This window comes from Massilia putida, assembly GCF_001941825.1.
Classification (GTDB): domain Bacteria; phylum Pseudomonadota; class Gammaproteobacteria; order Burkholderiales; family Burkholderiaceae_D; genus Telluria; species Telluria putida.
On the sequence record NZ_CP019038.1, the window covers coordinates 6,335,946 to 6,393,616 of the forward strand.

Below are 57,671 nucleotides of genomic sequence, written 5' to 3' on the forward strand. Positions count from 1 at the left end.
CATGATCTGTACCACCGACGCGCGCACGGCCTGCCAGCCATAGCGCCGCACGAGTTCCAGGTAGCGTCGCTCGCCCGTGGTGATCGCCGTGATCTGCGCACGCAGGTCGCCCATCGCGCGCTCGGACAGGCGCACGTTCATGGCGATGATGTCGACCAGGTCCTGGTTCACGACGCCTTCCTTGCGGTACTTGACGATCGGGATCTGGATGCCTTCCGAATAGATGTCGGTGGTGATCTGGCCGAGTGTACCGCCCACGTCCAGCCAGTGCGCCATGCAGCACGTGAAACCGATCAGTTCATCCTCGTGGAACACCGGCATCGTGAACGTGAAGTGGTTCAGGTGGCTGCCTGTCGTGTAGGCGTCATTGGTGACGAGGATGTCGCCGGGCTTGATGTTCTCCAGTCCGAAGTGGCGGATCTTCGCCTTCACGGTCTCGCTCATGCCGCGGATGAACATCGGCAGGCCGAGGCCGATGGAGATCGAGTCGCCCTCGACGGTGAACAGGCCCACCGTGAAATCCAGTGCCTCGTAGATGATCAGGTTGTACGCTGTGCGGGTGAGATTGGACTTCATTTCTTCCGTCACCGCGATCAGGCCGTTGCGGATGATCTCGACGGTGACGGCATCGACCGTTTCGGCCGCGTGTGCTTGCGTGTTCATTACAGTTCGCTCCCGATGGAAATTTGCAGGTTGCCGAAGGCGTCGACGAGCACCTCGTCGCCAGGTTGCACGACGGTAGTCGAAGCATGTTCTTCGACGAGGGCCGGTCCGGCGATGCGGTTCCCGCTGCGCAGCAGGTGGCGCCTGTAGACCGGCGTGGCGACGAAGCCGGCGGCCGAGCGGAAGTACACGTCTTTATGGGCACGCAGCGCCTCTTCGGGCGGAACCACGCTGCCTTCCTCGACGGCATGGCGGGGCGGCTTGCGCATGACGCCCAGCACCGTGACGCGCAGGCTCACGAGGTCGGCCGGTTCCGCCGGCGCCGACGTGCCGTAGCGGACGTTGTGGACAGCGTCGAAGCGCTGCTTGATCGCGCTGCGGTCCTGACGCACGAAGAAGTCGGTCGGCAGGTCGACGGCGACGGCGTGTTCCTGGCCGACGTAGCGCATGTCGGCGGCGCGCTCGATCACGACGGCTTCCGGCGCCACCGCCGACTGCGCCAGCGCGGCGCGGCCTTCGGCTTCCATCTCCGCGTAGATGGCTTCGATGTCCTCGAACGACACATCGTCCAGCTTGCGGAACACGGACCGCACGTAGTCGTAGCGCAGGTCGGAGAACAGCATGCCGTAGGCCGAGAAATAGCCCGGGGCGAACGGGATCAATACTTTGCGGATGCCCAGCTCGCGGGCGATCGCGGACGCGTGCAGGGGCCCGGCGCCGCCGTAAACCACCATCGTGAAGCTCCCGGCGTCCAGGCCCCGTTCCGTCGTGACGGCCTTGACGGCGTGGGACATGGAGGTCACGGCGATGCGCAGGATGCCATCGGCCGCCTTCACCGGATCGATGTCGAGCGGATCGCCGATTTTCGTCTGCATCGCGCGATAGGCCTTGTCCTTGTCGAGCAGCATTTCGCCGCCGAGGAAGTTGTGTTCGTCCAGACGGCCCAGCAGCAGGTTCGCATCGGTCACCGTCGGTTCGGTGCCGCCGCGCTGGTAGCACACGGGGCCCGGGATCGAGCCGGCGCTCTGCGGGCCGACGCGCAGCGCGTTGCCCACTTCCAGGCGCGCGATGCTGCCGCCGCCGGTGCCGACCTCGAAGATGTCGATCATCGGGATCTGGATCGGCAGCGCCTTCTCGTAGCCGCCGATCAGCGCGCTGCTGCTCGTCAGCGGCTTGCCGTCGTTGATGACGCCGGCCTTCGCCGTCGTGCCGCCCATGTCGAACGCGATTGCATCGCCGAGATCCAGCTGGGCGCAGATCGCCTGCGCACCGATCACGCCCGCGGCCGGACCGGATTCCAGCATGCGCACGCATTCGCGGCGCGCATGGTCGAGCGGGAACAGGCCACCGGTCGATTGCACGGCATAGAAGTCGCCCGGGAAGCCCTGCTGGTCCAGGTGCGCTTCCAGTTCGCCGAGGTAGGCGGACACGCGCGGGCCGACATACGCATTGGCCGCCACCGTCGAGACGCGCTCGAACTCGCGGTATTCCTGCGACAGTTCGTGCGACGCGGTGACGAACACGCCCGGAATTTCCTCGCGCACGATGTCGCGCACCCGGATCTCGTGCGCCGGGTTGCGGTACGAGTGCAGCAGCAGGACCGCGACGGCGTCCACGCCTTCCTGCTTGAGCTGGCGCGCCAGCGCGCGCACGGCGTCCTCGTCGAGCGGGCGGTGGACGGAGCCGTCGGCCAGCAGGCGCTCAGGCACCTCGAAACGCAGGGAGCGGCGGATCAGCGGCTCGTGCTTGGAGAAGAACAGGTTGTAGGCATCCGGGCGGTTCACGCGGCCGATCTCGTAGATGTCGCGGAAGCCCTGCGTGATCAACAGGGCCGTCTTCGCGCCGTTACGTTCCAGCAGCGTGTTGATGGCGATCGTCGAGCCATGCAGGAACAGGCCGCCATTCTCGACGTGCGCGCCGGCGCTGTCGAGCGTGTTCTGGATGCCGTTTACGAGTTGGCCGTGCGTGGACAGCGCCTTGCCGAACGATAGCTCGCCCGTTTTTTCGTTGAGGATGGCGAGGTCCGTGAACGTGCCGCCGATGTCGACGGCGATGCGCAGGTGGCCTGCGGCTGACGCCGTCACGTTGTTTTGCGTGGTCATGCTGATGTCTCCTTGGTTTGCGCCGGTCGGCTCACAGTGCCTTGACGGTATTCGTCAGCAGGCCGATGCCGCTGATCTCGACCTCGACCGTGTCGCCGGGTTTCATGTAGAGGGGCGGCTCGCGGCGATCACCGACACCGCCCGGGGTGCCCGTCGCGATCACGTCACCGGGGGACAGGCGCGTGAATTTCGACAGGTAGGAAATGATGACGGGCAGGGTAAAGATCAGGTCCGACAGCGGCGCTTGCTGCATGACGGCGCCGTTCAGCCGGGTCGTGAGCACCGATTGCGTGATGTCGGCGACCTCGTCGGCCGTGACCAGCGCGGGACCGAAGGCCCCGGTGCCGGGGAAGTTCTTTCCGGGCGTCCACTGGTGCGTGTGGCGCTGCCAGTCGCGCACGGTGGCGTCGTTGAAGCATGCGTAGCCGGCGATATGGGCCATCGCGTCGGCCTCGGCGATGTCTTCGCCGCCCGTGCCGATGACGACAGCGAGCTCCCCTTCGAAGTCGAACTTTTCCGACTTGCCGCTCGGGTAGCGCAGCGGCGCGCCGTCGGCGATGAGCGAATCGGCGAAGCGCACGAAGATCGCAGGGTGGTCGGCATCCGGGCGTTTCGTCTCGGCGACGTGCGACTTGTAGTTCAGGCCGACGCAGAAGATCTTGCGCGGATTGGCGAGCGGCGGCAGCGGCGTCACGTCGGCAAGTGCCAGCGTGGCCGGCGCGCCGGCCACCACTTCCTGCAGTTTTGACAGCGCGCGTGCGTCCAGGATGGAACGGATGTCCGGGTAGCGTTCTAGGAAATCCTTGCCCGGTACTGCGATCCGGTCGCCGGACAGCACGCCATAGCCGGCCTTGCCTTCGTATTGGTAAGCCACAAGTTTCATCCCGTATCTCCTCCGTTGTGATGTTTGGTTGATTCAGTTGGCAAATCGAGTCTAGGCCGTGCTAGGCTATGCCGGAAGCCAGTGATCAGACATTTCAGACATGCCTAAAATCGCATACCAAGAAGAAGCCATCGATTACGCGTCGTGGAAGCTGTTCATCGTCGTGAGCGAGCTAGGAAGCCTCACGAAAACGGCGACGGCCTATGGGACGACGCAGCCGCACATCAGCCGGCAGATCACGGAACTGGAGCGCGAATGCGGGGGACGGTTGTTCATACGTACGGGGCGCGGTGTCGTGCTGACGGAGCTCGGACGCCGTATCGCGCCACGCATCCGCAGGTGGATCGCGGACACCGACCAGCTGACGAACGACATCCGCGCTACGGCGGGTACGCCAGTCGGTGCGGTCCGGCTCGGCATCCTGCCGTCGACGGCCCATCCGTTCGTCACGACGCTGTATTACCGGCTGAAAGAGCGTTTTCCCCTCATCCAACTCACGATCCGCGAGGGGCAGGGGGCGCAGCTGGAAACCTGGCTCGAGAACGGCGACGTGGATCTTGCGCTGCTGTACCGGCACAGCCCGACGCCCAACCATGGGGACGTCTACCTGTCTCAAGTGGAGACCTATCTCGTCGGCCCGCCCGGCGATGCACTGACGAGCGCGCCGACCGTCGCCTTCCGCTCTCTGAATCGCCTGCCTCTCGTGATGTTCTGCCGGCCGAACTCATGGCGCGACAAGCTGGACCAGGTGGCGGCGGAACACGGGATGGTGCTGAATGTCGCGGCCGAGGTCGACTCCTTAGCGCTACAGACTCGGATCGTCAGCGATGGCGGTATGTATGCCTTGCTGGGACCCTACGCCATTGCCGGCGCGACCCGGTCGCTCCAGCTCCAGTCCAGCGCGATCGTCGAGCCACAATTGCTGCGTCATATCGCACTGGCGGTGTCCCAGCAGGGACCGTTGACGCTTGCGGGAAAAACGGTCATGCAGCTTGTCAAGGAGATCGCGAACGAGGCGCAGACCGGCGCAATGCCTGTGGATGTCGAGTAAACACCGATGGTAGACGGCGCTCTGCACCTGGGTCGCGGCGGACTCATGGGGTGCAAAGTGTGGTGTTCAGCTAACTCGTTGAATCTTAAATGCCAAAACGGCCTGCAAAGTCGTTTTGACGAAAGTCGCACCTCTCGGTTACCGCTTTCAATGACTTGATGTTTCCGACCCCCTTAACTGGGGACGGTTTGCAGCCCGGGCAGTTAGCCATGCTAAGACTTCGCTGTAGAGCCAAGGTGAAGCCTTCTTCGAGAGCTTGACCTGAGCAGGAAATCTCCTTTCTGGATGTTCGCGTAACGTGAACTACGGGATAGACCACAAATATGAAGGGGTGGCCTGCTGCCGATTCGGATAAAACCGCTTTAGCTTTCCTGGTCTCCTCAGACCTCACCAGGCTCCTTTGAAACGTACCGTGCGGCTCATTTGAGCGGATCCCTCTCCTCTTTCAGCCGGCGCATCTGAGAGCGCACCCGCTGGAGCTCGCTCTTCGCTTCGACCAGCTCGGCACCTTTCGTTTCGTCCCTCGTCGCCAACACTACGCTGCCCACGTGTACAAACGACGGAACGACACCCTGACCGGGTCACCCATTCTCATTTTGGAACGAGCGCGCTTGAGCACCTGCTTGACTGCTTTTCCGTGATCACACTCCTCCATCAGCGGGTTCGCGGCGACCGCGCCGCATGTTGCGCCGCATGATAAGTCGAGCCGCATTTCCTCAAAATCTGCTGGCGTTATTTTAGCTTATAAACTAAGCTTTCTATGTAATCTAAAAAATGGGACTGGCAGTCCGGCCATGTTCCGCATGAGCCCATCGAGTTCTAGAGGAGGAAGACATGTTTAATTGGAAACGTATCGGTATGGCGGCCGGTGCCGGCATAGCGAGTCTCGTGCTGTCCGTCGCCGGCGTGGCGGCGGAGCAGACAGTCAAGGTAGGGATGGTCGTCGGGCTTTCCGGCGCAGGCGCCGATATCGGCGAAAGCATGGTTCGGGGTGCGGACTTGTATCTGGCACTGCACAAGCAGGAGCTGCCGCGGGGCGTCAGTGTGGAACTGATCAAGCGCGACGATGGCAGCAATCCCGATCGCACCAAGCGCCTGGCGCAGGAACTTGTCGTACGCGACAAGGTCCAGCTGTTGACGGGAGTTACGCTGAGTCCCCAGGCGTTGACGATCGCACCGATCTCGACGGCGGCGAAGATCCCCACCATCCTCATGAATGCGACGACCGGTTCGCTTACGCGCGCGTCTCCGTATTTTGTACGTTTCTCCTATGCGAACTGGCAGATGGCATACACGCTGGGCGCCTGGGCGGCGAAACACGACATCAACAGCGCCTACACGCTGGTGGCCGACTATGCGGCCGGTCACGACATGGAAGCGGGTTTCAAGCGTGGTTTTGAAGACAATGGCGGCAAGCTGGTCGGCTCCGATCGTACCCCGATGGGCACCACGGACTACCTGCCCGCGATGGCGCGCATCAAGGCCGCGGCGCCCAAGTCGCTTTTCGTGTTCACTCTGAGCGGCGCGCCGAGTATCGCCACCATGAAAGCGTTCCGAGACTCCGGCCTACAGGCTGCGGGCGTGCAGTTGCTGACCACGGCACAGAACGTCTCCGATCAACAGCTGCCCCAGACCGGTCCTGCGACCGTCGGCATGATCGATAGCGCGGTCTATATCGCGACCGATGCCAGCCCCGGCGCGAAGGAATTCCTGGCGGCGTTCAAGAAAGCGTACGGCCCCAATGCGATGCCGGACCTGCCCGCCGTCGCGGCATGGAACAGCATGGAGGCGGTGTTCGGCGTGATCAAGAAACACGGCGCCCAGTTCACCTCTAAACAGGCCATGGATGTGCTGACGACCTGGAAATCGCCGAATACCCCGGCAGGCGCCATCGCCATCGATCCTCAGACGCGCGACATCGTACATGACGTGACCATGGCCAGGATCCGGCAGGTCGGCGACCACTACGAGAACGTCGCCTTTGATGTCGTCAAGGGCGTCAAGGACCCCTGGAAAGCTCTGAATCCCGAGAAGTGACGCCGACGTTCTCGAATTGACCGATAAAGGAATCAGAGCTTGAATACCGCAAATATTTTAGTAGGCATCGCCTTCAGCGGTGCCGCCTACGCGATGGTGCTGTACATGACGTCGGTAGGCCTGTCCGTCACGATGGGGCTGCTTGGTGTGGCCAACCTGGCGCATGGTGCGTTCGCCATGGCCGGTGGCTATTTGCTCGTGACCTTGATGGACCGCCTTGAGGTGCCGTTCGGCCTGGCCGTCGTGCTGGCCTGCGTTGCCGTCGGTGCGATCAGTCTGGTACTCGAACGCTGGCTTTACGCCCGGGTGTACAAGGCCACGGAACTCGACCAGGTGGTCCTGAGCATGGGACTGATTTTCGTCGGGACGGCCGTTGCGCACTTTGTCTTCGGGGCGCAACCGGTCCGGGTCGCCATACCGGACGCGATCGGCGGACAGCTTGCGCTCGCCGGCGGGTTCTCGTTTCCCGTCTACCGCCTTGTCCTGATCGCCACGGGTCTGGCGGTATTCGCCGCGCTCTGGCTGACGATCGAAAAGACGCTGGTCGGTGCGCGGATCCGTTCCGCCGTGGACAACCGCGCGATGGCCGAGGCGCTGGGCCTGAACAGCAAGCGCCTGTTCGCCGCCGTCTTCGCCCTCGGCAGCGTGCTCGCCGCGCTCGGCGGGGCGATGGGGGCCGATGTCATGGCGATCGAACCCGAATACGCCCTCAAGCACCTCGTGTACTTCCTGATCGTCGTGGCCGTGGGGGGACTCGGTTCGGTCAAGGGCCCGTTTCTCGCGGCCTTGCTGCTTGGTGTCGGCGACGCGGCATGCAAGATCCTTGCTCCCGGGTTTGGCGGGATCTTCATCTATATCGCACTTTTCCTTATTCTTCTCGTGAAGCCAAACGGCTTGTTCGGACGCGCATGATGACTCATTCTGACGTAATGGATTCCAATGTCCCGGCCGCAGCGACGCCGGGCGCCACGCACGCCATCCACCAATTGCTGTCGGCACGCCGCTTCCGGCCTGTCGAAGCGCTTCCCTGGCTGCTGGCGGCCGCCGTGTATTTCGTGCTGCCCCAGTACTTCCAGCTGGGGGCGCAAGTCCTCATCATGGTGCTGTTTGCCCTGTCGTTCGATCTTTTGCTGGGCTACGGTGGCATCGTCACGCTGGGACACGCGGCCTACTTCGGCGCCGGCGCCTACACCGCAGGCTTGCTGGCCAGGTACGGCTGGGGCGAGCCCCTGTCCGCGCTGCTTGTGTCCGGCCTCGTGGCGGGCATGCTGGGGACGCTCGCCGGTGCGGTCATCCTGCGCACCAAAGGCCTGGCCCTCCTGATGCTGGGCATGGCGGTGTCGCTGCTGCTGCTCGAACTGGCCAATACCGCGACGGACATCACGGGGGGCGCGGACGGGTTGCAAGGCATGGACGTCAGGCCGTTGCTGGGGCAATTCGAGTTCGACATGCTCGGCAAGACTGCGTATATCTATAGCCTTGCTGTCCTGTTCCTGGCATGGGTGCTGTTGAGGCATCTGGTGAATTCGCCGTTCGGCCGATCGCTCGTGGGCATTCGCCAGAACCCGGCGCGCATGCAGGCGCTTGGCGTCTCCGTCTGGGGGCGCCGCCTTACCGCGTTCGCCATCAGCAGCGCGCTGGCCGGCATCGCCGGCGCGCTGTCGGCCCAGACGTCGCAGTTCGTGTCGCTCTCCGTATTCAGCCTGGAGCTCTCCGGCATGGTCATCGTCATGCTGGAAATGGGCGGTGTCGGACGCCTGTATGGCGCGTTCGTCGGGGCGACCGTTTACATGGTGGCGCAGGATACGCTGTCCAAGGACCAGCCGGCCACCTGGTTGTTCTGGATCGGTCTGCTGCTCATCCTGCTCGTATTGTTCAACCGCGGCGGATTGCTCGGCCTGTGCGACACCGTACGCCGGCGCATCGCGCACAAGGAGGTATCGTGATGTCGGCACCTGTCATCGAGACGCGCGGCCTGCGCCGCCAATACGGATCGTTCGTTGCGACCGACAACGTCGACTTCGCGATGAAGGCCGGAGAGCGGCGCGCTCTCATCGGCCCGAACGGCGCCGGCAAGACGACGTTCCTGAACCTCCTGACCGGACAGATCGCGCCGTCGAGCGGCAGCGTCTGGCTGAACGGTGCGGATGTCAGCGCGATTCCCATGCATCGCCGGGTCCGGCGCGGCATTGCGCGCACCTTCCAGCTCAACACCTTGCTGCGCGAGTCGACGGCGCTGGAAAACGTGCAGCTCGCGGTGCTCGAGCATCAGGGGCTGGGCGGGCGCCTGTTCGGCGGCGCGGCCGCGCAGCGCCGCGCGGCGGAAACCGCCATGGACATCCTGGTCAAGCTGGGCATGGGCGTGCACGCCGGCCACCGGATCAGCGATCTCGCCTATGGACGTCAGCGACTCGTGGAAATCGCGATCGCCCTGGCCCTCCGGCCGAAAGTCCTTCTGCTGGACGAGCCCGCCGCGGGCGTTCCTCCGGCCGACTCCCATCTCGTGATGGACATGATCGCAGGCCTGCCGGACGACATCGCGGTCCTGATCATCGAACACGACATGAAACTCGTGTTCCGCTTTGCGCACCGCATCAACGTGCTGGTGCAGGGCCGCATGCTCACGGAGGGCACGCCGGCGGAAATCGCAGCGGACCCGCAGGTTCGCGAAGTCTATCTCGGAAAGGCGCGCCATGACTGATCCCATCCTCCATTGCGACCGGCTGTGCGCCGGCTGGGGCGACACCCGGGGCCTGTCCGATGTGTCGATCACGCTGTCCCGCGGCACCGTGCTGGCCGTCCTCGGCCGCAACGGCGTCGGAAAAAGCACGCTGCTTTCCACCGTCATGGGGCGTGCGACACACAAGAGCGGCGCCATCAAATTCGATGGCAGGAACATCGAGCGGCTGCCCGTGTACGAGCGCGCGAAGCTGGGGATCGGGTTCGTGCCCCAGGAACGGGAGATCTTTCCTTCGCTGTCCGTGCGCGAAAACTTGCTCGTCGCGGGCAAGCCTGCCCGTCGCGTCGGTGCGCAGCCCTGGTCGCTGGAGCGGGTCATCGACCTGATGCCCCGCCTCGGCGAACGTATCAACAACGGCGGTTCGCAACTTTCCGGCGGCGAGCAACAAATGCTCAGCATCGGCCGGGCCCTGATGGGCAATCCATCGGTCCTGCTGCTCGACGAACCCATGGAAGGACTGGCGCCGGTGATCATCGACGGCCTCGTCGCGGCACTCCACCGGTTGCGCGCGCAAAGCGAGCTGGCGATCCTGCTCGTGGAGCAGCACGTGTCGCTGGCGCTGGAATTCACCGACCGTATCGTCGTCCTGGACCGTGGCATGACGGTCTACGACAACGCGGACGGCCGCGCCGTCCCCGACCGCAAACATCTCGACAAGCTCACGGGCGTGTCCGGGCATTAAATTTTTCTTTTTTAGCTTACTAACTAAGCTTTTCGAGTAATATATATCGCAGATGGCCGGAAGGCTCGGCAATGTCGAGCCGACGTGTACAGCGGATCATTGATTGCCAATGCAAGCCGCGCAAATAACTTCTGGAGGGACTGAAAAATGTTGAAAACTGGCGCTGAGCATCTCGAATCCTTGCGTGACGGCCGCACGATCTTTGTCGGCAACGAGCGTATCGCCGACGTCACCACCCATCCCGTATTCCGTAACGGTGCGCAGTCCATCGCGGACATCTACGACATGAAATGCGCACCCGAGAACCGCGATCTGATGACGTTCGAGGAAAACGGCGAGCGCTATAGCGGGTACTTCCTGCGCGCCCGCAGCAAGGCGGACCTCGAGTTCCGCCACCGCGTGCACCAGGCGATCGCCGACAAGACGTATGGCATGTTCGGCCGCTCGCCGGACCATGTCTCGAGCTTCGTCACCGGCATGAGCCTGAAGGCCGACGTCTTTGGAAAGTATGCCGATAACCTCATGGCGTACTACCAGCGCATGCGCAAGGCGGACAGCTACGCCGTGTATGCGGTGGTACCGCCGCAGGCCGGCCGCAATCCGGAGGCCTACCAGAAGCTCAATCTCCCGGTCCCGACGCTGCGCGTCGTGCGCGAGGACGACGACGGCGTCGTCATCACCGGCATCAAGATGCTGGCGACCGGCGCGGCCTACGCCAATGAAATCTGGATCGGCAACCTCACACCCCTCGCGCCAGACCAGGCCAACCAGTCGATCACCTGCGTCGTGCCGGTCAACGCGCCAGGCCTCGAACTGTGGTCGCGCAAGCCGTTCGGCCGCGACACCACGTCTGACTTCGAAAATCCCCTCGGCTACCGGTATGACGAATCGGACAGCATGCTGCTGTGCCGGGAAGTCAAAGTCCCTTGGGAAAATGTTTTCGTCCATAACGATACGGCGCTGGCACGCCAGATCTACCTGGAGACGGCCGGCCATACGTACGGCAACCACCAGTCCAACGTACGTTTCCTGTCCAAGGTAAAGCTCATCGTCGGCATCGCCAGCAAGATCACCAAGGCATCCGGCGCCGACCAGATCCCGGCCGTGCGCGAGACGCTTGGCAAGCTGGCCGCCTGGGAAGGCACGCTCGAAGGCCTGATCATGGGCCAACTGCAAAGCGCGGAGGAATGGCCGGTACAGGGACACTGGTGCTACAACCGGCGCTACGTGTACGCGGCGCTCAACTGGTGTACTGAAAATCATTCGTTCATCATCGACCAGTTGCGTGAATTGTGTGGCGGCAGTGTCTTCCAGATGCCGGCCGATATCTCCGTCATGGCCGCCCCGGAATTGCGTTCCTCGTTCGAGCAATACTGGTCGACGCTGCAGACCGGCGCCGTCGACCGCATGAAGCTCTACAAGCTGGCATGGGACCTGACGGGTTCCGAATTCGCCGGCCGCCACCAGCAGTACGAGAAATTCTACGCCGGCGCGTCGTTTGTCGTCCGCAACTACACCTATACGCACACGAACTGGCAGGCACTGGAGGGCATCGCCGATCGGCTGCTGGAGAGCTACGGCGTGCCCGCAGAGTATCTCAAGGAATATGCCCTCTGATCCGCCAACCTCCAATGGGAGCATGACCATGGAATGCACATCCACACCCTTGCCGGCAATCGATCGCAACGAGTTCCGTTCGGCATTGAGCCTGTTTCCCACCGGCGTGGCCGTCGTCACGGCGGAAGGCGGGGCCGGCGAAGGCCGAATCGGCATGACGATCACATCGTTCAATTCGGTGTCGCTGGACCCGCCGCTGGTGCTGTTCTCGATCGGGAAGCAGGCACTGAGCCTACCCGTCCTGTGCGGCGCGAAGATGTACAGCGTGAATGTGCTGGGCGAAGACCATCAGCATATTTCAAGCCGCTTTGCCACGGCAAAAGGGGACAAGTGGTCCGGCACCGAAGTCGAAATCCACGACGGCCTGCCGTTCACCCTGAAAGACTCGATCGTATCGTTCCAGGCCGTGCCTTATGCGCAGCACGATGGCGGCGATCACGTCATTTTCGTGGGGCGCGTCGTACGCATTCACAAGAAAGATCCGGCGGCACCGCTTGTTTTCTTTGGCGGCAAATACGCGGTCCTGCAACCGCCGGCAACACGTTAACCTTTTTTAACCAAGGAGTACCTATCATGGCTGTCAACAAGATCCACCATGAGTTTCACCAGATCGACCTCAATGCGCCAGGCTGGCAACTGCCGGAAGGGTATGCGCCGGACTCGGGCGCCCTGGAACTGATCATCTCCGGCTCGCTCGACACGGCGAACAAGCGCGGCAGCCGTACGCGGATCCTGCGCTTCCCGCCCGGGTTCGCCACCTTCAAGCCGATCGTCCACGATTACTGGGAAGAGGTGTTCATGCTGGAAGGCGACATGACCGTCGGTGCCGACGAGAACGGGCAGGGCGGCAGCTCCTTCGCCGGCTACACCTACGCGGTGCGCCCGCCGGGTGCGTGGCACGGTCCTTTCCGCTCCGTGAACGGGTGCTACCTGCTCGAATCGCATTACTACGATCCGGCTTGACGTGACGTAACCCAGGGATGCGCGATAATCTCGGGGTTACTCACTGAAGTCCGGAGCCAAGATGAACCGCCGTGCAACAAAGCCTGACCAAAACGCGCAATCCGAGGATTGGGTACTGGGACCCTCTGTTTCGCTTCCCGCGTTACTCGACAAGGGACCGGTCCCCGACGCGACTTTTCGCCAGTTTGTCTATGACATTTCGGTGGTGGGGGAGCATCTCGGCGCGGCGCGTCAATACCTCGCGGAGAGGCTCGGCGTGACACCCCCGCAGTACAACATTCTGATGGTCATTGCGCGGTCGGGCGGCGATGGCATCAGGGTGAGCGATGTCGCGGAAAGGCTGAATGTCACGGGGGCGTTCGTGACGAACGAGGTCAAAAAGCTCGTCAAGGCGCAGTTCATCGTCAAGAAATCGAATCCCGACGATGGACGGGGCGTGCTGTTGAGTCTGAGCGTATCCGGCATGGAACGGATCAAGTCGATCGAACCGGACCTGCTGATGGTGAATGACCGTCTGTTCGGCACGTTGACGCGCGAGGATTTCCTGCACCTTGCGCGGACGGTCGGCTCCCTTGTCGATGTATTCGGCCAGACCGTCGCGGTCCTGAAAGCGCTCTCCGCGACTGCCGGCAACGAAGAAAAGCGGGCGCCGGTCGCCCGGAAAAAAGCAAGTAAAACACAGGGCGGGTAAGGCTGATCGGCTGTGCGGCAGAAAGCGGCACGTCTTGGCCAGGACCTGCTGAATTTCCACATTTCTGATGCACGAACATGCCAACCATGCTTCATTTTTCCTGCGAAAGCCTCGAGTCCGACGGTGTCGCCAGCACGCGCTTGCTTGCCGTTGAACCGAACAATCTCATCATTTCCGGCTGGACCGGGCGCGACGCGGCCGCGATCGAACACCATATCGAAGAACTCGCGGCGCTCGGCGTGCCGCGCCCGTCGGCCGTTCCCTTGTACTACCGTGCGGGCAAGGCCTTGCTGAGCCAGTCCCCGGTTGTCGACGTACTGGGGCCGGAAAGCTCGGGCGAGGCGGAGCCGGCGCTCTTTTTTGCCGACGGCGAATGGTGGCTGACCGTCGGCTCCGACCATACGGACCGCCAGGTGGAGAGTTATTCGGTCGCGGTGTCCAAGCAGATGTGCCCGAAGCCGATCGCCACGTCGGCGTGGCGCTGGCGCGATCTCGCGTCCCGACAGGACGACATCGTGCTGGAATCGCGCATTTACGAAGGCGGCGAATGGGTGACGTACCAACGGGGAACCCTCGCATCCATCCGTCCCCTCGAGTCGCTGCGCGACGGATATTTCGACTCGACCGGCGCGGCCGCACGGGATGGCCACGTGCAGTTCTGCGGCACGCTTGGCGCCATCCCGAACGCACAAGGGCAAGGTATCCGCCCGGTGGAACTGATGGAGATCTCGTTGCGCGATCCGGTGCTCAAACGGAGCATCGTGCACCGTTATTCCGCTTGCGTGCTCCCTGTCGTCGCTTGAGCGTTCCTCGCAATCAACCAGGACAAGCTTGATCATGAGCCATACCATTCCTCAGCTCCGCGCGCTGCTTGCGCGCGGCGAGACCACCCACGGTCACCTGGTCGCTTCCGCATTGGACCGGGCGGCGCAGGATCCTGCGCGCCATGTCTTTACCGCGCTGTATGCGGACTCGGCGATGGCCGCCGCGCGCTATGCGGACGCATCCCTGGCGGCAGGCGTCGCGCTGCCGCCGCTGGCCGGCCTGCCGGTGTCCGTCAAGGATTTGTACGACGTCGCCGGTGAGCCGACCCGGGCGGGCAGCATCGTGTGCAACGACGATCCGGCACCCGTCTCGGATGCCGTCGCGGTCGCCCGACTGCGGGCACAGGGCGCGGCGATCATCGGCAAGACCAACATGACCGAATTCGCGTTTTCCGGCGTCGGCATCAATCCGCATTACGGCACGCCGCGCAACCCCGCGGATTCCAAGGTCGCACGCATCCCGGGCGGCTCGTCGTCCGGCGCCGCGGTCTCGGTGGCGTTGGGCATTGCGGTGGCCGGTCTCGGCTCGGATACCGGCGGTTCGATCCGCATTCCGGCGGCGCTGTGCGGGCTGGTCGGCTTCAAGAGCACCCAGTCCCGGGTACCCCGCACCGGCGCCCTCGAACTGTCGCGGACGCTGGACACCGTGTGCTCGATGACTCGCAGTGTCGCCGATTGCATTACGGTCGACGCCGCCGTAGCGGACGCGCCGATGGAGGTCACGCAACGGCCACTGCACGGTATGCGGCTGGCGGTGCCGGAAACCCTTGTGTTCGATGGGATCGAACCCGCCGTGGCCCGCGCGTTCGACAGTGCGCTTCAAAGGCTCTCGGCGCGCGGCGCCATCATCGAGTCGATCCCGTTCCGCGAACTGGCCGAGATCCAGGCGCTCAACGCGCCAGGCGGTTTTTCCGCCGTCGAGGCCTACGCGGTACATCGCCAACGCCTCGCGAACCGTACCGGGGATTTCGATCCGCGCGTGGCCCAGCGGATCGCCACCGGTGCCGTCGCCAGCGCGGCCGACTACATCGCCATGCACGATGCGCGCAAGGCCTGGATCCGGCGCGCGGAGGCGATCGTCAAGCCGTACGACGCGCTCGTGTGCCCGACCGTGCCCATCCTGGCGCCCGAAATCGATGTCCTGGTGGCGAGCGATGAGGCCTTCTTCAAGGCCAACGGCCTATTGCTCAGGAATACGTTCGCCATCAACTATCTCGACGGCTGCGCCTTCAGCTTGCCGTGCCACGATGCCGGCGCGCTTCCGGTCGGGCTGATGCTGTCGTCGACATCCGGTGGCGACAGTCGGTTGGCGGCCGTGGCGCTCGCGGTCGAGGCTGCCCTGGCGGCGTAAACCGGCCGCGGCGTCGTCGCGCGCCATCGCACCTGCTCGTCCTCGAGCCGCCGTCGCCTATCGACCGGGTGACGGCGGAAGGCCACCTTTGCGGCCGCACATCGCGTCGGCCGTATCCCTCACGTTGTTCCAGGGCGTTGTAAAAATAGGCTTACAAATAAAACTTATCTACAAAGCTTTTTTAACTAGTTATAATTGAGAGACACCACTCATCCTCAAGTGCCCGATATGACCAAGATTCCCAGCCGTCTTCCCGTTTACATGGACTACAGCGCCACCACCCCTGTCGATCGCCGCGTATTCCAGGCGATGGAACCTTATTTCTGCACGATCTTTGGCAATCCCGCATCGCGCAGCCATGCCTATGGATGGGAAGCGGAAAGCGCCGTCGAAGCGGCGCGCGGCCACGTGGCGGCCCTGCTCAACGCCGACCCCCGGGAAATCGTATGGACTTCCGGCGCCACGGAAGGAAACAATCTCGCGATCAAGGGGGCGGCTCATTTCTACAGCGGCAAGGGGAAGCACATCATCACCCAGGTGACCGAACACAAGGCCGTGCTCGATACGTTCCGGGAGCTGGAACGCCAGGGCTTCGAAGCCACCTACCTTCCGGTCGACGAGGACGGGATCGTGCCCGCGCAACGCGTCATCGATGCGATGCGTCCGGACACCGTGCTCGTTTCGATCATGATGGCCAACAATGAGACCGGCGTCATCCAGCCGGTGGAAGAGATCGGGCAGGCATGCCGCGCCAGGAAAATCGTGTTCCATTGCGACGCCGTACAGGCCGCAGGCAAGATTCCGGTCGACGTCGATCGGATCCATGCCGACCTGCTGACCGTCACGGCACACAAGCTGTACGGCCCGAAAGGCATCGGTGCGCTCTATGTGAGACGCAAGCCACGCATCCGGATCGAGGCCCAGATCCATGGCGGCGGCCACGAGCGCGGCATGCGCTCGGGAACGTTGCCCACCCACCAGATCGTCGGAATGGGCGAAGCGTTCCGGCTCGCCAGGCTCGAACTGGAGCAGGACAGCCGGCGCTTGGCCATGCTGCGCGATCGCCTTCTTGCGGGACTGCAGGAAATCGATGAAGTCTATGTCAATGGCTCCATGTCCGAGCGGTTGCCGAATATCCTCAACATCAGTTTCAACTTCGTCGAAGGCGAGTCGATGATCATGGCGGTACGCGACCTGGCCGTATCGTCCGGATCCGCCTGCACCTCGGCTTCGCTGGAGCCCTCTTATGTGCTGCGCGCCCTCGGACGTAGCGACGAACTGGCGCACAGCTCGATCAGGTACTCGCTCGGCCGCTTCACGACCGAAGACGAAGTGGATTTCGCGATCGACCTGATCAAGACGAAGATCGCGAAGCTGCGCGAATTGAGTCCACTCTGGGAGATGCATCTCGAAGGCGTCGACATGGCGTCCATCGAGTGGGCGGCACACTAAGCGCCCGACATACCCCATCACCGTACACGCGCGCCCGCATGTCGTGCGCGCGCACCGTATCGCCCGGGCCGCCGCACTGGCCTGTTTCCGCGGTAGCGCGGGTCGATTGCTTCAATGTTGCATTACCAGGTTCGCTGGACGAACCGTTTATAACCATAACGGAGACAACATGAAACACCCTATCCGGATCGCGGCAGCGATCGCGTGCGGACTCGGCACCTGCATCGTCCACGCCCAGTCATCGGTCCAGGTCTACGGCCTCGTCGACAGCAGCGTGGCGCACATCACCAACGTCGATGCGCAGGGCCATTCGGCCACCAAGATCCCTACGCTGACGGGCACGTTCCCGTCGCGTATCGGGTTCCGCGGCACCGAGGAACTCGGCGACGGCCTGCAGGCTTACTTCGTGCTGGAAAACGGATTTGGACCGGACACGGGCCTGACCGGTCAGGGCGGCCGCCTGTTCGGACGCCAGGCACTGGTCGGGCTGCGTGGGAGCTGGGGCAGCCTGAGTCTCGGGCGGCAGCAGAATATGACCTATCTCGCGACGCAAAAGACGGATGTGCTTGGCCCGCAATTATTTTCCATCAACTCCATCGATCTCTACCTGCCCAATGCCCGCAGTGACAATGCGATCGGCTACTTGGGTAACTTCAATGGCCTGACGCTCGGCGCGACCTGGAGTTTCGGACGGGATGCGTCGGCAGCGGGCGGGCCGTCCGCGACGAATTGTCCTGGCGAGGTTCCCGGTAATGCCAGGGCCTGCCGCCAATATACGGGACTGCTCGGCTACGACACGAAGGGCTGGGGCATGACGACGTCGTACGACCGGATGTACGGGAACACCGGGGCGGCGGGAGGGCTGACCACTGCCGCGAGCACCGATACCCGCGTCACGCTCAACGGCTTTGTCATGCTGGGCGCGACCAAGCTCGGCATAGGTGTCGTCGATCGCACGACGAGGGCCGCCACGGGCCTGACGGAATCGGACCTGTATTACCTCGGCATCAGTCGTCCGGCCGGCGCGTACACATTCGATGCGCAGGTCGCGCGGCGCGACACGAAACGTTCCCCGTCCGACGTCAACATGTTCGTCGCCCGCATCACTTATTCGCTGTCCAAGCGTACCGCCGTGTATTCCTCGGTCGGGCGCATGGCCAACAAGGGGGCGTCGGCGGTAGCGGTCGACGCGGGCGGCACGGTGGAGGCGGGCATGAGCCAGAACGGCTTCATGGCGGGCCTGCGTCACGCGTTCTGATATCGGGACATTAGGAGACAGGCATGGAACAGCGCGACGCTGCAACAGCTTCGTCCGTCGTCATACTGTGCGGCGCCGTATGTTTCATGCCTGACCCCGGCCCGCCGGGCGAGACCGGGGCCGACGAGCCGGTTGACGCGGTCAGGCTTCGCCAGGGCCGGTGGCGCGAAGCAGGGGCCGTCGGCGGTTCGCATGTCGTCCTTCGTGGCGTAGTCGATGTCCTCACGGCGCTGACACTCTGCGGCGCGACAGGCGGGCCGTGGAAAATCATTGGGAGCACGGCCATGGCAAACGCGTTCAACAGGAGACATCCGTGAGGTTATCTTTTCGAAAAAAGCTGCTTTTGCCCCTAGCGGTCAGCTGGCTTTGCCTGCTGACGGTTGTCACGGTTAACGCATTTCGCGATCGTGCGCTGCGCATGGAGGAGCGCAAGACGCAGCTTGCCAACGCCGGCGACATGGCGCTGTCGATCGTGAAGGAATATGCCGGAATGGCTGTGGCCGGATCGTTGTCCGAAGCGGATGCGCGCAGCCAGGCGTTGGCACGCATCAAGGCATTGCGGTACGGAGACACCGGCTATCTGCTGGTCGTCGATTCCCAAAAGATGATCATGAATCCCATCAAGCCGGATCTCGTCGGGGTCGGTCTCGGAAACATCAAGGATGTGGAGGGCCGCCAGCAGTGCATCGATGCCGTGACGGTCGCCAAGGCGTCGGGCAAAGGCTTTACTTACTACCTGTGGAACAAGCCTGGCGCCGTGGAGCCGGAGCGAAAGATCTCTTATGACGTCTACTTCCAGCCATGGGATTGGACGATCATGACGGGCATGTATCTCGGCGATGTGGACGCAGCGTTTCGTGCGGCCGTGCTCGAATCGGCGGTCATACTGCTTGTCGTCGGCTTGGCGCTGTCCGCATTCGTCATCGCCATTGTGGTCAGTATCGAGCGGTCGCTGGGCGGCACGCCCGACCAGGCCGTCGACATCGCGCGCCGTATTGCGCAGGGCGACCTGGATCATGCGATTGACGTGCGCCCCCGCGATACGGCCAGCCTGATAGGCACCATGAAAACCATGCGCGATGCGCTTGCGGACATCGTCGGCCGCGTACGCGGAGGTACGGCGACCATCGCCAGCGCCTCCAGCCAGATTGCAGCGGGAAATGTCGCATTGTCCGGCAGGACGGAAGCGCGCGCCGCGGCGCTGGAGCAAACGTCGGCGTCGATGGAAGAATTGACGTCGACCGTCAAGGACAACGCCGATCATGCGCGCCGAGCCAATGCCCTGGCACAGTCGGCATTCGACGCGGCGAGCCGGGGCGGTGGCGTCGTGTCGCACGTCGTCGGCACGATGGCGTCCATCAGCGCGTCGTCGCGGAAAATCGTCGACATCATCGACGTCATCGACGGCATCGCCTTCCAGACCAATATTCTTGCGCTGAACGCCGCGGTCGAGGCCGCACGTGCCGGCGAACAGGGCAGGGGGTTCGCCGTGGTGGCCGCCGAGGTGCGCAATCTCGCGCAGCGATCGGCCATCGCATCGAAGGAAATCAAACTCCTGATCGAAGACGCTGTCGCGCGGACGGATGCAGGCGTGGCGCTGGTCAGCCAGGCCGGCTCGACAATGCGAGAGATCGTCGACAGCGTGCAACAGGTTACGACCATCATTTCAGAAATAATGGAGGCTACCCACGAGCAAAACCTCGGCATTGAGCAGATCAACGAGGCAATCCATCAAATGGACCAAGTGACCCAGCAGGATGCGGCTCTTGTTGAAGAGGTCGCTGCAGCGTCGGAGGCCATGCAAAACGAAGCATTACAACTCGCCGGCGTCGTCAGTGTGTTCAAGCAACGCATCCTGGTTTCGACAAGGCTACGCGGATGATAGCCGGTCCACGTCTTCCGGATTTCTGCCCAGGACGGCGCGTCCCGGCCCTGGCTGCTACTATGAGCCGACCGTCCTCGACCACGTGACGCCCGACATGGCCGCCGCGATCGAAGAAACGTTCGGGCCGGCGGCCGCCATCCTCCGCATCAAGGATGCGGAGGCGGCGGTCGCGCTGGCCAATGCACCGAGTTCGGTCTGGGCGCCGCGCTCTGGAGCGACGACGTCGCGCGCGCACGCCGGCTGGCGCGCCGCATCGAAGCGGGCGCCGTCTTCATCAACGGCCAATTCATGTCGGATGCGCGCCTGCCCTTCGGTGGCATCAAGCAGTCCGGCTATGGCCGCGAACTGGGCACCGCCGGGGCGCGCGAATTCGCCTATACCAAGACCATCAGGCTGCCGTGCGCCAGGACTTCGCCTGGGCGCGCGAGGGGGGGACGCATCCCGCTGCACCCGGACGGCCGATGCTATTGCGCCGGCAGCGCCGGCGGAACGGCTTTGCTGCCCCACCACTTCCTGTAGTTGGCCGCGTAGGCGCCGGACTTGACGTAGTCCGCGACGAAACCGTTCACGAACTTCAGCAGCGCCGGATCGCCCTTGGCCATCGCGATGCCGATCGGCGTATTCCCGTACAACGCGGGCAAGGTCTCCAGCTGGTCGTTCTTGCCGGCCAGGTAGTCGAGCAGCGACGCATCCTCGATGCCGGCGTCGACGCGCTTCTGCTGCAGCAGCAGGACGCCGTCCGGCGCGAAGTTGTCGGTGTAGACGAACACCGCCTGCGGCGCCGACTTTCTCAGGAAGGCATCCGCCGTGGTGCCCCGGCCGACCACGACGCGCTTGCCGTTCAGGTCCGCCAGCGTTTTCACGTGCGCGCTCTTCTGCGCGATCACGCGCAGGCCGGCCACATTGTAGGGGATGGAAAAATCCACGACGCGCGCGCGCTGCGGCGTGATCGAGACGTTGGCCACCACCAGATCGAGCTGCCCGGACCGCAGCATCGAGATGCGCGCATCGCTGGACACATCCGACAAGCGCGCCGGCACGCCGAGCTTCGCGGCAAGCTGCCTGGCCACGTCGACGTCGTAGCCGACCGGCTCATTGCCCGCGTTGCGAAAGCCGACCGGCTCGCCGCCGAGCGAGACGCCGATGCGCACATAACCGCGCGCCTTGATGTCCTCGATGCGGCCGGCCAGCGCGGACCCCGCCGCCAGCATCAATGCGAGTGCGGCGGCACAGCGTGTGAAGCGATGCTGCATGATATGTCCTTTCAAGGTTGGATGGCGCAGGCGCTGCGCAGTTCCGGCCTGGCCATGCGCTCGTCCCAATACCAGTAGCGTATCTCGTCGTCGCAGCGGAAGTTGACCACCCGGTGATTGCCCTGGGCGTCGATGGCGTGGATGACGACGCCGGCCAGGAAGCCCGTTTCCAGCTCGGCCAGTTCCTCCACCGCGAGCTTGACCGCGTCCTCCAGCGTGTAGCCCAGCCGCAGCGCCAGCACGATGGTGCGCGACGTCCCGCAGCGCATGGTCATCTCGCCCGTGTGCGTGCACGCGGCAGCGCCGTAGCGGCTGTCCGCGTAAAAGCCCGCGCCGGGAATCGGCGAATCGCCCAGCCGCCCGGGATACTTCCACGCCCAGCCGGACGTCGACGTGACCACGCCGATGTGGGCGCCGGCGTCGCGGCCCAGGAACACCGTCGTGTCACGCACGCGTTCCGGGTCGGTGATGGCGTGGCTGAGCGGGGCGAGCGGGATATCGGGGAACGCCGCCAGCTGTGCCGGCGACATCTCCTGTTGCAGCCGCTCCCACCACACGCGCCTGCTGTCCGGATGCAGCACCTCGTCGACGGCGAAACCGCGTTCGGTGGCGAAGCGGCGCGCGCCGGCGCCGGTCAGCATCACGTGCGGCAGATGCTGCATGACCTCGTGCGCCAGCGCCGACACGGGCAGCGTCGCCGGCACCGCGCCGACCGCGCCGACGTCGCGCGTCGTGCCGTCCATGACGCCCGCGTCGAATTCCATCTCGCCCAGCATATTCGGCCAGCCGCCGTAGCCGACGCTGCGCACCTTCGCCTCGCGTTCGACCTTGGCGACGCCTTCGATCATGGCATCGATCGCGGCGCCGCCCTGGCGCAGCAGGTCGACCGTGGTGTCGAAGCCGGGCCAGGCTTCGGCGTTCGCCAGCAGCATTTTCATGATTTGCTCATCTTCGATAAAAATTGGGCGATGCGCGGCTGCGCCAGGCCGCCGTCGGCTGCGAAGAACCGCGCCGTCGGCAGGTCGGCCAGCAGCCGGCCCTGGTCCAGAAACACGATGCGGTGGGAGATGCGGCGGGCGAATTCGATTTCGTGCGTGACGAACAGCATCGTGGTGCCGCTGGCCGCCAGCTTGGCGAGGATGGCCAGCACCTCGGCCGTCATTTCCGGATCGAGCGCGCTGGTGACTTCGTCCAGCAGCAGGTAGCGCGGCTTCATCGCCAGCGCGCGGCAGATGCCGACGCGCTGGCGCTGGCCGCCCGAGAGCTGGGCCGGATAGGCGCTTGCCCGGTCGGCCAATCCCACGGAGGCCAGCAGCGCGCGCGCCTCGTCATCGGCCTGGCGGCGCGGCACCTTCAGCACTTCCATCGGCGCCAGCGTGATGTTTTGCAGCGCCGTCAGGTGCGGGTATAGGTTAAACAGCTGGAACACGGTGCCGCAACAGCGGCGCGCGAGCCGCAGTTGCCGCGGATCGTCGACGCGGTGGCCGTCGACCGAGATCGTGCCGCCGTCGAGCCGTTCGAGGCCGTTGATGCAGCGGATCAGCGTCGACTTGCCGGAGCCGCTTGCGCCTAGGATGGAGACCACGTCGCCCGGCGCGATGCGCAGGTCGATCCCGTCGAGCACCGTGTGGGCGCCGAAGCGCTTGGCCACGTCTTCGATGTGCATCATGCTACAAACCCTTCCATTGACGGTGCGCGCGCAGGCGCGTTTCCGCGCGGGCGCAGGCCCGGGCGATCAGCCGGGCCAGCAGGTAGTACAGCAGGCCGATCACGGTCCAGACGACGAAGGGCTTCAGCGTGCGCAGGTTCAGGATCGCGCCCGCCTTGGTCAGGTCGACCACGCCGATCACCGAGATCAGCGACGTCACCTGCAGCTGGTTGACGAGCAGCCCGGCCAGCGGCCCGAGGCCGAACGCCGCCGCCTGGGGCGCGACGACGCGGCGCAGCGTCTGCCACCGGCTCAAGCCGAATACGCGCGCCGTTTCCAGTTGCTCGCGTCCCACCGATTCGATGGCGGACACCGCGATCACGTAGACGAATGCCGCCGTGTTGCCGGACAAGGTGATGAGGGCGGCCTGCACCGGCGTCAGGTCCGTCTCCAGCAGCACCGGCAGGCCGAAGAACACGAGGAACAGCTGCACCAGCACGGGGGAATTCTTCAACAGCTCGGCCAGCAGGGCGACGATTGGGGCCAGCAGCGGCGTGCGGTAGTAGCGCAGCAGCGCCCAGGCCAGGCCCGCGCTCAAGCCGATGACGGTGGTCGCCGCGAACAGGGCGACGGAGACGCCCAGGCCCTGCAGCAGCAGGAGCAGGTCGTGGGGCGTGAACTCGGCGTAGCGCATCAACCGCCGTGCCGGTTCAGGCGCCGGTGGAGAACGCCGGCCGACAGCGACACCAGCCAGGTCAGCGCGGCATACAGCAGCAGGAGCAGCGCGTACACCTCGAACGGCTGGAAGGTGTCGGCTGCGACGATCTTGGCGCTGCCGGTCAATTCATTGAGCGTGATCGCCGACAGGATCGACGACGTCAGCACCAGGTTGACGAACACCGATCCCAGCGGCCGCACGGCGCTGCGCAGCGCGATGGGCAGCACGATGCGGCGGTAGAGGGCGAGGCGCGACAGGCCGCTGACCTGCGCCGCCTCCAGCACGCCGGGCTCGATGGCCAGGATGCCGGCGCGGATCACGTCGGACGTGAAGGCGCCGCCCGCCAGCGACAGCGCCAGCACGCCGGTACCGAACGCGCTCAGCTCGACGCCGATCTCGGGCAGGCCGTAAAACAGGAAGAACAGCTGGACGATGAAGGGGACGTTGCGGAAGATGTCGGCGTAGATCTCGGCCGCGCGCCGTGCCGGTCGTGATGCCCCGGTGCGCATCAGGGCCGCCGCGATGCCCAGCGCGAGGCTGCCGGCCAGGGCCAGCGCGCACGCGAGGGCGGTCAGCCGGGCGCCGGCGGCCAGGTCGCCGAGGTAGGGGACGAGCGGGGTCGGATCGAACGTCAAACAGGCGCTCCGTTTCTAAAAGTGAAACTGGTTTCACTTAACCATACGCCGCCGCGGATTTCAAGAGACAGGCCGTGTCAGCCGACGAGTTTAGCTTTCAGGCGCGCGACAAGGGTGCTGCTGGTCTGGCGGCGGCCGCCGGCATCGAAGCCGAGGGCGGCGACCATCGGTGCAGGGGCCGGCAGCGGCACCGAGCAGGACGCGTGCAGGTCGGTCAGCGGCAACCGCGCGCGCAGCAGATCCACGTTGTCCGCGTGGATGCCGGCGCCGGGCATGATGGCGATACGGCCGGCGGCGGCATCGAAGCAGCGCTCCAGGCCCGCCAGGCCCTCCGGCGCGCTGCGGGCGCCGCCGGAAGTGAGGATGCGCTCGAAGCCCAGATCGGCGGCCGCGCGGGTCGCCTGTGCCAGGTCGGGGCACAGGTCGATCGCCCGGTGCAGCGTGCAGCGCAGCCCGAGGTCCCTGGCGCGGCGGACCAGCCGTTCCAGCGCGCGCTGGTCCAGCCGCCCGTCCGGCAGCGAGGCGCCCAGCACCACGCCCTGGAGGCCGGCGGCGGCGACCGCGTCGATCTCGTCCTGCATCAGCCGCGTTTCCGGCGCGTCGAAGCAAAAGTCGCCGCCGCGCGGACGGATCATGGCCACCACCGGCACCGGGCAGGCTGACGCCGCGCGCAGCAGGCCGGCCGTCGGCGTCAGGCCACCGGTTTCCAGCGCGGCGCACAGTTCGATGCGGTCGGCGCCGCCGTCGATCGCGGCCGCGAGTCCGTGGACGCTGTCGACGCAGACTTCCAGCGTGATCGCCTCAGCCATGCGCGCCGCCCAGTTTTTCCAGGCCCAGCCAGGCCGCGCCGATCAATCCCGGTTCCGCGCCCGACTGGCCCGGCACGATGATGGGGGCATCGGTCTTGCGCAGGATGGCCGCGCGCACCGCCCGGTCGAGCCGCGCGATCAGCGGCGCGCTGTTGGCGAGTCCTCCGCCGACGGGCAGGACCGAGGCGCCGACCGTGTTGACCAGCATGGCCAGCGGGCCGCTCAGCAGATCGATGTAGCAGGCGATGGTGCGTTCGGCATCCGCGTCGCCGGCCTGCCAGGCGTCGATGATCGCGCGGCTGTCCAGTGACCGCTGATGTAACGCCAGGTGCAGCCGTTCCAGGCCGCGCGCGCCGCCGACCGTGTCCAGGCAGCCGGTCTGGCCGCAGCCGCAGGGAAAGCGGGGAATGGCTTGCATGCCGGCGAATTGCGCGGCCACCGGGCCGTGTCCCCATTCGCCGGCGAAGCCACCCGGCCCGCCGATCAAACGCCCGTTGAAGACCAGGCCGCCGCCCACGCCCGTGCCCAGGATCAGGCCGAACACATTGGCGTGGCCGCGTCCCGCGCCGGCCTGCGCTTCGGCCAGCGCGAAGCTGTCGGCGTCGTTGATGATCCACACCGGCAGCGCGAACGCGGCGGCCAGGTCGGCGGCCAGCGCGCGGCCGTCGATGCAGGGGATGTTGGCGCACTTGATGCGTCCATCGAGCGGATCGACCACGCCGGCGATCGAAATGGCGACGCCGCGCGACGGGCCGCGCGCGGCGATCAGCGCCCGAATCGCGGCGGTGAACGCGTCGAAGTCGCGGGCGGGCGTCGGCACGCGTTGCAGGTCGCCGATCCGACCGTCCGCCGTCGCGACGGCGCATTTGATGGCGCTGCCGCCGATATCGAAACAGGTGATCATGGCGCCCATCATAACCGGCCGGGCTGCGCCGTGTGAACGCCCGTCGTGGCGAAGCGTTCCCGGTACAGCGCCGGCGGGATGCCGAGCTTTTTCTGGAACACGCGCCGCATCTGCGCCTCGTCGCTGAAGCAGGCGCGCGCGGCGACCGTCTTCAGCGGCAGGTCCAGGTTGCCCAGCAATTGCGTCGCGCGCTCGAAGCGGCAGGCCTCGATGAATTCCAGGGTGCTGAGGCCCACCTCCTGCTGGAACACGCGCGCGAAGTGGCGCTCGCTCATCATGGCCTTGCGGGCGAGGGCGGCGACGGTCGGGCGTTCGTGCAGGTTTTCCTGGATCCACTGGACGATGTCGCGGATGCCGGGGCGCGCCGTGCGTTCGCCCAGCAAATGGGTGCTGAACTGCGACTGGCCGCCGGGCCGCTTCAGGTAGACCACCATGTCGGTCGCCACCCGCAGCGCGAGGTCGCGGCCGAAGTCGTCTTCGACCAGCGCCAGGGCGAGGTCGATGCCGGCTGTGACGCCGGCGGACGTCCACAGATTGTCGGCGCGGATGAAGATGGCGTCGGCTTCCACCTGGATGGCCGGGTAGTCGTCCTGCAGGCGGTCGGCGACGCTCCAGTGCGTCGTTGCGCGCTTGCCGTCCAGGACGCCGGCGGCCGCGAGGAAGAACGTGCCGGAACAGAGCGCCGCCAGCCGCTGCAGACGCCCGCACGCATTGCCGACCCAGTCGACGAGCGCCGCGCCGTCCGCGAGCGCGCGCCGGATGTCGCGCGCGCCGACGATGATGGCGTCGTCGGGCAGGGCGAGCGTGTTCAGCGTCTTGGTGGCGTGCAGCGACATCAGCGTGTCCGACCGGACCGGCCCTATCGCGGTCGAGGCGATGCACACGTCGTAGCCGGGCGGGCGCCCGGCCTGGCGCAGGTGCAGGTTGGCGTATTCGAAGACGGACATCGGGCCGATCGCCTCGAGGGCCTTGAAGCCCGGGTACACGACGATATCGACCGTTTTCATGCTGCGAGACTCATTGAGGGACCGGAAAATCCGGCCATTATCCCATCATTTTCCGCCATCGTTCGGCGCCGGTCGCCACGGACCGCCCGCCGGCCGGCAAAATTCCCCATTTGTAGTCAACGATAGGAATCCGATACGATGAAAACCAAGGCAGCGATTGCATGGCAGGCGGGGAAACCGCTGACGATCGAAGAAGTGAATCTGCAGGGCCCGCGCGCGGGCGAGGTGCTGGTCGAGGTGAAGGCGACGGGCATCTGCCATACCGATTACTACACGCTGTCCGGTGCCGACCCGGAAGGCATCTTCCCGGCCATCCTGGGCCATGAGGGCGCGGGCGTCGTCGTCGACGTCGGCCCGGGCGTGACGAGCCTGCGCAAGGACGACCACGTCATCCCGCTGTACACCCCGGAATGCCGCCAGTGCAAGTTCTGCCTGTCGCAGAAGACCAATCTGTGCCAGGCCATCCGCTCCACGCAGGGCCGCGGCCTGATGCCGGATGCGACGAGCCGCTTCTCGCTGGACGGCAAGCCGATCTACCACTACATGGGCACCTCGACCTTCTCGAACTACATCGTCGTGCCGGAGATCGCGCTGGCGAAGGTCCGGTCCGATGCGCCGTTCGACAAGATCTGCTACATCGGCTGCGGCGTGACGACGGGCATCGGCGCCGTGATTTTTACCGCGAAGGTCGAGGCGGGCGCGAACGTCGTCGTGTTCGGCCTGGGCGGCATCGGCCTGAACGTGATCCAGGCCGCGAAGATGGTCGGCGCCGACAAGATCATCGGCGTGGACATCAACCCGGGCCGCGAAGCCATGGCGCGCAAGTTCGGCATGACCCATTTTGTCAATCCGAAAGAGGTCGACAACGTCGTCGACACCATCGTCCAGCTGACGGACGGCGGCGCCGACTATTCGTTCGAGTGCATCGGCAACGTGACGACCATGCGCCAGGCGCTGGAATGCTGCCACAAGGGCTGGGGCCAATCGATCATCATCGGCGTGGCGGAAGCGGGCAAGGAGATCGCGACGCGTCCGTTCCAGCTGGTCACGGGCCGCGTGTGGAAGGGCTCCGCGTTCGGCGGCGCGCGCGGGCGCACGGACGTGCCGAAGATCGTCGACTGGTACATGGAAAACAAGATCAACATCGACGATCTGATCACCCACCACCTGCCGCTCGACCGGATCAACGACGGCTTCGACCTGATGAAGAAGGGCGAATCGATCCGGTCGGTCGTCGTGTTTTAAACGATCCGGTCCCGGTGCGCCCTGAGGCTCTCGAGCACGATGTCGCTCAGGCCCGCACCGGCCTCCCGGTCGACATGGGCCAGCAGCGCCACGCGCATGCGCGGCTCCCAGAAGCGGCGCAGGTGGCCCGCGATCTCTTCCAGCGACTGCCGGCGGTCCTTCATCGTTCCGAAGAAGTCGCCGATCTGGTTGGCCATCCTGACCAGGTTGTCGATACCGCCGCTCATACCTTCGTTCCTCCATCCGTGGCTTCCGCGATGCGCCGCTCGTTCGCCAGCTCGACCTGGGCCGCGCTGAAGCGCTGGTAGCCCTGCTGCCAGTCGGACGGCTGGGTGACCGGCATCACCTGCACCGCCGTGACCTTGTACTCCGGGCAGTTGGTGGCCCAGTCCGAGGAGTCCGTCGTGATGACGTTCGCGCCGGACTCGGGGAAGTGGAACGTCGTGTAGACGACGCCCGGCTGCACGCGGTCGGTGAGCGTGGCGCGCAGCACCGTCTGCCCCGCACGCGATTCGATGCCGGCCCAGTCGCCCTCACGGATGCCGCGCTCGAGCGCGTCGTCCGGATGGATCTCGAGGCGGTCTTCGCTGTGCCACGCATTGTTGTGCGTGCGCCGCGTCTGCGCGCCGACGTTGTACTGCGACAGGATGCGGCCCGTCGTCAGCACGAGCGGATAGCGCCGCGTGACCTTCTCGCCGCTGCCGAAGAACTTCGTGGGAATGAAGCGGCCCTTGCCGCGCACGAAGGCGTCGATGTGCATGATCGGCGTGCCCTCGGGCGCGTCCGCGTTGCACGGCCACTGGATGCTGCCGCCGAGCTGTTCGATCCGTTCGTAGCTGACGCCGGCGAACGTCGGCGTCAGCGCCGCGATCTCCGCCATGATCTCCTTCGGATGGCGGTAATTCATCGGATAGCCGAGCGCGTTCGACAGCATCATCGTCACTTCCCAGTCCGACTTGCCGGCCTTGGGCGGCATCACCTTGCGCACGCGCGAGATGCGCCGCTCGGCGTTCGTGAACGTGCCGTCCTTTTCCAGGAATGACGAACCCGGCAGGAACACGTGGGCGTATTTCGCCGTCTCGTTGAGGAACAGGTCTTGCACGACGATGCATTCCATCGCCGCCAGCGCGGCCGTGACGTGCTGCGTGTTCGGGTCGGACTGCACGATGTCTTCGCCCTCGCAATACAGGCCCATGAAGCTGCCGTCCAGCGCCGCGTCGAACATGTTCGGGATGCGCAGGCCCGGCTCCGGATCGAGCGTGCAGTCCCACGCGGCCTCGAATGCCGAGCGCACCGTGCTGTCCGACACGTGGCGGTAGCCCGGCAGCTCGTGCGGGAACGACCCCATGTCGCACGAACCCTGCACGTTGTTCTGGCCGCGCAGCGGGTTCACGCCGACGCCGTCGCGTCCCACGTTCCCCGTCGCCATGGCGAGGTTGGCGATGCCGATCACCATGGTGGACCCCTGCGCATGTTCCGTGACGCCCAGGCCGTAGTAGATCGCGGCGTTGCCGCCGGTGGCGTAGAGGCGGGCGGCGCCGCGGATCACGTCGGCCGGTACGCCCGTCGCGGCCTGCACGGCTTCGGGAGAGTTTTCCGGCAGCGCGACGAATTCCTTCCACTCGGCGAACGACGCGGTGTCGCAGCGCTCGGCCACATAGTCTTCGCGGCACAGGTTCTCGGTGACGATCACGTGCGCCAGCGCGTTGACGATGGCGACGTTCGTGCCGGGCATGAGCTTGAGGTGGTAGTCGGCCTGGATGTGCGGCGACTTGACCATTTCCGTCGTGCGCGGGTCGATGACGATCAGCTTTGCGCCCTGGCGCAGGCGGCGCTTCATCTGCGATGCGAACACGGGGTGCGCGGACGCCGGGTTGGCGCCGATGATCATGATGACGTCCGCCTTCATGACGGAGTCGAACGTCTGCGTGCCGGCCGATTCGCCCAGCGTCTGTTTCAGGCCGTAGCCCGTGGGCGAGTGGCACACGCGCGCGCAGGTGTCGACGTTGTTGTTGCCGAAGGCCGCGCGCACGAGCTTCTGCACCAGATAGGTTTCCTCGTTGGTGCAGCGCGACGAGGTGATGCCGCCGATCGACGCGCGGCCGTACTTGGCCTGGATGCGGCGGAATTCGGAGGCCGCGTAGCCGATCGCCTCTTCCCACGACACTTCGCGCCACGGATCCGTGATCTTCTGGCGGATCATCGGCTTGAGCATGCGGTCCTTGTGCGTCGCATAGCCCCACGCGAAGCGGCCCTTGACGCAGGCGTGGCCGTGGTTCGCCTGCCCGTCCGGGTTCGGGACCATGCGCACGACCTCGTTGCCCTTCATCTCGGCGCGGAACGAACAACCGACGCCGCAATAGGCGCAGGTCGTGACCTTGCTGTGCTCCGCCTGGCCCATCATGATGACGGTCTTTTCCGTCAGCGTGGCGGTGGGGCAGGCGTTGACGCAGGCGCCGCACGACACGCATTCCGACTCGAGGAAGCTGTCGTTCTGGCTCGCGGCGACGCGCGACGCGAAGCCGCGGCCGTCGATGGTCAGCGCGAACGTGCCCTGGGTTTCCTCGCACGCGCGCACGCAGCGGTTGCAGACGATGCATTTCGACGGGTCGTAGGTGAAGTAGGGATTCGACTCGTCCTTCGCCATGCGCAGGTGGTTGCTGCCCTCGTAGCCGTAGCGCACCTCGCGCAGGCCGGTCACGCCGGCCATGTCCTGCAGTTCGCAATCGCCGTTGGCCGCGCACGTGAGGCAGTCGAGCGGGTGGTCGGAGATGTACAGTTCCAGCATGCCCTTGCGCAGCTCCTGCAGCTTCGGCGTCTGGGTGCGCACCTTCATGCCCGGTTCGCAAGGCGTCGTGCACGACGCGGGATAGCCGCGCCGGCCTTCGATCTCGACGAGGCATACGCGGCACGAGCCGAAGGCTTCCAGGCTCTCGGTGGCGCACAGCTTCGGGATGCTGGTGCCCATCATGGCGGCGGCGCGCATGACGGACGTACCTTCCGGCACGGTGACCTCGACGCCGTCGATCTCCAGCGTCACGAGGACGTCGGACTCTTTGCGTGGCGTGCCGAAGTCCGGGATCTTGATTTCGGTGGTATTCATGTGTCTCCTCGGGGCGCGCTTCAGGCGGCCTTCTGGTCGGGGGCGGCGTCGCTGCCTCCGAAATCTTCGGGAAAGTTGTCGAGCGCCGACAGCACGGGGTAGGGCGTCATGCCGCCCATCGCGCACAGCGAGCCGGCCAGCATCAGGTCGCACAGGTCGCGCAGCAGGTGGATCTGTTGCGGGCGGTCCTGGTTGGCGATGATCTTGTCCATCACTTCCACGCCGCGGGTGGAACCGATGCGGCAGGGCGTGCATTTGCCGCACGATTCGGCCGCGCAGAATTCCATCGCGTAGCGCGCCTGTTTGGCCATGTCGACCGTGTCGTCGAAGGCGACGATGCCGCCATGGCCGACCGCGGCGCCGATGGCGGCGAAGGCTTCGTAATCGAGCGGCGTGTCGAAGCGCGACGGGGGCAGATAGGCGCCCAGCGGGCCGCCGACCTGCACGGCGCGCAGCGGCCGGCCGCTCGCGCTGCCGCCGCCGAAGTCGACGAGCAGTTCGCGCAAGGTGACGCCGAACGCTTTTTCCACCAGGCCGCCGTATTTCAGGTTGCCCGCCAGCTGGAACGGCAGCGTGCCGCGCGAGCGGCCCTGGCCGAGGTCGCGGTAGTATGCCGCGCCTTTCTGCAGGATCAGCGGGACCGAGGCCAGCGAAATCACATTGTTGATGACGGTGGGCTGGCCGAACAGGCCGGACAGCGCCGGCAGCGGCGGCTTGGCGCGCACGATGCCGCGCTTGCCTTCCAGGCTTTCCAGCAGCGCGGTCTCCTCGCCGCAGACGTAGGAACCGGCGCCTTTGCGCACGTCGAGGTGGAACGCCTTGCCGCTGCCGAGGACGTCAATGCCGAGGTAGCCCGCCGCCGTCGCATTGGCGATCGCCTCGTTCAGCGCCGCGATCGCATGCGGATATTCGGACCGCACATAGATGTAGCCGCGCGTGGCGCCGACGGCCAGGCCCGCGATCGTCATGCCTTCGATGAGCATGAACGGATCGTCTTCCATCACCATGCGGTCGGAGAACGTGCCGGAATCGCCTTCGTCGGCATTGCACACGATGTACTTCTGCACGGCCTGCGCGCCCAGCACGGTCTTCCATTTGACGCCGGTGGGGAAGGCCGCGCCGCCGCGTCCGCGCAGGCCGGAGTCGATCACTTCCTGCACGATGGCGCCGGGCGCCATGGAAAGCGCGCGGCGCAGGCCCGCGTAGCCGTCGTGCGCCAGGTAGTCGTCGAGCGATACCGGATCCGTGATGCCCACGCGCGCGAACGTGATGCGTTCCTGCTTTTGCAGGTAAGGCAGGGCGTCCGTGAGGCCGAGGGACAGCGGGTGCGCGCCGCCGTCGAAGAACCCCGCATCGAACAGGCCGGCGACATCGCTCGCGTCGACGGGGCCGTAGGCGGTGCGGCCCGCGGGCGTCGCGACTTCGACCAGCGGCTCCAGCCAGAACATGCCGCGCGAGCCGTTGCGCACGATGCGCAGGTCGATGCCGCGACGCCGCGCTTCCGCCTCGATGGCGGTGGCCACGTCGTCGGCGCCCAGCGCCAGCGCGGTCGAATCGCGCGGTACGAAGATCGTGCAGGTCATCGTTCACCTCCGCAGGCCGCAAGCAGGGCGTCGAAGCGCGCCGTGCTCACGCGCGCGTACGGCTTGTCGTCGATGGCGATGTTCGGCCCGACCGCGCAATGGCCCAGGCAGTACACGGGTTCGAGCGTCACCTTGCCGTCCGCGCTGGTGCCGTGGAAATCGCAGCCCAAGGTTTGCCGGACGTGGCCCGCGAGCGCATCGGCGCCGCGCGCCTGGCAGGCTTCGGCGCGGCACAGGCGCACCACGTGCCGCGCCGCCGGCTGCTGGCGGAAGTGGTCGTAATACGTGATCACGCCATGCACTTCGGCGCGCGACACGTTAAGAAAGTCGGCGATCAGCGGCACGGCGTCGGCCGGGATGTGGCCGAGACTGTCCTGGATGGCGTGCAGGATGGGCAGCATGGCGCCCGGCGTGCCCCGGTGCGCCTCGAGGATGGCAGCGACCGTCGCGGGATCCCGGGCGCTGTCGGTATATGGTGTTTGCATTGTCTGTTCCTGACGTGGAGAAGATGCAGGATGTTGCCTATTGTGCGTGGCGTGCAGCGCAGACCACATGGTAGGCCTATGCGGCATGGCTCTGCAATATGTGCGGGAACGTGCAAATAATATGCAGAATGATGCATATATCGGCCATGCAAAAATCTGCCTATACTTGTGCGTCCATTACTGTCCCATCCCGATTCATGCGCATCCGGCTCCAGCCCAGCTTTTCCATCGAAGGACCCGACGGCGCCGAGCCGATCGACCGGCCCCTGCGCCTGCTGGCCGAGGTCGACCGGCACGGCAACCTGCGCATCGCGTGCGAGCGCCTCGGCATTTCCTACCGCAGCGGCTGGGACATGGTGGGCGCGCTGGAAAAGCGGATGGGCGGCCCCGTGCTGGAAATGACGCGCGGCCGGGGCTCGTCGCTGACGGAACTCGGCAGCCGCCTCGTATGGGCGTTAAAACTGGTGCATGCGCGCTTCGATCCCTTGCTCGATTCGATGGCGGCCGAGATCGACGCCCAGGTCCAGCTGGCGCTGGCGCGCGGGCAGAGCTACCTGAAGATCTTCGCGAGCCACGGTTATGCGATCGCCACGCTCAACGCCTATTTGCAGCGCGAGCAGGCAAGCGTCGAGTTGAGCTATCGCGGCAGCATCGAGGCGCTGAACGCGCTCGCGCGCGGCAGCTGCGACGTGGCCGGGTTTCCGGTGCCGGTCGGCGAACTGCAGGCGGAAGTGTTCGCGAAGATCCGGCCGCTGCTGAAGGACGACTACCGGATGATCACGGTGACGTCCCGCCGCCTCGGGCTGATGGTCAGGAAGGGCAATCCGCGCCAGGTCTGGACGATCCGCGACCTGGCCCGTCCGGACGTGCGGTTCGTGAACCGGCAGCAGGGCTCCGGCACGCGCATGGTGCTCGAACTGCTGCTGGAACGGGCGCAGATGTCGGGGGCCGACATCAACGGACTGGAAAACGTGGAGCTGACCCATGCGGCCATCGCGGCCTATATCGCGTCAGGCAAGGCCGACGCCGGGCTGGGCGTGGAAGCCGCGGCGCGCCAGTTCGACCTGGACTTCGTGCCCGTACTGACCGAACGGTATTTCCTCGTCTGCGCGGAGGCCACGCTGGCCGACCCGCGTTTCGCCGCGACGCTGGCTTACCTGCAGGGCCCCGCGTTCCGCGCGAGCCTGCTGGAGCATCCGGGTTACGACGGCACCGACGCGGGGGGGCGTCGCTACGCCGGCCGAGGCGTTCGGGCCCGGGCGCGGATAGGAGCGCTTGACAACGCGGCCCGAACGAAAACCCCGGCGGGCACTTACGGCAGCATGTTTCGAAGCGACCGGATCTCCGAACCGAAATCCGAATCGGCCGGCCGCATGCCCGGCCCGATGTCGCGTATCACCGGTCCGGTGCTGCCGCGGCATCGGCCAGGATGACCGCGAGATCGTCGGTATCGATGGGCTTGACGAGGTGGTGGTCGAAGCCGGACGCACGGGTGTCGTTCCTGTCGCGTTGGCCCCCGTAGCCCGTGACTGCGACCAGCACCGCGTTCTTCGTTTCCGGCAGGCTGCGCAGTTGCCGGGCCAGGGCATGGCCATCCATCTCGGGCAGGCCAATGTCGAGGAGACACACATCGGGCTTTTCTTCGCGCGCCCGCGCCACGCCCGCGCGGGCGCCGTGTTCGACCGTCACCGCATGGCCCATCACTTCGAGCAGCATGGCCAGCATGGCGGCGGCATCGGCGTTGTCGTCCACGACAAGGATGCGCAGTGCGCGACCGTCTCGCCGCGATCCCGCCTGCGCCGTCGGGCCGGCCACCGACGCGGCGGCATCGTGCAGGCGCGGCAGGCACACGCGGAACGTGCTGCCCCTGCCCAAGCCCGGGCTTGCGCAGCTGACCGTCCCCTTGTGCAGCTCGACCAGGCTCTTGACGAGCGCAAGGCCGAGGCCGAGCCCGCCCGACGACCTGTCCGATGTGCGTTCGGCTTGCGCGAACAGGTCGAACACCCGCTTGACCAGTTCCGCGGTCATGCCGATGCCGTCGTCGGTCACGGTGATGCCCACTTGCCCGGCGCTGGCATCCGCCGCGACCGTGATGTGGCCGCCTTCCTGCGTGTACTTCGCGGCGTTGTTGAGGATGTTGCCGACCACCTGCACCAGTCGCTTGTGGTCGCCGTCGACCCAAAGCGGCCGCGGCCCCGGCTGCAGCACGAGGGTTTGCTGGCGCGAGCCGATCAGCGGGCCGACCTGCTCGATGGCGTCGCCGATGACGTCGTACACGTCCAGTCGCCTGCGTTCCAGGCTGATCAGGCCACTCGTCACGCGCGACACGTCCAGCAGGTCGTCGATCAGGCCGGTCATGTGGTGGACCTGGCGCCCGATGATCTCGCTCGTCTGACGCAGTCGTCCTTCGTCGAGCCGCACCCGTGGCAGCAGCTGCACGGCCGCACCGATCGGGGCCAGCGGATTGCGCAGTTCGTGTGCCAACATGGCCAAAAATTCATCCTTGCGCCGGTCGGTTTCGCGCAGCGCGGCCAGCGCACGCGCCCGTTCCACGGCTTCCCATGTGCGGTCTGCCGTCTGCTGCATCAGTTCCACGTCGTCGTCCGACCACTGGCGCGGCTGCACGTCGTGCGCGAACATGAACGCCACCAACCGGCCTTGGCGCTGGATCGGTACCGCGAGCGAGGCCCTGGCGCCTATCGCCGCATGGGCTCGCGCCACCGGACCGGCCGTGCGCGGGTCCGCTTCCATGTCGTTGACCGCGATCGTTTGGCCGGACCGCAGCGCGTCCATGACAGCCTTGCCATAGTCGTCCGGCTGCTCGACCACGGGCGGCAGCGGCGGGATCCGGCCGAGGTCGGAATACGTGTTCATGACCATGGCCTGTTCCGAATGTTCGTCGAACGCGACGTAGCCGGTGCGCGGTACTGCCAGGAACAGCGCCAACTCCTCGCTGGCCGCCGCCATCATCGCATCCGGATCCTCGGCCAAACCCCGCAAGCGCTCGCCCAGCTTCAGCAACATGGTCTGGCGCGCCTTCGCGGCTTCCAGTTGCCGGACCTTGTCTTCCAGCGCCAGCGTGGCCAGGTGCGCGCCGGTCACGTCATGACCTTGCGCGACGATCGCCGAGATCTTGCCGTTGGCGTCGACAATGGGCTGCAGCACCAGGTCGATGTACCGGTCGACCACCGGTCCATCGGCTTCGCGCCGGACCTCCAGGCGGCGGTTGCGCAGCACGATCGGCCGGCCCGAGCTGGCGACGTCCGCCAGCGCCCGTTCGAAGTTGGTTCCGGCGGTTTCCGGCAACGCATCGGCGATGGTCTTGCCGAGCAGTTCACGGTCGCCCACCAGCTCGTAGAACGCGTCGTTGACCATGACGAATTTCAGGCCCGGATGGTCGAACACGGTAATGAAGCCGGGCGCCTGGTGAAAGATCGTCTGCAACTGGGTGCGCTCCGCATTCAGGATGCGCGTCAGGGCCTCGTGCAGTTGCGGGCGCGAGCGCTCTTCGACGTCCGGCACCGCATTGACGGTCTGGTTCAGGACGTAGCGGTTGGTCGGCGCATCGAACCTGTACAGGTCCGACACATCGATCGCCGTCTGGGCCACGAACTGGACCGCGCCGGCCGCATCCATCACCGGCGTATGGACCGCACTCCAGATGCGGTGGTCGAACACCGTCCCTTCGGGCAGATGCCGGGGCACCGCATAGCGCAGCAGCGAGCTCGTATGCGGCTTGCCGGTCGCAACGGCGATGGCGATCGACTTCCTGACTTCGTCGAGATTGGTCGACGTGGGGTCCGACGCGTCGGCCGGGAAGGCTTCGAAAATATGCTTGCCCACGATGGCGTGACGGGCAGCGCCAGTCGCCTTCAGGTAGGCCTGGTTGGCGTCGATGAGGGTCAGGTCCGGTGCGATGAGTAAATACGGATAGGGCGATGCTTCGAACAGCGCAGCGTAATCTGGCATTTTGGTCATACGCCATTGTCACAGAAAGCGGCGTCGCGCGTACCTGGCGAATCGGGCACGCGTCATCATGCATTCCCAATGCGAGGCACGCATCGCGTCTGCGGCAATTTTTATTGCCGCACGGAACAAATTTGCATGTTTTTCCTAACTACACTATTGTATGAAAGTCAGCAAAATCTTGTCGTGCTGTTCCGTGATTCTCCAGTAATCCCTCAGCGTTTATCCACTGTATAGATTATCCATGGCAAATACCATCGTGGCGGTCGGCCACACTCTCCTTTCCTCGCCGGAAGCGGCAAGTCGCGTGCTGGCCGAATCTATCTTTGAAAAACTGGACGGCGGCCGCCCGGACGTGCTGATCGTTTTCGCGTCCCCCGAACTTGATTACGCTCCGCTGTTAGCCGCACTCGAGGCCGCGTGCCAGCCACGCGTGCTTGTCGGCTGCTCATCGGCGGGGGAGTTTTCCGGCTGCGCCACGGGGCATGCTTCGGTGTCCGTGATGGCAATTCGCGCGGACGACATCCTGTTTCGAGCCGGACTGGGCATGGGACTCCGGCAAGATTTCAGTGGCGCCCTCGAACAGGTCATGCCCGTTTTTACCGGCGGCGACCATCCGGACTTCCCCTATCGCAGTGCGCTCGTGTTGACCGATGCGCTGGCGGGCTACGTTAACGAGATCATCCACGAAATGATGCTGCGTACCGGCGGCACCTACCAGCTGTTCGGCGGCGGGGCGGCCGATGATGCCAAGTTCAAGCAGACGCATGTTTTCATGGGGACGGAAGCACATACCGATGCGATCGTAGTGCTCGAAATGTTGTCGAAGAAGCCCATCGGTCTCGGCGTTCGCCATGGTTGGCGACCGAGCAGCCCCCCGCTGCGTGTCACCGAGGCTGAAGGCACACGCCTGGTCAGCCTGAACGCGACGTCTGCGGTAGAAGCATTTGAAGAGCATGCGCAAGCCACGGGTCAGACGTTCAACCGTGCCGATGCGCTCCCGTTTTTCCTTCATAACGTGATCGGCATCGAAACCGGCGACGGGTATAAGCTGCGCGTACCTCTTGCACTCAATGACGACGGCTCGATTTCTTGTGCCGCCGAGGTGCCGGTCGGGGCCACCGTGCACATCATGGTCTCGGACACCGCCTCTGCCTGCGAGGCGGCGCGCGAGGCGGCCCGGGCGGCGCTCACGGGTTTGGACGGAGGCAAGCACGCCGGCTCGCTGCTTTTTGATTGCGCCGCCACCCGGTTGCGCCTCGGGCTTGAGTTCGACGACGAACTGAAAGCCGTTGGCGAGGCGCTCGGTTCGGAAAATTTCGCTGGTTGCAATACGTACGGCCAGATTGCCCGGAGCACCGGGCAATTTAGCGGATTCCATAATTGTACTGCCGTCGTATGTGCGATCCCGCTCTAAGCATGCGATGATCCCGCTTGAGCTGGTGTCCATCTTCATCGACCTGCAGAACGCTGACACTAGATTTGTCGGGACGACCAACCTTGCGCGTTACGCTGGCGTCGCACAGGTTCTGATATTTGGAAGGGACGCGGAGGTCGGGATATTTTTGCCTGCTCCCGGATTGCCTCAGACGTTGCGTGCCGGTAGGCGTTGGCAAGACTTTCTTGGCCGGTGCGCGGAGACAGGCAGCGCCGAGGCGACCCTTCCCTCGGCCGATTGCGATACAGATTCGCCCGTGTGGGGGCAGTGCGATTCAGGAGGTAACGTAATCGTCGCGTTCCTCGGGGCGGAGCCTGCTGCGCCGACCCGGGCCGCAATTGTCGCCTTGCTGCCCCTGCTGGGTGCCAGGTTGGCTGGCGAACTGGCTGAAATTGCCGCTGTGGGGCTCGCCGCCGCCGCGCGCGAAAGCCACCGCCGTGCCAACGAACTCAATACGGCCCTCGACGTCAGCCGGCGCGAGCTGCAGTCAGCCTACCAGCGCATTGAAGACGAACTCGTGTTCCGACGCGAGGCGGAGGCGAAGCTGCGCGATGCCGACCGTCGCAAGGATGAGTTTTTGGCGATGCTGGCCCATGAGCTACGTAATCCGCTGGCACCGATTGGCATGGCGGCCAAAATCCTCAGGCTCGGGAAAGTAACGCCTGATCGGGTGAAACAAACCTGCGAGATCATCGACCGCCAAATCGGCCACATGACCAAACTGCTCGACGACCTGCTCGATGTCTCACGCGTCACTCGCGGCCTCGTGGTGCTGACGCAGGGGTTACACGACATAGTGGCCATCGTACGGGATGCGGTCGAACAGGCGAGGCCTCTCATTGACTCGCGACGTCACCAGCTGGCACTGACCGTGCCGACGCAAGCCGCGCACGTGCGCGGCGACAGCACCCGACTCGTGCAGATTGTCACGAATTTGCTCAACAATGCGGCCAAGTACACGCCACAAGGCGGCGTCATCGAGCTTGAACTCAGGCTGGACGCGAGCACGGTGCAAATCGTCGTGCGGGATAACGGCATCGGTATCGATGCCGCGCTGCTGCCTCATATCTTCGACCTGTTCGTTCAGGGCGAACGTTCCTTCGATCGCGCCCAAGGCGGACTGGGGATTGGACTGGCACTTGTGAAAAGCCTGGTCGAGCAGCATCGGGGGCACATCGGTGTGGCCAGCGCGGGACCTGGCGCCGGCAGCGAATTTACGATTCGGCTGCCTCGAGCGCACGCGACACCTGCCTTGGAAGTGCTTCAGCACGGCGATACAGCGGAAAGTCGGGCACTCGACATCCTCATCGTCGACGACAATGTCGACGCGGCCGACATGCTGTCGATGTACCTTGGTTCTGTCGGGCATCGGCTGCATGTCGCTTACGAAGGACATCGCGGGCTGGCGTTGGCGGAGGAGGCCGCGCCGGACGTGCTCCTGCTCGATATCGGACTACCCGATATCGACGGTTACCAGTTGGCGCAACGGATACGTGCGCTGCCGCAGACCGCGCACGCGACACTGATCGCGTTGACTGGCTACGGCCAAGACTCGGACCGCGAACGTTCGATCGCTGCAGGTTTCGACCACCACCTCACCAAACCGGTCGATGTCGCGGCGTTACTGCACTTGCTCACGAATGGGTCGGAAAGGCCGTCTGCGCGCGACGAACGTCACGAAGCGGGGCCAAACGGGGAGTAGAGTCAGAGGCGGACGGGTGCAGCGGCGATTGCCTGGCTGCCTCATCCTATCGATCGCCACTGGAACGATGCACAGTGCCTGGACCGCCGACGTGCGCCGACGTGGAACGACCCGATGCCGCATCGCAGGTCTGCACGATACGTCGCATGGATCGAACTCAACCTGCCACACCCGTACGCGATGCCATGACAGTCGTTAACATGGACACCAGTTCCGTGACGATGAGCGGCTTCGCCACATGGGCCTGGAAGCCGGCGGCGAGCGCCCGCTGGCGGTCGGCAGCGCTGGCAAACGCGGTCAGGGCGATCGCAGGCAGAACCGCGTCCGAGAAGCCCCGCCGCCGCACCTCCTCGATCAGCTGATAGCCGTCCATGTCGGGCATGCCGATGTCGCTGACCAGGACGTCGGGCGTCTCGGTGCGCAGCACGTCGAGTGCAGTCGTCGCTGACTCCGCCGTCAGCACGTGCGCGCCATGCGCGCGTAGCACATCGACGACCAGTTGACGGGCATCCGCGACATCTTCCACCACCAGAACCTTCAGCTGCGTGAGCGTCTGCGAATGACCGGCCGGTGTGGCGGGATGCTGAGGCCCGGGCTCGCGGTCGGGATGCTTGAGCCGGATCGGAAACGTCAGCGTAAAAGCGGTGCCGAGCCCTCGCCCTGGACTTGCTACCGCAATGGTTCCGCCATGCATCTCTGTAATTTGTTTTGCGATCGACAGACCGAGGCCGAGGCCGCCGTGCCGCCGTGTGATCGAGGTGTCTTCCTGTCCGAATTTGTCGAACACATGCGGCAGAAAATCAGCGGAAATACCGCATCCGGTATCTTCAATGACGATTCGAACGTCGCGCCCGGTGCCGAGGTCGGCGCGCACGCGGATCAGTCCACCGCTCGGCGTGAATTTGATCGCATTGTTCAAGATATTGTAGAGCACCTGCTGCAGGCGATCCGCATCGCCCACGATCGTTGCGTCCCCGATGGCGAACTCGGTCAACAGTTCGAGTTCCTTGGCGGCGGCCAGCCCCTGCACGGAAGCGACCGCAGCGCTGAGCAGATCGGTGACCAGGATATCCTGGGACTCCAAAATGAGCTTGCCGGTTATGATCGCAGAGACGTCGAGCAGATCCTCGATGAGCTTCGCCTGCAATTTGGCATTGCGTTCGATGATTTCCAGCGCCGACTGGATATCGGGCGAATTGCGGTGTTGCATGCGCAGTAATTGGGTGCGCCCGATGACGGCACTGAGGGGCGTGCGCAATTCGTGCGAGAGCAGAGCAAGGAACTCGTCCTTGAGACGTCCGAGCCGCTCGGCGTGTTGCCGCGCGGCGCGTTCCGTTTCGATTGCCCGTACCACGTCCGATACATCGCGTACGGCAATCGAGGTGCCGATAAACGCCTGGTTTTCATCCTGCACCCGGGCCATCGACACTTCAAGATGAAGCTTCTGCCCGTCGATGACGGCAGTCAGTTCCGATTTCAAAGGCGATTCGCCGGCGTGGATCCGCTCGAGCAGCGGATCGAGTGCGGGCGACCAGAATGGAAGCTCGTTCACCCGCTGTCTAGCAGGGGGACGAAATCGAAACAGCTGCTCGGCCCCCTTGCTCCAATACAGGACGCCGTTATGCGGATCCAGCGAGAAAATTGCATCGGACGAGTGTTGCAGCAGGCTGGCCAGATAGTGCTCCGAAATGACCGACTGGCGATACGCAACGTCATCGATGGGTTTCGGCGCCGCCAGCCGGATGTTGGCCCGGTCCAGCGTCGTCCGCAGTCGTGTCCGTTGCCGGCTCGCCTGCACGGCGCGCGCGAGTTTTTCGCCGAGACGCGGATCGTCCTGCGGTATCAGAGACCAGTTCGGACCGAGCATGGGTGCATACCGCAACTCGTTCTGGACCGCCCGGTAGTGTTCGTTGGCGGGCACGAACAAGATTTGCCCGACTTCCCAGACCGTACGGATCTGGCGCGCGACCGCCGTGGCGTGATCGACGCCTGGAGCAACCAGCACGACCGCCGGTTCTCTACCCCTCCCGATCAGATCCCTGATCCGCTGGGCCGCATCCGACGGCGCAGCCAGCGCGATTTCCAGATTGAGCGCTGCCGCAGCCCGTGCGATGCCGGTGTCCACAGCGCCCGTTTCTGGTGAAGGCACGACGAGAACGATGAGTTTGTAATCCACTGCGCGGTCACAGCAAAGGCAGGCCGAGCAAGGCGCGCCCGGCCCAGGTTTTTAACATATCGGTCGTGGGAGCCATGACGTGCCCGGCGCGCGCATCGCGCAGCATCTGACTCAAACGGCTGTTCTCGCGATAGGCAATGCCGCCGCAAACGGTCATGGCGTCATTTGTGACCGCTACGGCTGTCTCTGCTGCGTCCGCCTTGCAGGACAGGATGAATGGCAGTGCCTCGGGATCGCCCCGGTCGCCACGCTCGCCGGCCGCGTACAAGAGCTGTCTGGTTTTCTCGACGGACATCCACATGTCGGCATATTTCATCTGGAGCTGGTCGATATGGCGCAGCGATTCGCCCGTATGGCTATAACGCCGTGTGCGCAAATGTTCACTCACGGCGTCGAGGGCGGCCTGCGCAATGCCCAAATAGCAGCCCGCCATCGCCATCAGAAAATAAGGCGCGATGACCTCGAATACATACCATATTTGGTCACCGGCTTCCCCCAGCAGATTGGCGGACGGTACACGCGCATTCTCCAGGCGCATTCCCCGCGATGCGTTGCCGCGCATACCGAAGCCGTGCCATGGTTCAAGCCACTCGAGCCCGGCTGTATCCCGATCGACGATCAGGCAGCTCAAGTCGCCCACTTCGTCGGTGTTCGGGCTGAGCGCCGAGATGACGTAGGAATCGGCGTGCCCGCCATTGGTGACGAACTGCTTTGTCCCGTTCACGAGGAAGTGGTCGCCGGCCGCGGCGATAGCAGTTTCCGAAAGATAAAAATTCGCGCCGGTGCCACTCTCGGACAAGGCCAAGCTGGTGATGTGCTCCCCGCGTGCGATCTTGCTTAGATAAGCCTCCGACTGGTAGGACGTCGCCTTGGCCGCGATCACCGCGCTGCCGACGCAATGCATGCCGAAGCACATCGACGTCGAAGGACATGCTTTGCCGAGCGTTTCGGTAAGCACCGCCAAAGCGAGCAAACCCTGGCCGTGCCCGCCGAGCTGCTCGGGCACCTGAAGGCCCATGAGTCCAGACCTGGAGAGCGCTTCCATCGAGCGGGCCGGCCAGGCCGCCTCGCGGTCGACGTCGGTAGCGAACGGCGCTATCTCGTTGGCGACGGAAGAGGCGGAATCCTTCAGATCGAGCAGTTTCGTCGAGAACATGACAGTCGCATTCAGTAAGTGATGAGAAGAGAACGGCAAACGGGGACAGTGCAGGCGATGAGGAGAACAACATGTTTGCACCAATACATATTATACCTGTTAGCAATCCAATTCTTTTTCAACGGTGCAACCGGGCGGGGCCCATGTACGAACGTCGTTCGGCCTGCCAGCACGGGCATATCGGCTGGTCTAAGGCAGCCGCCACGATCTCAGCGTCGACAGCACTGTCAACAGTTCGGCGGGTTCCACCGGCTTGGCGACGTGCATCTGAAAACCGCTCGTGAGGGCTCGCATGCGGTCCTGGACGCGAGCGTAGGCGGTCAGTGCCACCGCCGGCACGCCCGGCAGACGATTGCGCTTTTCGCGCTGCCGCACCTCCGCAATGAAGGCATAGCCATCCATGCCCGGCATGCCGATGTCGCTGACGATCAAGTCCGGCTGCATGCCTTCCCAAATAAGCAACGCCTCTTCGGCGTCGGCGGCGGTTTCCACGACGGCACGCGCGCTGGACAAGACGGATGCGAGCATGTTGCGTGCATCGTCGTCGTCCTCGACCAGGAGAACGACAACGCCCGCCAATCCGAACTCTTCCGTATTCAATGGGATGCGATAGGGCTGGGCCATCGGTTCCTGATGGGCTGTTGCCGGCCGTGTCGCCAGGGGCGCCAGCGGCAGGCTGACCGTAAACGACGCGCCTTTCCCCAGTCCATCACTGTTGGCGCTCACGGCACCGCCGTGCAACTCGACCAGTTTCTTGACGATCGCGAGCCCGAGGCCGAGTCCACCGTGCTTACGGCTCGCCGATGCGTCTACCTGGGTGAAACTGTCGAAGATGCGCGGCAGGTACTCGGGCGGAATGCCGGCGCCGTTGTCCGTGACGACGACGTGCATGTTGGAGTGATGTCGTTGCACGGCGAGATGCACACGGCCACCCTTCGGCGTAAATTTGATCGCGTTGGACATGAGATTCCAGACGATCTGCTGCAAGCGCTCCGGATCGCCGGAGATCGGTCCCGCCTGCGGGTCGATGACGAGCTGAAGGGCAATCGATTTTGCCATCGCGGTCGGCCGCAGCGCTTCGACGGCGGCCTCGACCGACGTATGCGGCGAGAACAGCTGGACGTTCAGGCGCAGCTTGCCGCTGACGATTCTCGATATGTCGAGCAGGTCCTCCACGATCTGGGCTTGCGCCCGCGCATTGCGCTCGATGGTCTCGATCGCGCGTTGCATCATCGTGGCGTCCAGCCGGCCTGACGTGAGCATTTGCGACCAGCCGAGAATCGACGTCAAGGGCGTCCGTAATTCGTGCGAGACCGTGGCCAGGAACTGGTCCTTGGCTTCGTTGGCGCGCGCTGCTTCTTCGTAAAGGCGTTGCTTCTCGGCCGCTTCCTGTTCGGCACGACGCTGGGCGAACACGGCATCCTGGTAGAGCGACGCCTTGTTCAGGCCAATGGCAGCCTGCGCAGCGAGCGTTTCCACCAGCCGTTCGTGTTCCTCTTTGAATACGCCCGTGTTGGCATGTCCAAAGAAGAGTCCCCCGATCACTTCGCCATTCCCGAGCGTGACCGGCACCGCCAGGTACGAGCGGACGGGAAGATGTCCCGGGGGCATGCCGTGGTGGGGCGACATCTTGCCATAGCGAGGGTCGAGCAAGATATCGTCGCTTCGGATAGCGCGTTCGCCGCGAAAGGTCGGTCCGAACAGGTGCGTATTGCGTGGCAGGGGAAACTTGGAAAAATGCTCCTTGGGCACGCCGGAGATGGTGTACAGCGTATAAGACTCGCCCGCCTCGTTACGTACGTTGTAGAAGAATGCGCCGAACTGCGCGTTCGTCAGCCGTGTCGCCGTATCGGTCACTGCCTGGACAATTTTTTCGTGATCGAGTTCCTGCAGAATGAGCAGGCCGATCCGATGAAGGGCCTCGCGCTCTTGCGCCTGCTTCAGCTGCGTCCGTGCATCCTGGACTTCGATCACCGTGCCGACCACGACCCCGTTCCGACGGATCGGACTGGCGGTGAACGTGACCGGATACAGCGTGCCGTCCTTGTGGACAAAGACTTCCTCTCCCTGCTCCTGCATGTTCGCAGGCGCGGCACGATCGATCGGGCACTCTTCGAGCGGATAAGGGCGACCGTCCGGGCGGCGGTTGTGGATGTAATCGTGCAGCGGCGCGTCCCGCACTTCCGCAAGAGTAAAACCGGTCAACTGTTCCGCTGCGGGGTTCATATACACACAGTATTGCCGTTGGTCCATCACAAACAGCGCTACCGTTGCATTGTTACAGAGATCTTCAAGATCGACTAAGCGCTGACTTTCCACGGCTGACTTTACGTAACGACGAAATTGCCGAGATTTTACAGGGGTTATCGGCGCGCACGATTCACTTGTCAGCGGACATTGTCGAGCGGGTATCTTGCTTTACAGCATGTAGGTGTCGATGGCCCGAGCGGCATCCGCCGTGGCGAGAAGCGGCGCTCAGCGAGCGCCAAGGTCCTCGGCGACGGTAGAGCGCCCGGATAGATCCGCGGTCGGTCAACACGGATCGATTCAGGTTCGAGCGTATGCCTGCGCTCTCGGGCACCGCGCGCAGGTGCGCTGGACAGACGTCTGCCATGCGCTGTCCGGGCGCATAAAAATCGGCAAGGGTCTTGCGGAGTCGTTGCCAAGAGACATAAACGACAACGCATCCCGAATTGGCGCGCTGGGTGCCTGCGTCAGTGTCGGGTGACGCGGTAAGTGAGAAACCGGGTGTTGACTACAAAGGGATTTTTCACGATCTGCGTCACGTCGACTACGAAACCTGACGGAGAACGTGAAAAACTCGGCAAGCGTGACTCGGAAAATGAAATTTCTGTCATGGCCGACCAAGCCGTTGACAGGTCGCTATCGATCCAGAGCGGACGGTTGAGAAGCTACCCAGGAGCTACAGGAATACGCTGCTAGTCAGCAGTCTTTTCGTGACGCTCGTCGTGGATGTGAACCGCCCCGGGAATCGTGGAGGCTGGTTGGTTTAAGTTAATGCGACTTCAGCGGCAGCGATTGTGAGTTGCCGATAATAGTTTGCCTCAGCTTCGGCGGGCGGGATATAGCCGAGTGGTTCCATCAGCCGATGGTGGTTGAACCAGGCTACCCATTCCAGCGTTGCCAGCTCGACAGACTCCCGGGTTTTCCAGGTCCGGCGATGAATCAATTCTGTCTTGTACAAGCCGTTGATCGTTTCAGCCAGCGCGTTATCGTAGCTATCGCCTCGGCTGCCGACCGACGGTTCGATACCTGCTTCGGCCAGCCGTTCGCTGTAGCGAATGCTGAGATATTGCGAGCCTCTGTCGGAGTGATGAATCAAAGTTCCATTGTCACCGGGTCGGCGGGCATACAGCGCCTGTTCAAGCGCATCCAGGACGAAGTCAGTGGTCATCGACGAACTGACCCTCCAGCCGACAATGCGCCGCGCAAACACGTCAACCACGAAGGCCACGTACAGCCAGCCCTGCCACGTCGAAACGTATGTAAAGTCCGATACCCACAGCTGATTTGGGCGGTCCGCTGTGAACTGCCGATTCACCCGATCCAGCGGGCGCGGAGTGGCAGCATCGGGACTCGTTGTCCGGGCTCGCTTGCCGCGTACAGCACCTTGCAAACCCAGCCGCTTCATCAAACGCTCCACCGTGCAGCGAGCGATGGCGATGCGTTCCCGATTCATCTGCTTCCAGACCTTGTCCGCGCCGTAGACCTGCATGTTGGCCCGCCAAACCCGGCTAATTTCCGGGCACAGAATCTCATCGCGCTTCGCCCTGGCGCATCGCTTCGACGGATCACGAAGCTGTGCCGCATGGCGCCGATAACCCGACGGGGCAATCCGCAAGACCTTGCAGATCGGCTCGACCCCGAAGGTGTCGCGATGCTGATCGATAAAGGCCTTCAGGACTTCAACCGGCGGTCGAGCTCCGCCTGGGCGAAAAACGCACTCGCCAGCTTCAGGATTTCGTTGGCCCGCCGCAGTTCCTTGTTCTCGCGCTCCAGGGCTTTAAGTCGCTCACGTTCGTCTGTTGTCACTCCTGCGCGCTCACCTTGGTCAACCTGGTCGCGCTTGACCCATTCATGCAGCGTTTGCGGCGTGCAGCCGATCATCGCTGCAATTGACTCGACCGAAGCCCACAGCGAAGGATGCTCATTACGCTGCCCACGTACCAGACGGACAGCGCGTTCCCGGACTTCCGGTGAAAATTTGCTTGGCTTCTTGTTCATAGCTCCATTCTCTCAAGAGTTGGAGCCTCCGCCAAATTCGGGGCGGTTCAAACAGCGTGCCGGGAGTGATGTTCGGGTACCTATACTGGCGCTACGGAATCGAGGCAGCAATGATGGCGCATGCTCTTGCCCACGTCGTGTCCTTTTTGGGTACAGGAGCTTGAGCGGTTCGATGGATGGCTCCTTCGGACATCGTATATGAAGCGGTTGCCGGATTTGGGTTTCAGGAAAGGTGCCTGAGGGCGGCCGATCGCTTCGGCCGGATCTGCTTGGCCTAGGCGCGCGGTGCACATTCGGCGCCCGTGGACCAAATTTTATATGCCGCTGCATGACCGCTGACCCACTATTGCGAATCCGCTACGAGCGCCGCGCAGATATTCATCAAGCCTTCCTTTTGCTTGCCTGCTCGCTCATCTGCTGGCGGTACGTTGAACGGTATTGTTAGAGATACTTAATACGTCTATCAAAAACCCTACTTGCCAGCAGAGCAAAACGAACCGCACACTGGAATTTGCGAACGGCCGGGTTCCGCTATAGGAGCGACCAGGAACCCCGACCGGACGCGAGCGCACTTTTCAGCATGCGGGACCTGGAGCAACGCAGCTGCACGGCTCCAGTTCGGTGTAGCGAAGCAGGCCTCCTGCTTAAGGGCGCGCAAAATCGTCGAGCATTTGCGCTGGCAACATTTTCACGTCAGAGCCAATGGTATTTGTTTCAGCCGACGAGCGCGGGCGATGCCCACGTCTGTTCCATCGCCAAGTTAGCCGCTTGCGCGTCTCTACCGCCGTATCTCGCCTGCGCCGGTGCTGGCAACGGATCGCGCATCGCTGTCGTTCAGCGTCGACAAGAATGCTGCGACGTCGTGAATCTCCGCCTCGGTCCATACCGGTTGTCCATCCTTGCGGTTGGTCAGCGGTGCATTATGGCGGTCGATGTTGCTCTGGTAGCGCACCGGCAGATCGTCAAAAGGCTGGCCGCCGTCGGGATGCGGATACCACTTCTGTGGATCCGTATCGCGCTGTACGTAAAAGCGAAGCGAATCTTCCAGTTTGTGAAAGCGCCGTTGTGGAAAAAGGCGCCGCGTGTAGCGACGTTGCACAGCGTCGGCGTGCGAAACATCCCGCAGTACCATGGGTTATCGGCCTTGCCGGTGCGGAGCGGGCCACACAAACCTAGGTCGTAATAATTCGGATCGCCATTCGCCGGAATCTCGGGATTGCGCGGCACACCTAGGGTCTGGAAGTTGTAGTCGGTGAGGGGGATGCGCTCCAGCTGCGCCCTTATCGACCGGATGGCAGGACGCGCAATTGCCGCGTTTCGGGTCGACGAACAGTGCCATGCCGCGTGCTTCCTGCTCGCTGAACTGGGCCTTGCCTTCGAGGAGACGGTCGAGGCCCCGCTAGAAGTAAATACCTCATATGGACGTTCGCAGTGCGCCAGCTGGACTAGCATATCTCGCTTATCCGTTTCGCATAAGCCGAGCAGGTGATACCACTTTGCAGATCACACGCAAGAAAAAATTGATTCGTCAACGTGCACGAACCGGCGCACGATGGCTCAGACGCGTTGCTCGAATCGCGCGCCGGAGAAATCAACCGCAAAAATCCAACGACAAGGACGGTCATCATGCAAATCAAAGCGCAATTGAAGAAGGTAGCCGCGATCACTGGGCTGGCATTGGGTGCACTCGGTCTCGCAACGCAGGCGGAAGGAGCTACCTGGACACTCTCCGGCGCCCTCGTCACCCACGATCCCAGCATGTATGTCGAGGGATCGACCTGGTGGGTGTTCGAAACCAGCGACACTGGCATCGGCGTGAAGTACTCGCCGGATGGCCACAGCTGGACACAGGGTGTCAGCCTTTTCGGGAATGGCCTTCCGTGGTGGGGCGCTTACAACGGCAACACTACAAAGGCGTGGGCGCCAGATATCCATGATTGGAACGGCAGGGCGATCGTGTATTACGCGGTGTCGACATTCGGGTCGCAGAATTCGGCAATCGGCCTCGCCACCGCCACGAGCATCGCGAAGGGCGACTGGGTCGACCAGGGAATTGTGCTCAGTTCCAATTCAGGGTCGGATTTTAACGCCATTGATCCAAATTTCTACGTCGACCCGTCAGGGCAGCCATGGCTGGCCTATGGTTCTTGGTGGACCGGCATTTACGTCACTCGCGTCGATGTGACCACGCTCAAGCCGACTGGATCCCGATACCACCTTGCTGCCGACAGCTCGGGTATCGAGAACTCGTTCATTATGAGAAACGGCAGCTACTATTACCTTTTCGTGTCGAAAGGGACGTGCTGCAGCGGCAGCAGTAGCACCTACCGAATTGCCTATGGGCGTTCGGCGAGCGTCACGGGGCCCTATCTCGACAAGAATGGTGTGGACATGGTGAATGGCGGTGGCACGGTGCTCGAAGCCGGCGCTGGCGAGTGGATCGCACCCGGCGGCGAAAGCGTGGCAAATGGCGCAATGATCCGGCACAAGCTGGACTCGTACAACAATTACACGCCAATCATGTTCATTAGCGATCTGGTCTTCGTCAATGGTTGGCCCTCGTTCTGAACCTGGGCGCGGAACGTAGTACACATGGCGTCGCGGTCTTCGCTTAATTAGCGCGTGCTGATCTTCGATGTATTGTCCCGCCTGCTAGGAGCAAGTATGCAAGCCATGTGCTGTCATATCGCCAAATGCACATGGTTTGTAAAGGCTAGTTTGCGATCGGTGGCCATTAGGCCGGTCCGTACCGACCAGACTATGCATGACGGCAGCACACTCGCCGCAGTTTTCAGCGCCTGCAAACAAGCGGCGTCGCCCAGCGCGGTTTAGCGCAATGCTCGCGTTCGGTTTTGTCGCGTTGAGGGGTACTCGTGCTCATCAGGTAGATGTTTAGTTTCGTGTGATCATGTCCCTCGCCGTAGCTGGCCTTTGTTTCGTGCAAAGGCTATGCTGGGCGAATTGATTGCTGGGTTCAGCAGTCCTGGCATTCAATCGCATCTAGAGCAAACTGTGGCCTGCTGCCGATTCCACAGACACCAAGTTAAGGTGGAAAATGGGGTCAGGAGGAATCAATGGCAGCAGCAAGAAGGCAGTTCAGCCGAGAGTTCAAACTTGAGGCGGTGAAGTTGGTCGAAGAACGCGGGGTATCGGTACGCCAAGCTGCTCAAGACCTGGACGTGCACGAAAACGTCCTACGCAAATGGGTACGCGAATTGCGCGAGCAACCCGAGGAAGCATTCCCTGGCAACGGCAAGATGACGGCCCAGGATGCTGAGATTGCGCGGTTGCGCAAAGAAGTCACCAAGCTCAAGATGGAGCGAGACCTGTTGAAAAAAGCCGCGGCCTACTTCGCGAAGGAGTCGATTGAAGTTCGGCTTCATCGCGAAGCACCGAGGAGTCTGGCCGGTCAATTTGATGTGCGAGGCGCTCGGTGTCTCGAGGGGCGGCTTCTATGGCTGGCTGACGCGTCCGCCGAGCCGGCGCAGCAGGCAAGACAAAAAGCTGGGTGTCCAAGTACGGCAAAGCTTCCTGCGCAGTGACCGGACCTACGGAGCAAGGCGAGTCTGGCGCGACGTTCTTGAGCAAGGCTTGCAGTGTGGGCTGCATCGTATCGAGCGTCTGATGCGAGACCAGGCGTTGCGCGCCCGGCCTCGACGCCGAGGTCTGCCCAAGGACCGCGGAGCGCGCAGCTCCGCGGCAGAGAACCTGCTCGATCGGCAGTTCCAGGCCGAGGCGCCAAATCAGAAATGGGTCGCCGACTTTACGTATATTTGGACTGCCGAAGGATGGCTGTACGTTGCCGCCGTGCTGGACCTTTATTCGCGTCGTATCGTTGGCTGGTCGATGCAAGACAGCATGACTTCGCAACTTGTCGTCGATGCGCTGATGATGGCTGTCTGGCGTCGAGGTAAGCCAACTGCGTTGCTCCACCATTCGGATCAGGGCAGCCAATACACCAGCGAGCACTTCCAACAACTGCTCAAGGAACAGGGCATTACCTGCAGCATGAGCCGGGCCGGCGAAGTCTGGGACAACTCGGCAATGGAGAGCTTCTTCAGCTCGCTCAAGACTGAACGAACAGCACGAAAGGTGTACCGTACCCGTACCCAGGCGCGCTCAGACGTGTTCGACTACATCGAACGCTTCTACAATACTACGCGGCGACATTCGACGCTGGGATACGTCAGCCCAATGCAGTTTGAAGAAGCTAGAAAAGCTTAAAGCGGTGTCACCCGAATCGGCAGCAGGCCATATCTCAAGCATCTGGCACAGCCGACGTACAGGATAAATTCTTCGGTGTATCGCTTGCTGCTCATTGCCTCTCCATTTGCCTCATTGTAAGGCTGAAGAGTATCTACGGTAGCGGTGGCGATTCACCCAGGAGAATCTAGACGAGGTAGCCAGACGGCTAAACGAGCGCCCACGGAAAACCCTCAACTATCAAACGCCAGCACAACGATTTCATGAATGTGTTGCGTTCACCAGTTGAATCCACGGCCGATAGCGGAAGTTCGACGAGTGTACGGCAGTGTTGCTCAGGCTGCCACGAACGGCCCGAGGTCAGCAATTTTCTCACTTACGGTGACACTCGTTTTTCACTAACTAGGCACAGTTTTCACTTGCCGTATCACCCGACCGTCGGAAACCCCAGGTCGGTTCGTATGTCGGCTGCCTGTCGCGGCAGGTCTCGATCCAGATCAACGTGGCGTCGGACTGCCGAGCGCGCGCCCGGATGGCCTCATCGCTTCCGCAGACGCCATGGCTGTTTGTCTACCACAACACCGGCACCGCCGCGGTACTCTTGCCGCTCGCTTCCTCGCGCACCTGCGACGGCGTCTTGCCGTACTGGTTGCGGAAGCAGCGCGAGAAATGCGAGTTGCTCAGGAACCCGCATTGCAGCGCGATGTCGATGATCGAGCTGCGGGTCGAGACGAGCAGGTTCAGCGCGTTGTTCAGCCGCAGCTCGAACGCGAAGGCGAGGGGACTCATGCCCAGTTCGGCCTGGAACAGGCGTTCCAGGTGACGCACGCTCACGTTCACGTGCTGCGCGATGAATTCCGTCGGCAGCGGGTCGGACAAATGGCGTTCGATCAGCAGCATCGCCTTGCGCACGCGGATATCGTCCGTCGTGCGCGTGGACAGGGGTTGCGGCTGCGGCGTCTTGGCCGGCAGCGGCGCGTGCTCGATCATGATGCGCATGGCCTTGGCCGCGCGGGCCTTGTCGCAATGGCGCTCGACCAGGTAGGCCGCGAGGTGGACCACGCTGGTGCCGCCCGCGCACGTGAGGCGGTCGCCGTCGTCGATGAACAGTTCGTCCGAACTCACTTGCAAGTCGGGGAACTCGTTGGTGAAGTCGGCATGCACGTACCAGCTGACGCAGCTGCGCCGTCCTTTCATGAGCCCGAGGCGCGCCATCACGAAGGGGCCCGTGCAGATACCGACCAGCGGCACGGTGTCGGCCGCGCGCTTCAGGTAGTCGTTCATCGCGGGCGCCAGCTTGAGGGCGCTGAGCAGGCCGCCGACGACCACGATGTAATCGAACTTGGCGGGATCTTCCAGGCCGGCGGTCGGCGTGACCTCGATGCCGCAACTCGCCTTCACGGGCCGCATATCGTGGCTCAGGACGCTCCACGTGCAGTGGATCGGGCGGCTGCGGTCGCCATCGTCGGCGGCCAGGCGCAAGGTGTCGATGAAGGCCGAAAACGCGAGCATCGTGAAATTCGGCGCGAGGATGAACCCGACGGAGAGCCGGGGCTTTTTTGCTGCAATCGCATTTAACACGGTTGTCTCCTTACCGTTCCGGGTGCATGAACGGGTGTCCACCTCGTTCTTAGCATTTCCCGTACCTGCTTTATTTTGGTGGCAAGCATACACGCGGCTGCGCCCGCGAACAACTGGCAGTGGCGCATACAGTCAATGTGCGGGACGCCTCATTACATGTATACGCGGCAATGGCTCGTCGAGTTGCACGTACGCGACACGTGCACGTTGATGGTGCCCAGGTGCATCGCGATCGTGCGCGGATGCCCTTGCGACAAGGGTCCATGCCCGATGCGCGGGCGGATGTCGGAATCGGACAAGCGGCCGTCTTCCCTGATCAAACCGCCCGCCGCGGCGCCCCCACGCGCGGCGTCCAGGCCACAGGATGTCGGAAACAGACAACTGGCCGTCTTATCCAATCAATTTGCAATCCGTAACGGTCCCAATAATGGAACCCACAACACCTCACTGCGGAAAGCGCGATATGGCACAGAAGAACTACTCATTTTGGAGCCTCCTCCAGCAGGGCTTCAAACGCCAGGAAGGCTGGGACCAGGCCTGGCGCAGCCCGGAGCCCAAGGCCTCGTACGACGTGATCATCGTCGGCGCCGGCGGCCACGGCCTGGCCACTGCCTATTATCTGGCGAAGGAACACGGCATCAAGAACATCGCCGTGCTCGAAAAGGGCTACCTCGGCGGCGGCAACACGGCGCGCAACACGACGATCGTGCGCTCGAACTACCTCTGGGACGAAGCCGCGATGCTGTACGAGCACTCGCTCAAGCTGTGGGAAGGCCTGTCGCAGGAAATCAACTTCAACGTCATGTTCAGCCAGCGCGGCGTGTTCAATCTCGGCCACACCTTGCAGGACATGCGCGACATCGAGCGCCGCGTCAACGCCAACCTGCTCAACGATATCGACGCGCAGGTGCTCACCGCGGCCGAAGTCAAGGAGCGCATCCCGATGATCGACGCCAGCCCGAACGCGCGCTATCCGATCATGGGCGCCAGCTTCCAGCCGCGCGGCGGCGTGGCCCGCCACGATGCGGTGGCCTGGGGCTTCGCCCGCGCCGCCAGCAACCTCGGGGTCGACATCATCGAGCAGTGCGAGGTCACCGGCATGCACATCGAAGGCGGCCGTATCCGCGGTCTCGAGACCACGCGCGGCACCATTCGCGCCGAGCGCGTCGGCTGCGTCGCGGCGGGCCATTCGAGCACGCTGGCCAAGATGGCCGGCATCCGCCTGCCGCTGGAAAGCCACCCGCTGCAGGCGTTCGTGTCGGAATCGCTCAAGCCGGTGCTGCATACCGTGGTGATGTCGAACGCGGTGCACGGCTACCTGAGCCAGTCGGACAAGGGCGAACTCGTGATCGGCGCCGGCATCGACAGCTACCTGAGCTACGCGCAGCGCGGCAGCCCGCACGTCATCGAGCACACGGCCGCCGCCATCATCGAACTGTTCCCGATGTTCTCGCGGGTGCGCATGAACCGCCAGTGGGGCGGCATCGTCGACGTGTCGCCGGACGCCTGCCCGATCATCAGCAAGACCAAGGTCAAGGGCCTGTACTTCAACTGCGGCTGGGGCACCGGCGGCTTCAAGGCGACGCCCGGCTCGGGCAACGTGTTCGCCCACACCATCGCGCGCGACCGGCCGCACCCGCTCAACGAAGCCTTTGCGCTGGACCGCTTCCACAGCGGCCATCTGATCGACGAACACGGTGCCGCAGGCGTCGCCCACTGACGGAGGAAGAGACATGTTGAAGTTCCACTGCCCGCACTGTAACGAGGTGCGCGAAGAAGAAGAGTTCAGCTACGCCGGCGAAGCGTTCATCGCGCGCCCGGCCGCGCCCGACGCTTGCCGCGACGACGAATGGGGCGACTACCTGTTCATGCGCAAGAACAGCAAGGGTTGGCACTGGGAGCAATGGCTGCATGCGGCCGCGTGCCGCAAGGTCGTCGCCGTCAAGCGCCACACCTTCACCCACGAGATAGGCGGCTGCTGGACGCTGGCCGAAGGCAAACGGATCTACCTGGAGGAGCAAGCGTGAACTCGCATCGTATCAATCGTCCCAACTCGCGCATCGACCGCAACAAGCCCGTCGACTTCACCTTCGACGGCAAGGCCTACCGGGGCTGTGAGGGCGACACGCTGGCTTCCGCGCTGCTGGCCAACGGCGTGCGCATGATCGGCCGCAGCTTCAAGTACGGCCGTCCGCGCGGCATCATCGGCCACGGCGCCGAGGAACCGAATGCGCTGATCCAGCTGGAGCGCGGTCCCGGCACCGTGCCGAACCTGAAGGCGACCCAGGTCGAGCTGTACCAGGGCATGAACGCGTTCTCCACCACCGGCTGGCCGTCGTTGAACCTCGACGTCAAGAGCATCATGGGCCGCGCCGCGCGCTTCATGCCGGCCGGCTTCTACTACAAGACCTTCATGGCGCCGGCGAAGATGTGGCCGCTGTACGAGGACGTGATCCGGCGCGCCGCGGGCTACGGCCGGGCGCCCGTCGATCCGGACCCGGAATTCTACGACCACCTGCACCACCACCCGGACGTGCTGGTCATCGGCGGCGGCGCCTGCGGCATCTGGTCCGCGCTGATCGCGGCGCGCGCCGGACTGCGCGTGATGCTCGTCGACGAACAGGCCGAGATGGGCGGCTGGCTGCTGTCCGACCACAACGCGGTGCTGGACAAGTGCTCGTCCGAGACCTGGCTGAAGCGCACCCTCGCGGAACTGGACTCTCTGCCGAACGTGACGCGGCTCGCCCGCACCACGGCGTTCGCCATGCACGACGGGAATCTGGTGCAGGCCGTCGAACTGCTGCAGGATCACATCGTCCCCAGCGCACGCGACGCGCTGCTGCCGCGCCAGCGCATGCACAAGATCCGGGCGCGCCACGTGGTGCTCGCGACCGGGGCGATCGAACGTCCGCTCGTCTTCGGCAACAACGACCTGCCGGGCGTGATGACCGCCGCCGCCGGCCAGACCTATCTGAACCGCTACGCGGTGCGGGCCGGCCAGCGCGTGCTGGTCCTGACCAGCAACGACTGGGCCTATGGCGCAGCCGTCGACCTGGCCGGCGCCGGTGCCAAGGTGATCCTGTGCGACACCCGCGCCGGCGGCGCCATCGCGGGCCGCGCCGATGTGGCGCGCACGGCGGGCATCGAGGTCCTCAAGGGCCACGGCATCGCCCAGGCGCTGGGCGGCCGCAGCGTGACCGGCGCCCGGCTGGTGAAGCTGGATCCGCGCAAGGACGTCGCCATCGGCACCGGTCCGCGCGTCGATTGCGACCTGCTGCTGTCGTCGGGCGGCCTGTCGCCGAACGTGCACCTGTTCTGCCACAACGGCAGCCGCCCGGCCTGGGACGAGAACCGCCTGGCCTTCGTCGCGCCGGCCCAGGGCCGTCCCGGTATCGCCTGCGTCGGTGCCGTCGTCGGCGAGTTCGACCTGCAGGCGGCCATGGCGCAGACGACCAACGCCGTGCGCGCCGTGTGCACGCAGCTGGGCCGCAAGGTGGCGGCGCAGGCGCCCAAGATCGCCGGCGCCAAACTGCCGGTCGACGCCGCGCCGGCGCGCGCCATCTTCCGCGTCCCGGACGGCAAGCGCGAGGGGCATGGCGCCAAGGCCTTCGTCGA

47 protein-coding genes, 5 pseudogenes and 1 other annotated feature (2 of these 53 cut by a window edge) are annotated in these 57,671 nt (G+C 64.1%); of the genes and pseudogenes, 27 read left to right on the forward strand and 25 right to left on the reverse strand.

Annotated elements, in window-relative coordinates:
* The 3 genes in view from BVG12_RS30495 to BVG12_RS30505 are tightly spaced (at most 31 nt apart) and all read right to left on the reverse strand, a layout consistent with a single transcriptional unit that may run on beyond the window.
* Positions 1–663 carry the start of a hydantoinase B/oxoprolinase family protein gene (locus BVG12_RS30495; protein WP_075795678.1) on the reverse strand. 1,095 nt of this gene lie to the left of the window's left edge, so 663 of the gene's 1,758 nt are visible here — the first part of the coding sequence; its start codon is at positions 661–663; the stop codon falls past the left edge of the window.
* Positions 663–2,765, reverse strand: a complete 2,103-nt coding sequence (locus BVG12_RS30500) for a hydantoinase/oxoprolinase family protein (protein ID WP_075795679.1) — start codon at positions 2,763–2,765, stop codon at positions 663–665. The genes BVG12_RS30495 and BVG12_RS30500 overlap by 1 nt, the downstream gene beginning before the upstream one ends.
* Positions 2,766–2,796: 31 nt before the next feature.
* Positions 2,797–3,648, reverse strand: coding sequence for a fumarylacetoacetate hydrolase family protein (locus BVG12_RS30505; protein ID WP_075795680.1), 852 nt, complete (start codon positions 3,646–3,648; stop codon positions 2,797–2,799).
* A 100-nt stretch (positions 3,649–3,748) separates the two neighbouring features.
* On the opposite strand from BVG12_RS30505, the gene BVG12_RS30510 reads away from it, so the two are divergent.
* Positions 3,749–4,699, forward strand: a complete 951-nt coding sequence (locus BVG12_RS30510) for a LysR family transcriptional regulator (RefSeq protein WP_229503756.1) — start codon at positions 3,749–3,751, stop codon at positions 4,697–4,699.
* Between the two features lie 147 nt (positions 4,700–4,846).
* Here BVG12_RS30510 and BVG12_RS36035 read toward each other — a convergent pair.
* Positions 4,847–4,969 (reverse strand): annotated as a pseudogene (locus BVG12_RS36035) (hypothetical protein); the annotation flags it as partial.
* 564 nt (positions 4,970–5,533) lie between these two features.
* Here BVG12_RS36035 and BVG12_RS30515 point away from each other — a divergent pair.
* From BVG12_RS30515 to BVG12_RS30585, 15 genes are all read left to right on the forward strand, one after another.
* Entirely contained in the window at positions 5,534–6,736 is a 1,203-nt protein-coding gene (locus BVG12_RS30515; protein ID WP_075795681.1) for an ABC transporter substrate-binding protein, read from the forward strand.
* Positions 6,737–6,775: 39 nt separating this feature from the next.
* Positions 6,776–7,648 carry a branched-chain amino acid ABC transporter permease gene (locus BVG12_RS30520; RefSeq protein WP_229503757.1) on the forward strand — a complete coding sequence of 291 codons (873 nt, stop codon included), beginning with the start codon at positions 6,776–6,778 and terminating at the stop codon, positions 7,646–7,648.
* Positions 7,645–8,682: a branched-chain amino acid ABC transporter permease gene (locus BVG12_RS30525; protein ID WP_229503758.1), complete on the forward strand. Its 1,038-nt coding sequence runs from the start codon at positions 7,645–7,647 to the stop codon at positions 8,680–8,682. The genes BVG12_RS30520 and BVG12_RS30525 overlap by 4 nt, the downstream gene beginning before the upstream one ends.
* Positions 8,682–9,437 carry an ABC transporter ATP-binding protein gene (locus BVG12_RS30530; protein ID WP_075795683.1) on the forward strand — a complete coding sequence of 252 codons (756 nt, stop codon included), beginning with the start codon at positions 8,682–8,684 and terminating at the stop codon, positions 9,435–9,437. Before BVG12_RS30525 ends, BVG12_RS30530 begins: the two co-directional genes overlap by 1 nt.
* Complete coding sequence (locus BVG12_RS30535) at positions 9,430–10,158, forward strand: ABC transporter ATP-binding protein (RefSeq protein WP_075795684.1); 729 nt, start codon at positions 9,430–9,432, stop codon at positions 10,156–10,158. Before BVG12_RS30530 ends, BVG12_RS30535 begins: the two co-directional genes overlap by 8 nt.
* Positions 10,159–10,305: 147 nt before the next feature.
* Positions 10,306–11,775, forward strand: a complete 1,470-nt coding sequence (locus BVG12_RS30540; RefSeq protein ID WP_075795685.1) for a 4-hydroxyphenylacetate 3-hydroxylase family protein — start codon at positions 10,306–10,308, stop codon at positions 11,773–11,775.
* A 28-nt stretch (positions 11,776–11,803) separates the two neighbouring features.
* Positions 11,804–12,322, forward strand: a complete 519-nt coding sequence (locus BVG12_RS30545) for a flavin reductase family protein (RefSeq protein WP_156895777.1) — start codon at positions 11,804–11,806, stop codon at positions 12,320–12,322.
* 26 nt (positions 12,323–12,348) lie between these two features.
* A complete protein-coding gene (locus BVG12_RS30550; protein ID WP_075795686.1) occupies positions 12,349–12,738 on the forward strand; it encodes a cupin domain-containing protein in 390 nt (129 codons plus the stop codon).
* Positions 12,739–12,799: 61 nt separating this feature from the next.
* Positions 12,800–13,429, forward strand: a complete 630-nt coding sequence (locus BVG12_RS30555; RefSeq protein ID WP_075795687.1) for a MarR family winged helix-turn-helix transcriptional regulator — start codon at positions 12,800–12,802, stop codon at positions 13,427–13,429.
* 86 nt (positions 13,430–13,515) lie between these two features.
* Positions 13,516–14,232, forward strand: coding sequence for a DUF2848 domain-containing protein (locus BVG12_RS30560; RefSeq protein WP_075795688.1), 717 nt, complete (start codon positions 13,516–13,518; stop codon positions 14,230–14,232).
* Positions 14,233–14,266: 34 nt separating this feature from the next.
* Positions 14,267–15,604 (forward strand): amidase, encoded by a 1,338-nt coding sequence (locus BVG12_RS30565; RefSeq protein WP_075795689.1) that lies wholly within the window; start codon positions 14,267–14,269, stop codon positions 15,602–15,604.
* Positions 15,605–15,832: 228 nt separating this feature from the next.
* Positions 15,833–17,056 carry an IscS subfamily cysteine desulfurase gene (locus tag BVG12_RS30570; RefSeq protein WP_075795690.1) on the forward strand — a complete coding sequence of 408 codons (1,224 nt, stop codon included), beginning with the start codon at positions 15,833–15,835 and terminating at the stop codon, positions 17,054–17,056.
* A gap of 169 nt (positions 17,057–17,225) precedes the next feature.
* On the forward strand, positions 17,226–18,314 hold the full coding sequence (locus BVG12_RS30575) for a porin (RefSeq protein WP_075795691.1): 1,089 nt from the start codon (positions 17,226–17,228) through the stop codon (positions 18,312–18,314).
* Between the two features lie 23 nt (positions 18,315–18,337).
* Positions 18,338–18,631, forward strand: a complete 294-nt coding sequence (locus BVG12_RS30580; protein ID WP_075795692.1) for a hypothetical protein — start codon at positions 18,338–18,340, stop codon at positions 18,629–18,631.
* Complete coding sequence (locus tag BVG12_RS30585) at positions 18,628–20,196, forward strand: methyl-accepting chemotaxis protein (protein WP_156895778.1); 1,569 nt, start codon at positions 18,628–18,630, stop codon at positions 20,194–20,196. Before BVG12_RS30580 ends, BVG12_RS30585 begins: the two co-directional genes overlap by 4 nt.
* Here BVG12_RS30585 and BVG12_RS35920 read toward each other — a convergent pair.
* A pseudogene (locus tag BVG12_RS35920) lies at positions 20,148–20,254 on the reverse strand (IS5/IS1182 family transposase); the annotation flags it as partial. The gene BVG12_RS30585 and the pseudogene BVG12_RS35920 overlap by 49 nt on opposite strands.
* 27 nt (positions 20,255–20,281) lie before the next feature.
* Here BVG12_RS35920 and BVG12_RS35400 point away from each other — a divergent pair.
* Positions 20,282–20,718: pseudogene (locus tag BVG12_RS35400) on the forward strand (aldehyde dehydrogenase family protein).
* Here BVG12_RS35400 and BVG12_RS30600 read toward each other — a convergent pair.
* The 8 genes from BVG12_RS30600 to BVG12_RS30635 all read right to left on the reverse strand — a co-directional run bounded on the left by BVG12_RS30600 (position 20,664) and on the right by BVG12_RS30635 (position 27,173).
* On the reverse strand, positions 20,664–21,452 hold the full coding sequence (locus tag BVG12_RS30600) for a transporter substrate-binding domain-containing protein (protein WP_075795694.1): 789 nt from the start codon (positions 21,450–21,452) through the stop codon (positions 20,664–20,666). The pseudogene BVG12_RS35400 and the gene BVG12_RS30600 sit on opposite strands and share 55 nt — an antisense overlap.
* A gap of 11 nt (positions 21,453–21,463) precedes the next feature.
* Positions 21,464–22,390, reverse strand: coding sequence for a glycosylasparaginase (locus BVG12_RS30605; protein ID WP_156895779.1), 927 nt, complete (start codon positions 22,388–22,390; stop codon positions 21,464–21,466).
* Positions 22,387–23,121 carry an amino acid ABC transporter ATP-binding protein gene (locus BVG12_RS30610; RefSeq protein ID WP_075795696.1) on the reverse strand — a complete coding sequence of 245 codons (735 nt, stop codon included), beginning with the start codon at positions 23,119–23,121 and terminating at the stop codon, positions 22,387–22,389. Before BVG12_RS30610 ends, BVG12_RS30605 begins: the two co-directional genes overlap by 4 nt.
* Position 23,122: 1 nt before the next feature.
* On the reverse strand, positions 23,123–23,794 hold the full coding sequence (locus tag BVG12_RS30615) for an amino acid ABC transporter permease (RefSeq protein WP_075795697.1): 672 nt from the start codon (positions 23,792–23,794) through the stop codon (positions 23,123–23,125).
* Positions 23,794–24,453, reverse strand: a complete 660-nt coding sequence (locus BVG12_RS30620) for an amino acid ABC transporter permease (RefSeq protein ID WP_075795698.1) — start codon at positions 24,451–24,453, stop codon at positions 23,794–23,796. Before BVG12_RS30620 ends, BVG12_RS30615 begins: the two co-directional genes overlap by 1 nt.
* Before the next feature lie 77 nt (positions 24,454–24,530).
* Positions 24,531–25,262, reverse strand: coding sequence for a copper homeostasis protein CutC (locus tag BVG12_RS30625; RefSeq protein WP_075795699.1), 732 nt, complete (start codon positions 25,260–25,262; stop codon positions 24,531–24,533).
* On the reverse strand, positions 25,255–26,166 hold the full coding sequence (locus BVG12_RS30630; RefSeq protein WP_075796663.1) for an ROK family protein: 912 nt from the start codon (positions 26,164–26,166) through the stop codon (positions 25,255–25,257). Before BVG12_RS30630 ends, BVG12_RS30625 begins: the two co-directional genes overlap by 8 nt.
* A gap of 8 nt (positions 26,167–26,174) precedes the next feature.
* Complete coding sequence (locus BVG12_RS30635) at positions 26,175–27,173, reverse strand: GlxA family transcriptional regulator (protein ID WP_075795700.1); 999 nt, start codon at positions 27,171–27,173, stop codon at positions 26,175–26,177.
* 138 nt (positions 27,174–27,311) lie between these two features.
* On the opposite strand from BVG12_RS30635, the gene BVG12_RS30640 reads away from it, so the two are divergent.
* A complete protein-coding gene (locus tag BVG12_RS30640; protein ID WP_075795701.1) occupies positions 27,312–28,418 on the forward strand; it encodes an S-(hydroxymethyl)glutathione dehydrogenase/class III alcohol dehydrogenase in 1,107 nt (368 codons plus the stop codon).
* Here BVG12_RS30640 and BVG12_RS30645 read toward each other — a convergent pair.
* From BVG12_RS30645 to BVG12_RS30660, 4 genes are read right to left on the reverse strand one after another with little or no spacing between them, the layout of a single operon-like run.
* The gene (locus tag BVG12_RS30645) at positions 28,415–28,645 is read right to left on the reverse strand and encodes a formate dehydrogenase subunit delta (RefSeq protein WP_075795702.1); all 231 of its coding nucleotides are present in this window, start codon (positions 28,643–28,645) and stop codon (positions 28,415–28,417) included. The two genes, BVG12_RS30640 and BVG12_RS30645, sit on opposite strands and share 4 nt — an antisense overlap.
* Positions 28,642–31,521 carry a formate dehydrogenase subunit alpha gene (gene fdhF, locus BVG12_RS30650; RefSeq protein WP_075795703.1) on the reverse strand — a complete coding sequence of 960 codons (2,880 nt, stop codon included), beginning with the start codon at positions 31,519–31,521 and terminating at the stop codon, positions 28,642–28,644. The genes BVG12_RS30645 and fdhF overlap by 4 nt, the downstream gene beginning before the upstream one ends.
* A 20-nt stretch (positions 31,522–31,541) precedes the next feature.
* A complete protein-coding gene (locus tag BVG12_RS30655; RefSeq protein WP_075795704.1) occupies positions 31,542–33,104 on the reverse strand; it encodes a formate dehydrogenase beta subunit in 1,563 nt (520 codons plus the stop codon).
* Positions 33,101–33,589: a formate dehydrogenase subunit gamma gene (locus BVG12_RS30660; protein ID WP_075795705.1), complete on the reverse strand. Its 489-nt coding sequence runs from the start codon at positions 33,587–33,589 to the stop codon at positions 33,101–33,103. Before BVG12_RS30660 ends, BVG12_RS30655 begins: the two co-directional genes overlap by 4 nt.
* Positions 33,590–33,786: 197 nt before the next feature.
* On the opposite strand from BVG12_RS30660, the gene BVG12_RS30665 reads away from it, so the two are divergent.
* Positions 33,787–35,022 carry a substrate-binding domain-containing protein gene (locus BVG12_RS30665; protein ID WP_075795706.1) on the forward strand — a complete coding sequence of 412 codons (1,236 nt, stop codon included), beginning with the start codon at positions 33,787–33,789 and terminating at the stop codon, positions 35,020–35,022.
* On the opposite strand, the gene BVG12_RS30670 is transcribed toward BVG12_RS30665, so the two are convergent.
* On the reverse strand, positions 34,985–37,567 hold the full coding sequence (locus tag BVG12_RS30670; RefSeq protein ID WP_075795707.1) for a hybrid sensor histidine kinase/response regulator: 2,583 nt from the start codon (positions 37,565–37,567) through the stop codon (positions 34,985–34,987). The two genes, BVG12_RS30665 and BVG12_RS30670, sit on opposite strands and share 38 nt — an antisense overlap.
* Positions 37,568–37,799: 232 nt before the next feature.
* Between BVG12_RS30670 and BVG12_RS30675 the strand changes: the two genes are divergently transcribed.
* Both BVG12_RS30675 and BVG12_RS30680 read left to right on the forward strand, forming a co-directional pair.
* Entirely contained in the window at positions 37,800–38,972 is a 1,173-nt protein-coding gene (locus tag BVG12_RS30675; protein ID WP_075795708.1) for an FIST signal transduction protein, read from the forward strand.
* Positions 38,973–38,979: 7 nt separating this feature from the next.
* The gene (locus BVG12_RS30680; protein ID WP_075795709.1) at positions 38,980–40,695 is read left to right on the forward strand and encodes a hybrid sensor histidine kinase/response regulator; all 1,716 of its coding nucleotides are present in this window, start codon (positions 38,980–38,982) and stop codon (positions 40,693–40,695) included.
* Positions 40,696–40,852: 157 nt separating this feature from the next.
* On the opposite strand, the gene BVG12_RS30685 is transcribed toward BVG12_RS30680, so the two are convergent.
* The 4 genes from BVG12_RS30685 to BVG12_RS30700 all read right to left on the reverse strand — a co-directional run bounded on the left by BVG12_RS30685 (position 40,853) and on the right by BVG12_RS30700 (position 48,272).
* A complete protein-coding gene (locus BVG12_RS30685; RefSeq protein WP_156895780.1) occupies positions 40,853–42,871 on the reverse strand; it encodes a hybrid sensor histidine kinase/response regulator in 2,019 nt (672 codons plus the stop codon).
* A 7-nt stretch (positions 42,872–42,878) separates the two neighbouring features.
* Entirely contained in the window at positions 42,879–44,027 is a 1,149-nt protein-coding gene (locus tag BVG12_RS30690; RefSeq protein ID WP_075795711.1) for an acyl-CoA dehydrogenase family protein, read from the reverse strand.
* A 189-nt stretch (positions 44,028–44,216) separates the two neighbouring features.
* Positions 44,217–46,346 (reverse strand): hybrid sensor histidine kinase/response regulator, encoded by a 2,130-nt coding sequence (locus BVG12_RS30695; RefSeq protein ID WP_075795712.1) that lies wholly within the window; start codon positions 46,344–46,346, stop codon positions 44,217–44,219.
* A gap of 691 nt (positions 46,347–47,037) precedes the next feature.
* A protein-coding gene (locus BVG12_RS30700; protein WP_156895781.1) for an IS3 family transposase occupies positions 47,038–48,272 on the reverse strand; the annotation gives its coding sequence in 2 pieces (ribosomal slippage) (positions 47,038–47,981 and positions 47,981–48,272; 1,236 coding nt in all).
* Positions 47,875–47,991, reverse strand: a sequence feature (AL1L pseudoknot). Its footprint overlaps the gene before it by 117 nt.
* Positions 48,273–48,618: 346 nt before the next feature.
* Here BVG12_RS30700 and BVG12_RS34365 point away from each other — a divergent pair.
* Positions 48,619–48,717 (forward strand): annotated as a pseudogene (locus tag BVG12_RS34365) (IS5/IS1182 family transposase); the annotation flags it as partial.
* Between the two features lie 333 nt (positions 48,718–49,050).
* Here the strand turns inward: BVG12_RS34365 and BVG12_RS34765 are convergent.
* Complete coding sequence (locus BVG12_RS34765) at positions 49,051–49,404, reverse strand: hypothetical protein (RefSeq protein WP_075795714.1); 354 nt, start codon at positions 49,402–49,404, stop codon at positions 49,051–49,053.
* A gap of 494 nt (positions 49,405–49,898) precedes the next feature.
* Between BVG12_RS34765 and BVG12_RS30715 the strand changes: the two genes are divergently transcribed.
* Both BVG12_RS30715 and BVG12_RS30725 read left to right on the forward strand, forming a co-directional pair.
* Positions 49,899–50,840, forward strand: coding sequence for a family 43 glycosylhydrolase (locus tag BVG12_RS30715; RefSeq protein ID WP_075795715.1), 942 nt, complete (start codon positions 49,899–49,901; stop codon positions 50,838–50,840).
* A gap of 506 nt (positions 50,841–51,346) precedes the next feature.
* Positions 51,347–52,496, forward strand: a pseudogene (locus BVG12_RS30725) (IS3 family transposase).
* A gap of 549 nt (positions 52,497–53,045) precedes the next feature.
* On the opposite strand, the gene BVG12_RS30730 reads toward BVG12_RS30725, so the two are convergent.
* Together BVG12_RS30730 and BVG12_RS34375 are read right to left on the reverse strand one after the other, a co-directional pair.
* Complete coding sequence (locus tag BVG12_RS30730; protein WP_075795718.1) at positions 53,046–54,056, reverse strand: GlxA family transcriptional regulator; 1,011 nt, start codon at positions 54,054–54,056, stop codon at positions 53,046–53,048.
* Positions 54,057–54,208: 152 nt separating this feature from the next.
* Positions 54,209–54,355 (reverse strand): hypothetical protein, encoded by a 147-nt coding sequence (locus BVG12_RS34375; protein WP_156895783.1) that lies wholly within the window; start codon positions 54,353–54,355, stop codon positions 54,209–54,211.
* Between the two features lie 164 nt (positions 54,356–54,519).
* On the opposite strand from BVG12_RS34375, the gene BVG12_RS30735 reads away from it, so the two are divergent.
* The 3 genes in view from BVG12_RS30735 to BVG12_RS30745 are tightly spaced (at most 13 nt apart) and all read left to right on the forward strand, a layout consistent with a single transcriptional unit that may run on beyond the window.
* The gene (locus BVG12_RS30735) at positions 54,520–55,776 is read left to right on the forward strand and encodes a sarcosine oxidase subunit beta family protein (protein WP_075795719.1); all 1,257 of its coding nucleotides are present in this window, start codon (positions 54,520–54,522) and stop codon (positions 55,774–55,776) included.
* 13 nt (positions 55,777–55,789) lie between these two features.
* Positions 55,790–56,083: a sarcosine oxidase subunit delta gene (locus BVG12_RS30740; RefSeq protein ID WP_075795720.1), complete on the forward strand. Its 294-nt coding sequence runs from the start codon at positions 55,790–55,792 to the stop codon at positions 56,081–56,083.
* A protein-coding gene (locus tag BVG12_RS30745) for a sarcosine oxidase subunit alpha family protein (protein WP_075795721.1) crosses the window boundary here: on the forward strand, positions 56,080–57,671 show its 5' portion. Its footprint extends 1,447 nt past the window's final position; 1,592 of the gene's 3,039 nt are visible here — the first part of the coding sequence; the start codon lies at positions 56,080–56,082; its stop codon lies off the right edge, out of view. Before BVG12_RS30740 ends, BVG12_RS30745 begins: the two co-directional genes overlap by 4 nt.

What these genes read in the sequence shown, in the direction of transcription:
- BVG12_RS30680 (WP_075795709.1), top strand. Translation starts at nt 38,980, where the DNA reads ATGATCCCGCTTGAGCTGGTGTCCATCTTCATCGACCTGCAGAACGCT.
- BVG12_RS30550 (WP_075795686.1), top strand. Translation starts at nt 12,349, where the DNA reads ATGGCTGTCAACAAGATCCACCATGAGTTTCACCAGATCGACCTCAAT.
- BVG12_RS30580 (WP_075795692.1), top strand. Translation starts at nt 18,338, where the DNA reads ATGGAACAGCGCGACGCTGCAACAGCTTCGTCCGTCGTCATACTGTGC.
- BVG12_RS30715 (WP_075795715.1), top strand. Translation starts at nt 49,899, where the DNA reads ATGCAAATCAAAGCGCAATTGAAGAAGGTAGCCGCGATCACTGGGCTG.
- BVG12_RS30675 (WP_075795708.1), top strand. Translation starts at nt 37,800, where the DNA reads ATGGCAAATACCATCGTGGCGGTCGGCCACACTCTCCTTTCCTCGCCG.
- fdhF (WP_075795703.1), bottom strand. Translation starts at nt 31,521, where the DNA reads ATGAATACCACCGAAATCAAGATCCCGGACTTCGGCACGCCACGCAAA.
- BVG12_RS30735 (WP_075795719.1), top strand. Translation starts at nt 54,520, where the DNA reads ATGGCACAGAAGAACTACTCATTTTGGAGCCTCCTCCAGCAGGGCTTC.
- BVG12_RS30615 (WP_075795697.1), bottom strand. Translation starts at nt 23,794, where the DNA reads ATGCGCTACGCCGAGTTCACGCCCCACGACCTGCTCCTGCTGCTGCAG.
- BVG12_RS30535 (WP_075795684.1), top strand. Translation starts at nt 9,430, where the DNA reads ATGACTGATCCCATCCTCCATTGCGACCGGCTGTGCGCCGGCTGGGGC.
- BVG12_RS30635 (WP_075795700.1), bottom strand. Translation starts at nt 27,173, where the DNA reads ATGAAAACGGTCGATATCGTCGTGTACCCGGGCTTCAAGGCCCTCGAG.
- BVG12_RS30510 (WP_229503756.1), top strand. Translation starts at nt 3,749, where the DNA reads ATGCCTAAAATCGCATACCAAGAAGAAGCCATCGATTACGCGTCGTGG.
- BVG12_RS30625 (WP_075795699.1), bottom strand. Translation starts at nt 25,262, where the DNA reads ATGGCTGAGGCGATCACGCTGGAAGTCTGCGTCGACAGCGTCCACGGA.
- BVG12_RS30540 (WP_075795685.1), top strand. Translation starts at nt 10,306, where the DNA reads ATGTTGAAAACTGGCGCTGAGCATCTCGAATCCTTGCGTGACGGCCGC.
- BVG12_RS30630 (WP_075796663.1), bottom strand. Translation starts at nt 26,166, where the DNA reads ATGATCACCTGTTTCGATATCGGCGGCAGCGCCATCAAATGCGCCGTC.
- BVG12_RS30660 (WP_075795705.1), bottom strand. Translation starts at nt 33,589, where the DNA reads ATGCAAACACCATATACCGACAGCGCCCGGGATCCCGCGACGGTCGCT.
- BVG12_RS30555 (WP_075795687.1), top strand. Translation starts at nt 12,800, where the DNA reads ATGAACCGCCGTGCAACAAAGCCTGACCAAAACGCGCAATCCGAGGAT.
- BVG12_RS30575 (WP_075795691.1), top strand. Translation starts at nt 17,226, where the DNA reads ATGAAACACCCTATCCGGATCGCGGCAGCGATCGCGTGCGGACTCGGC.
- BVG12_RS30505 (WP_075795680.1), bottom strand. Translation starts at nt 3,648, where the DNA reads ATGAAACTTGTGGCTTACCAATACGAAGGCAAGGCCGGCTATGGCGTG.
- BVG12_RS30640 (WP_075795701.1), top strand. Translation starts at nt 27,312, where the DNA reads ATGAAAACCAAGGCAGCGATTGCATGGCAGGCGGGGAAACCGCTGACG.
- BVG12_RS30515 (WP_075795681.1), top strand. Translation starts at nt 5,534, where the DNA reads ATGTTTAATTGGAAACGTATCGGTATGGCGGCCGGTGCCGGCATAGCG.
- BVG12_RS30565 (WP_075795689.1), top strand. Translation starts at nt 14,267, where the DNA reads ATGAGCCATACCATTCCTCAGCTCCGCGCGCTGCTTGCGCGCGGCGAG.
- BVG12_RS30645 (WP_075795702.1), bottom strand. Translation starts at nt 28,645, where the DNA reads ATGAGCGGCGGTATCGACAACCTGGTCAGGATGGCCAACCAGATCGGC.
- BVG12_RS30655 (WP_075795704.1), bottom strand. Translation starts at nt 33,104, where the DNA reads ATGACCTGCACGATCTTCGTACCGCGCGATTCGACCGCGCTGGCGCTG.
- BVG12_RS30740 (WP_075795720.1), top strand. Translation starts at nt 55,790, where the DNA reads ATGTTGAAGTTCCACTGCCCGCACTGTAACGAGGTGCGCGAAGAAGAA.
- BVG12_RS30560 (WP_075795688.1), top strand. Translation starts at nt 13,516, where the DNA reads ATGCTTCATTTTTCCTGCGAAAGCCTCGAGTCCGACGGTGTCGCCAGC.
- BVG12_RS30605 (WP_156895779.1), bottom strand. Translation starts at nt 22,390, where the DNA reads ATGAAAATGCTGCTGGCGAACGCCGAAGCCTGGCCCGGCTTCGACACC.
- BVG12_RS30500 (WP_075795679.1), bottom strand. Translation starts at nt 2,765, where the DNA reads ATGACCACGCAAAACAACGTGACGGCGTCAGCCGCAGGCCACCTGCGC.
- BVG12_RS30525 (WP_229503758.1), top strand. Translation starts at nt 7,645, where the DNA reads ATGATGACTCATTCTGACGTAATGGATTCCAATGTCCCGGCCGCAGCG.
- BVG12_RS30600 (WP_075795694.1), bottom strand. Translation starts at nt 21,452, where the DNA reads ATGCAGCATCGCTTCACACGCTGTGCCGCCGCACTCGCATTGATGCTG.
- BVG12_RS30670 (WP_075795707.1), bottom strand. Translation starts at nt 37,567, where the DNA reads ATGACCAAAATGCCAGATTACGCTGCGCTGTTCGAAGCATCGCCCTAT.
- BVG12_RS30665 (WP_075795706.1), top strand. Translation starts at nt 33,787, where the DNA reads ATGCGCATCCGGCTCCAGCCCAGCTTTTCCATCGAAGGACCCGACGGC.
- BVG12_RS30530 (WP_075795683.1), top strand. Translation starts at nt 8,682, where the DNA reads ATGTCGGCACCTGTCATCGAGACGCGCGGCCTGCGCCGCCAATACGGA.
- BVG12_RS30690 (WP_075795711.1), bottom strand. Translation starts at nt 44,027, where the DNA reads ATGTTCTCGACGAAACTGCTCGATCTGAAGGATTCCGCCTCTTCCGTC.
- BVG12_RS30545 (WP_156895777.1), top strand. Translation starts at nt 11,804, where the DNA reads ATGGAATGCACATCCACACCCTTGCCGGCAATCGATCGCAACGAGTTC.
- BVG12_RS34765 (WP_075795714.1), bottom strand. Translation starts at nt 49,404, where the DNA reads ATGGTACTGCGGGATGTTTCGCACGCCGACGCTGTGCAACGTCGCTAC.
- BVG12_RS30570 (WP_075795690.1), top strand. Translation starts at nt 15,833, where the DNA reads ATGACCAAGATTCCCAGCCGTCTTCCCGTTTACATGGACTACAGCGCC.
- BVG12_RS30610 (WP_075795696.1), bottom strand. Translation starts at nt 23,121, where the DNA reads ATGATGCACATCGAAGACGTGGCCAAGCGCTTCGGCGCCCACACGGTG.